Here is a 57,671-nt window from a genome sequence, read left to right on the forward strand (position 1 = left end):
TTAGATTAATATTATTAATCTTATATTAAATATCTAGAAAAGAGGAACATAAAATGAATGAAATTGATCGTAAGAGGTTACGACAGAAAATCTATATTTGTGGTTATACCAACCAGCAATTAGCAAATGAAATAGGAGTGTCGCCTTCGACGATTTCGAACATCCTGTTAGGGCATACAAAACCTAAGTTCGAAGTGTTAAGAGCACTTTTTGGGGCGTTGGAACTCTCTTTCGATGAGTTTGTTCAGATCTTCTTTCCTCATGAGTACCAATTAACCATCGATAAAGATTCTTTAGGAGACTTTGATCAAGGGCAGCCGTCACTATAGATAATTTTGTGAATTCATTGGCAGTTAATATAAACCAATTGATATGTTATTTTTATCATATCGAGTATATAATTATAAATGTCGTTGGTTTCTTTTGTCATTTATTAGGAGGTTTATAAATGGATTCGCGGAAAGAACATGAGAAATTATTGTCACAATTTGAGCCATTGCTTTTTAAGACTTTAAGTCGAGTAAATATGCGACGCATCCATGCTGATTATGATGATTATCTCCAGGAGTTGCGTTTGAAATTATTAGCCCTTGCAGATAAGTTTGATGGGGATCCATTTAAAGAGGATCTTGTTCGCTTCTTAGGCTTTGCGAAACAAGGTTTATATCGTTATACTTTGGATTTAATTCGAAAGTCAGCAGAGAGCACAGATTTCGTCGGATCAGATGTCTCTGAATTAAGTGAATTATTGCATAGTGACTTTGTATTTGGTTTGAGCCCTGAAATTCAAGTGTTTATTGAACAAGCGAATGAAGTGCTCACAGTTAAAGAACGAGAAATATTTGCTTACTTGATTCAGGGAGGATATACGGGTCAAGATATTGCGGATGAATTGGGAATAAGTCGTAAGATTATGAATAAGTACAAAAGTCGGATAAAAGAGAAGTTAATGCCATTGAAGGGCATGTTGCAGGGGAATCATTAATAAATAACTAAATAAGATTGTCGGAAGTCTCGTTGTTAAAAAACAACGGGGCTTTTTATTTGTGTACTAGCCTCTGTTGCAGCTGACCTAGTGCTTTTTCAACATTGTAATGGATTCGTTCCTTTAATAGCTTATAGACAATTCTTAATAGTTTATGGGCACAGGCGATCACCGCTTTCATCTTAGATCCTTTATTGGATAATCGATAATATAACTGATTAAAAGCTGGTTCCTTGGACCGACCGGTAACACCACCACTTCTTACTAACACTGTCTTTAGATAATTATTGCCCCTTGTCGTGCGAGAGGATTTCTTTATCCCAGCACTTTTATACGAACTTAAAGATAAACCTGCCCAAGAAGCTAAGTTTTCCACTGATGAAAAAGCATCGACGTTAGGACCAATCTCACCTAAAATTGTTGCGGCTCCTGTTTCTTTTATCCCTAGAACTTCCAAGAGGGGTTCATACTTGGTAGGGAAGTAATCTAAGATGTAGACTTCGATATCCTGAGTGAGTCGATCGATTTTCTGAGTACAAAAGCGATATCTATCCAAAGAATCTTCTAAAAGTAGACGATCCATTCGGATTATTTTACCATCTAGGGCCTGAAATAACCCTTCCGGACTGGCCTTCAGGTCAGAACCAAATAAACAGGCAAGTAACCGATTCAAAAGTTACCTGCCTGTTTGTTTACAATTTATTCAATTCTTCAACTTCTTGTATTGCGCTGACGACCATTTCACGTGTGATCTCATACGGTGAAACCTTGATATCAGCCATGGTCATACACTTATCTATCATCTTATTGAAGTCTACCTCAGATGTCAGTTCTAACTGCTCTAAGTTTGTAGATAGATGAATGCTCTTCATGAATTCAAATAATTTATCGCGTGTTTCATATTGTTTGTCCATTGTAAGTAGGACTAACGCTCCATAACACGTCCATTCGCCATGCAAGTGCGTTTCTCCAGATTTAGTTGCTGTCGCTCCGTAATACAGCGCGTGAGCTAAGTTTGAATTGTAGTCGTTATCCACTAACACTGATGTTAAGGCCGTTGTACCGATAATTTCTTGTAGAACTTTGTCGATCGCAGGACTCGCTTTGTGCTCATTCGCCGCATCCATCGCTGCTTTTCCGTTCGCAAGCAACCGTTCATTACAGCCTTGGACAATTTTAACGCCTAGGTCATTCTCAAAAGATAACTCACGATCTCTTGCTGAAAATGTCGCCTCGATTTCTTTTGTAATTGCGTCACCAATCCCTGCCCATAAGTACTCAGTTGGTGCTTCAGCAATGACCGTACTATCTGCGAATGAATGTATAGGTGGCTGCGCAAGCATTTCTAACCCGTGCATCTCGCCACTGTCTTCATATAAGACACACACTGCGGTGGTTGGTGCACAAGTAGAGGCAATCGTTGGGAATGAGAAAACAGGTTTGTCTAGTCTATGTGCCACTGATTTTACCGCATCAATGGCGCGACCACCGCCGACTGCAAACAACATATCCGCCTCTTTGACTGATTCAATTTCAGATAAACGGTCGATATTTGATAAGTTTGCATTTTTACCGTACCAAATCGTGTCTATGGCCTCTAATTCTGTTTTGGATAGAGCATTTAAAAGACGTTCTTGGCTAGCTTCTAAGGCTTTTTTACCCCCAATAATTGCAACTTTCGTTCCAAAAGGTGCACAGTAAGTGGCGATTTCGTCATAGGCGTTTTCTCCGATGGTAAAGTTAGGTAAGTTTACAGTTAAAGTCATTAAATCCCTCTCTTTATTATAATTTTTTAATCTTAATTATAGGGGAATTTAATAAATATGGCAAGTGAACCTGATTAAAGATTGGATTTCTACTTTTTATCACGTAAGACATGAAGGATTCCGTTCTATATAAACTGGTCTCTTTCCGGCTTCCCGACAATGAAGGCAGCAACGGATAAGAGTGCCTGCACAGCCACAAAGAAGAGGTTTCCCGGCAGTTGTAAGATGGCCACAACATAGAAAAACGCGCCAGCTAAGACAAAGTTCCTCGAAGTGAAGACTAAGCCCACACCATTCATTAAAAATGCCAGTCCAACTGAAACAATGTGCGCAGTGAGTTGATCTGATAGATTGGGTTGAGTCGCAGACGCCGACTGGTCAACCGTTATATACAGGTAAATGAGATATAGAACACTTAAGATAAATGCAATAGTAGCAAAGGTACGGGCAATTTTCTTCATTATACTAACCCCTTACTATTTAATAGCTGATAAAATTTAATAATGGTACTAGTTAACCATAGTATACTACATAATATTATAAAATAGATAGGAAATTTGTTGAAAACTCATTTATTTTTAATTAAAATGGCAAAAATGTGCAACTCAAGCCAAATGGAGATACGGTTTGTCCTGAGTTGCTCCAACTCAAGCCAAATGGAGATACGGTTTGTCCTAAGTTGCTCCAACTCAAGCCAAATGGACGATCGGTTTGTCCTAAGTTGCTCCAACTCAAGCCAAATGAACCATTGGTTTGTCTCCAGTTTCATCCGCAAAAAATCCGCCTGCAAAAACAGAACAAACGTTTGGTTTAAACCTTGTGTTATGCTATAATCGGGGCGTATAGTTTTTAAAAGGGAGTGTATTTAATGGCGGTGAAAGTTAGACGTAAAGACGCAGATAATATTATTAAAGCTTTGGAGGCAGGTGTCGTTCCAACAAGAGGGATCGAACATCTATTAGTGGGCCGACGCAACGAAGTGGAAGAAGTTATTCGTATCTTAGAATCTGTTTCAGAAGGAAATAGTGATTTGCGAATTTGGGTTGGAGATTTTGGTAGCGGGAAAAGTTTCATGCTACAAACCATTCAAAATTTAGCTCAACAAAAAAACTTTGTGAGTTCAACGGTTGATTTAACACCGAACCGTCGATTATATGCGAGTGATGGTAGTGCCGTTGCCTTATATAAAGAAATTATGAATAATTTAGTTACTAAAACAGCGCAATCAGGTAATGTTTTAAACACAATTATCGAAGAGTGGCTGATGACTGTTTTTCAAAAGGTTGGGGCAGATAAAGGCATTAGTCAAGCTGATATGATGGATCCGAAGTATGCGGCTGATGTTGAAAATACCATTCTGGATATTACTACCTCTTTCAAATCTGTCGGCTTATCTTATGAATTAGGCCAAGCTTTAATCAAATACTATCACGGCTTAATTAACAATCAACGCCAGCTAACGGTTCAAGCAATACGCTGGTTACGAGGAGATATTCGCACAGTCACTGAAAGTAAAAAAGAGCTTGGGATTAACCAAATTATTAAAGATGATAATTGGTATGACGCTCTGAAAACAATGGCTGAGTTATTCTTAGATATCGGCTACAGTGGTTTTGTTGTGAATTTTGATGAAGCGGTTAATTTATATAAATTAGCGAATGGAATTTCTAGAGAACGCAATTACGAGCGCGTGTTAAATATATATAATGAGTGTAAATCAGATGTGGCACGGGGATTATTTGTAAACTTCGGAGCGACTCGTAAGACAGTTTACGACCAACGCCGTGGAATGGCGAGTTACGGAGCTCTTCAAGGAAGACTCGGATTAGAAGAAAGTTTAGATTCTGAATATATCAATACAGACCGAACAGCTTTAGCTTTGAAACCTCTAACGAATGAGGAAATTTATACGTTATTAGCAAACTTACTCAATGTGTATCAAGTGAATTACGGTATAGAAATAGATTTTCCTGAAGCAGAAATTATTCGCTATATGGAAGCCCAATTAAACCGACCAGGTGCTGCAGAATTTTTAACACCGCGGGCTGTCATCAAAGATTTTATGGAAATACTCGCGATCACGCGTCAAAACCCAGGAGTGAAAGCTTCAGAGGCGCTTGAGAGTAAATTTGGTGAGTTAAGCGCACCAGTAGAAAAAGATGAAGACGATCATGACGATATCATCGAGGTAATTTAATATGGATGCTTTCTCACGTTTGAACCGCTCACTAAGAGAGTATATTTATCAAAGTGGTTGGCAAGAATTGCGACCTATTCAGAAAAAAGCCATAACCTTTGCCCAAGAAAGTCCAAATAACTTTGTGATTGCTGCGCCGACGGCTTCAGGAAAGACTGAAGCGGCCTTCTTACCTGCGATGAATAGTATTGAAGATTGGGATACGGGCGTTCGAATAGTGTATATCTCACCTCTCATAGCCCTAATTAACGACCAATTCAAGCGCTTGATGTCTTTGTGTAGTGAGATGGGTATTACCGTTACGAGTTGGCATGGCGAAGCCAATTCGTCCAAGAAGAAGAAATTACTGAAGAAACCGAATGGTATCGTGTTAATTACGCCGGAGTCCATTGAAGCAATGCTCGTTGGACGACCACATGAGGCTCGGACATTATTCGCTGAAACAGATTGGATTATTATTGATGAAATCCATAGCTTTTTAGGTGAGAACCGAGGCATACAATTGCAATCCTTATTAAATCGTTTAGCAACTTATACACAAAGAGAACCACGTTGTATAGGTCTTTCTGCCACACTTAATCAAGATGACTACATTAATTTGAAGAGCTTTTTTCAAAATCAACGCGAGACGAGTATCATTGTTGATAGAGGTGCGAATGAAAGGGAGCACCAAGTGTTTTATTTTCCGAAAGCAAAAGGGGATATGCATTCTTTCAAACAAGAGATGGATGTGATTTATCAAGCTTCTTTGAAGGAGTCGATGTTAGTTTTCCCAAATAGTCGTAATAAAGTTGAGAAGATCGGGTCTAATTTAAATCAAAGAGCAGAGACGGATATGCAGAATTTTAGTTCGTATTTTGTTCATCATGCCTCTTTACCTAAGCAAACGCGATTATTCGCTGAAGAATTCGCAAAAGAAAGTCGCGGACGTAAATTTACAATCACTTGTACATCTACTTTAGAATTGGGAATTGATATTGGTTCCGTTGATAGTGTGGTTCAATATGGGGCGCCACCCAATGTGTCCACCCTTTCTCAACGAATTGGGCGAAGTGGACGGCGAACAGGTGTGAATAAACTGCGCTTTATAGCCAATGAACCTTGGAGTTTACTTCAAGGCTTAGCGACAATTGAATTATTAGAGGAAGGACAACTGGATAACACACCTGCCGTGAATAAACCTTATGACGTCTTAGCACATCAAATTATTTCTCTAGTCATTGAACATAATGGGCTAACGCGACCTAATTTATTAACCGAATTAAGACGGGGGAAAGTTTGGGAAAAGATTACGGAAGAGGAAATCAATGAATTAATTGACAGTATGCTGTCCAAAGAATATTTAGAGTTGCTCGATAACTTTGAATTGATTTCTGGGTATGAAGCGCAGCCTCTACTTCGAATGGCTGAGTTTTATACGCAATTCTTTACAGAACCTGAACTAAGAGTCTATCACCAGTTGCAACATATTGGAACGATTGCCTTAGAACCAGGCTTAAGACCTGGGGACAATATTTTATTAAGTGGGAAAGTCTGGCGAATTTTGGGCATTGAATTTGAACAGAAACAAGTTCATGTCATGCCTGCGAAAGTCGGGGAAGCTTACTTTGAATCACGGGATCGACAAGATGTGTCCAATATCGTGAGACAAAGAATGCGAGAGATACTTTACCGGGACGACCAATCTCGTTACAGCGGTGAAATCCGTTCAACGTTAAACCATCTTGCAGATAAGATCGTCTACCGAGATGGTTTTTATTATCAATTAACGGATCAAGGAGACCCGTGGTTAGTTACTTTTCTAGGGTCGAAAGCAAACCGGACGCTAGCTTACATGATTGAATTGTTTACCGGCCAGCGCGTTCGAATAAACGACCTACATGCGCCCACGTTAATGGGGAAAGATTTGGACCGGACAATGCAGGAAATTCGCGATACACTTGTGACTTATCAGCAATTTTATGAATTCTTTAACCGTGAAGATTCCTTACTCTTAGGTGAAACAAATCATTTAAAATACCAACAGCTAGTCCCACGGTCTTTAATGATTGATTATGTGATTGAAAATCAACTGGACTTGATGACTGTTTTTGCTTATCTTAGTGAGATAGAATAATTTTGAAAGGAGGGTGTTCGATGAAATTCATTCGTTATGACGCCGTTAAAAATTGGAAGAGTAATAATCTTGAGGATATTATTGATGTAACTGATGAGATCCCGGAGAAAATCCAATTTGCGAAACCAATTGATAAAGGGATTGATTGGCTGGAATTTGTTGAAGTCGACCGTTATTATGATGAGTTAGTCTATTCGAGTGAGTTTCAAGAACTTGTGACTTCTTTATATTTAGAAGTCATGAAAGCGTTAGAACACCACTTTGAAAAGAGACGAAAAAACTTAAGGAAATTTATGCGACGATCAACGACCTATGCCTTTGATAACAATTACCTGTTCCAAGCCTTGTTTAAGTATTTACGCACACATATTATTTATCATTACCTACCTAGTTATGACACCTATTCAAGTTACGATACTTATTTACTTGAACAAGCCTTTGAACCAACGGATTTAAATGTCATCAGTGCTGTCATGGAGCAGTTTTTAAAAGACTTACCACCTGCAAGTCCTGAATTTCGGCAGTTGTTTGGATTGACTGAATACGGGACAGAAGAAGTGTGGTGGGACATGGATGGGAAGTACCGTGAGGAAAACGACATGACCCAAGTGCAATTAAATATTATGCAATCAACCACACCAAGGACAACAAAACCTTGGCTAGGTGAGCATAAAGATGAGATTGTTTCCCTCTATTTAAACTATTGGGAAATTATTACTTCTGACAAATGGGAAGAGGGACCTACGCGCAGTGATAAACGCAATCGGTTTATTTACCGTATTGTGAAGCGTCCTTTAAACCCATCTGCTGAGAATAAATATCATCGCTTCATGTCATCCTTATTAAAAATAGCAGAAAATACGATACGGAAAAAACACAAAATGCGTCAGATTAAAGTTGAGGCCGATGAGGACAATCTTAGCCGTCGCTTCCGTAAAGCGGTATTTGAAGCAATTATGGCTCACAATGCTTCACTAATCGAAGTCGCAACGAAGAAACAACCTAAAGTTATCCGATTAAATCCAACAAAAATATCCGATTCACAAAAAGACTTATCTTCAGTTGTGAATATGATTAGTGATTTTGTAGGTGAAGATGATTTTGAAGAAGAAGAGCAAGTTGAAGTCGAAGTGAGTGAAGTGACTGAAGTGACTGAAGTGACTGAAACTAAGGACCAACCAGTAGATGAAAATCAAACTTACAAAGAATTTGTGAGACGACTTGTAAAGGAAACATCACTCGGTGTGTCTGAAGTGGCAGAAACATGTCGAGAAAATGGGATGTTACTCAATGCCTTTATTCAAGCCGTGAATCAATTTTTATATGATGCTTTTGAAGATCAAGTAGTTTTAGTTGAAGGTGATGAGATTGTTGTCGATGAATTTTATATTGATGAATTAAATGAACTTGTTGAAAATGATTTTTCTGAGTTAGACTAATAAAACCCACTCGGCTGAGTGGGTTTTGTTTTCGTAATTATTCTCTTTCAATTCCTAGAAGACCAATCGCACCAGGTCCACCATGACTTGAGATAACTGCTCCAGTGTCAAACCATTGATCTGTATTGGCATTGTGTTGGCTTAACAGACTGTAAACTAATTCCTTATTTTCATCACTCACACCCGGTGAGCCACAGACCATCACTGTTTCTGGATCAATGTTATAAATGTTAAAGAAATCAGCGATCATTTTTTTAATACAACGGTCAAAGTTACCGCGGTATTTTTTCCCTGACACTAAGTATCCATCTTCGATGACAATGGTTGGGTGAATATTAAAAAGTGAAGCACCATGGAAAGCTAAGTTTGATACGCGTCCACCAGCTTTTAGATATAACAATGTGTTTGGTAAAAATATAAAACGCGTACGTTCGCGAATATTTTCAACAAAGGCAATGACATCTTCAGAACTTGCGTCTTGATGCTTTTCAATATATTCAGCAGTTGCTTTGATAATGGCAGTTTGGCCAAGCGTCACATTTTTGCTGTCAACGAGATGAATATTTTCAAAGTCTTCCGCAGCAATTTTAGCTGCGTTAAATGAGACGGTTGTTACTGCAGAATATGCAATATGAATAATATGTGCATCAGGATATTCATCAAAAATTTGACGGAAGCATTTTGCATTGTCGGCAGGGGTACTTCCAGCAGTCTTAGGCAGTGTGCCAGTCTTTTCATAGAAATCAAAGACTTCTTCAACTGGAAAGTTCAATCCGGGCGAGTCTCATCTCCCATTGTCACGTGCATAGGAATGATGCTTACTCCGTAACGTTCGACTAGCTCTTTAGGTAGATCAGATCCGCTTTCAGCGGTAATAATAAATTTTGTCATAATAGCCTCCATAGGTTATTGAGTTGATAAGTGAACTTTAGTTCATAATACAACAATGTAACGGCTAAAGGAATTCTATAAATGACGAGTATTATAGTATTTCAATGATTTGTTTAATACGGTGGTCAATCAATTTGTAGTAAATTCTCGTTCCTTCTCGGCGTGTTGATACAGCATTTACTTGTTTTAATTTCATTAATTGTTGTGAGACAGTCGATTGAGGTAAGTCTAAGACCTCTTGAATCGAGCCCACACTCATTTCTTCACAGTCAGATAACACCTTCACGAGTGAAAGTCTGATTGGATGACTGATTGATTTAAGTAAATTCGCGCATGCCTCATAATCCATACTCATACTATATCCTCCTTAGTTAAAATTTGTTAATTATAATTAAATTGTAATAAGTTAAATTTTAAGTAAATTAACAGACGATAAATATAACAAAATTAATACCGTTGGCAATTTTTTCCATGGCTCTGTCTTTAATTTCTTCATTCACTAAGCCGCCAGTATCATCTAATTTAACTTAAAGTTTACCTGAAAATGCGATTATTACTTTAGCATTTTTCATGAAAAACATCCAAGTTACAATTTTTTAGTATAATTATATAATACTCTAGTGACTCAGATATTGCTATAAAATTATTTTATTTAGTGGATAATTTTTTGTAAGAATGTTTTTTGAAAGGGCGCTGAACATATGCAGTTATTTGAGTTATATTAAAACTAGAATATATATTTAACAATATTATTAGATTTTTAAAGGCTGCTTTTTAAGTGGTTTATTTTATTTAACTTTTTTAAAAAAATAAAAATGGAATTCAGTGTTTTTTACGTATCTATATATGGAGGTGAAAATTTTAAATGAGTAAAAAGTTGGAACAGTTATTAATTTGTGGAAATCGTGAAGCACTTTTAAGTAAAGAGATGGAGAAAGAGTTTTATAATTTAGAGCAGGGCTTTCGAGGAGAGAATGAGCAATTGGAGTGGTTCAAAAAGTACGGTAGTGAGCATTGGCACTATGTTTCGAATTATTGGTTTAATCACGGCAAGCTCATGGAAGCGGATATGTTAGTGATATCTGAGCAGGAGTGGCTCGTTATAGAAGTGAAAAATTATCATGGTCTTTTTGAGTATAAGGATGGAGAATGTTATATTAACGGACGTTTGATGAGTGATGATCAAGTTGCTAAAATGAATCATCGGTTGAATCGGATTCGCCACATTGGTGCCGAAGTGAGCACAGAGATAAAAGTAGTTGGCGCGATGGTTTTTATTAATGAGCATAGTGATGTGCGATTGGAAAATGGTAATGAATTCGACGTTGTTATGCGTAATCAATTGCAGCGATTTATACGAAATTTTCGCGAAAGGAATGATTACCCCCTATCGAATCAAAAGCTCGAGCGTGTGTCTCGAGTTTTGAAAAAACATCAAGCAACGTCGCCTTTTGTACCTAAATCATTGCCTCTTGAAACTTTTGCTGAATTGCGAAAAGGTATTACTTGTAAAGCATGTGGAAGTTTTGAGACGCAATCTAAGTATAAAAGCATAAAGTGTCGTAGCTGCTTAACAACCGAACATAAGCACGAAGCAGCACTGCGAACCGCTTATCAATTACGCTACTTGTATTACGACCACCCGGAAATGCTGACACGACGTAATATCTATGAGTTTTGTGGTAAGTTAATCAGTGAACGAACAATTTCTAGAGCCCTAACAAGTCGCTATAAGATAATTGGTGCGACGAGCAGCTTGTATTATGATATTCAAATATGAGATTGTGGGTCGTCTTGAGCCAAGTGAAGTTGCGGTTTGTCTCAAGTTCGGACAACTCAAGCCAAATGGATTACGGTTTATCCTAAGTTCGGTCAACTCAAGTCAAATGGAGTTACCGTTTGTCCTGAGTTCGATCAACTCAAGCCAAATGGAGTTGCCGTTTGTCCTAAGTTGGATCAACTCAAGCCAAATGGAGTTGCCGTTTGTCCTGAGTTTGGTCAACTCAAGCCGAATGGATTATGGTTTGTCTCAAGTTAGCTCAACTCAAGCCAAATGGACTTGCGGTTTGTCTCTAGTTCAGTTAACTCAAGCCAAATGGAATACGGTTTGTCCTAAGTTCGGTCAACTCAAGCCAAATGGAGTTGTGGTTTGTCTCAAGTTCGGTCAACTCAAGCCAAGTGGATTGCGGTTTGTCCTGAGTTCGGTCAACTCAAGTCAAATGGAGTTGTGGTTTGTCTCTAGTTTGGTCAACTCAAGCCAAGTGGATTGCGGTTTGTCTTGAGTTCGGTCAACTCAAGCCAAATGGAGTTACCGTTTGTCCTGAGTTAGCTCAACTCAAGCCAAATGGATTGCGGTTTGTCCTGAGTTAGCTCAACTCAAGCCAAATGAGATTGCGGTTTGTCCTGAGTTCGGTCAACTCAAGTCAAATGGAGTCGTGGTTTGTCTCAAGTTCGGTCAACTCAAGTCAAATGGACTTGCGGTTTGTCTCTAGTTCAGTTAACTCAAGCCAAATGGAATACGGTTTGTCCTGAGTTCGGTCAGCTCAAGCCAAATGAGATTGCGGTTTGTCCTAAGTTCGGACAACTCAAGCCAAATGGATTACGGTTTGTCTCAAGTTTGGTCAACTCAAGCCAAATGGAGTTGCCGTTTGTCTCAAGTTCGGTCAACTCAAGCCAAATGGACTTGCGGTTTGTCTCTAGTTCAGTTAACTCAAGCCAAATGGAATACGGTTTGTCCTAAGTTCGCTCAACTCAAGCCAAATGGAGTTGCCGTTTGTCCTAAGTTAGCTCAACTCAAGCCAAATGGAATACGGTTTGTCCTGAGTTAGCTCAACTCAAGCCAAATGGAGTTGCCGTTTGTCCTAAGTTAGCTCAACTCAAGCCAAATGAGATTGCGGTTTGTCCTAAGTTGGGTCAACTCAAGCCAAATGGAGTTGTGGTTTGACTCAATTTCCCACCGCATCTCACATTTTAGTATAATGGTATAACGATCAGTTAGAATTACAGGAGGTATTTCGATGAATGAAATTAAATGTCCACACTGCGGGACACTATTTACGATTGACGAAGCGGGGTACGCAGATATTTTAGCCCAAGTTCGAACAAAAGAATTTAATGAAGAGATTCATGAAAAACTCGAGCAGATCAACGCCCAACATAAGAGTGATTTAGCTCTAATTGAGGAAAAGACGAAGAATTCCTTTGATAAGCAAATTTCAGAAAAAGATAAAGTGATCGCTGATTTGGAGAATAAAACCGCTTCGCTAGAAAAAGACAAAGAACTCGAACTACAACAAGCTTTAGCGGCAAAAGATAGAGAATTGACTGAGTTGAATGCGCGAATTCAAGCGATTGAAAATGAGAAGAAACTTGAATTGTCAGAAAGCAATGCAGCTAAAGAAAAAGCGCTGATGGAGTTGGAGTCTAAGATGACGCTTCAGGAAAAGGAACGGGAATTAGAGTTAAACTCAGTTAAGGAAAAATACGAAACAGAAATGAAGTTAAAAGACGAGACAATTGCATTTTATAAAGATTTTAAGGCGAAGCAATCGACTAAAATGGTTGGTGAAACTTTAGAACAGCATTGTGAAATCGAGTTTAACCGCCTTCGAATGACAGCTTTCAAAAACGCAGAGTTTGGTAAGGATAACGATATTAAATCCGGAAGTAAGGGCGACTACATTTATCGCGAGCATGATGAGCACGGCAATGAAATTATCTCTATTATGTTTGAGATGAAAAATGAAGGCGATGAGACGGCGACTAAGAAAAAGAATGAGCATTTCTTTAAACAACTCAATAAAAACAGAAATGACAAAAAGTGCGAATATGCGATTCTAGTGTCAATGTTGGAATCAGATAACGAATTATATAATAATGGGATTGTGGATGTGTCTTACGAGTACGAGAAGATGTATGTGATCCGCCCACAATTTTTCATTCCAATAATTACGCTACTCCGGAATGCAGCGATGAATTCATTGGAGTACAAGCAGGAAGTGGCATTGATGCGTGAGCAAAATATTGATATTACTCATTTTGAAGAGGATTTGAATACGTTCAAGGCAGCTTTTGCTAGAAATTATGATCTGGCAAGTCGAAAGTTCAAAACAGCGATTGAGGAAATCGACAAGACTATTACTCATTTACAAAAGACGAAAGAAGCCTTAGTTTCTTCAGAAAATAATTTACGCTTGGCGAATAATAAGGCCGACGATTTAACAGTGAAGAAATTAGTGCGAAAGAACCCAACTATGAAAGCAAAGTTTGAGGCTTTAGATTAAAAAAGAGAGGCACGTGGACTCATCCAGGGCATCTCTTTTTAGCTTCTAATACCATTTAAAAATAAGTCAATCACTTGCTCGGCGGAAAGCAGGGCATGAGGATTCATATCTGGGTTGATATAAGGGGCAATGATAAGAAAGTAATGAGAAACAATGTGTTCAGTGGTAAAGTCAGAGCGTATTACCGACATATTCTCCTCAAATAAATCCATAAATGGCTGTTTGTAACCCTTCGAGAAGATAGTATACAGTGTATGCTTACTCTCTGCGGAAAGATCGGAATGCATATCTTTTAACATCGTATAAATATCGACCGGTTCAGTATTTTGGAGGTAGCGGGTCATTCGATTGAGGCGCTCTTGTAGCGAAAGATCACTGTTATGGGCAATCGCACTCAATTGATAATTGACTTCATTACCAACTTCCTCTAAGACGGCAATATATAATGATTCTTTATTGCGAAAATGGTGATAAAGATTTGGTTGAGTAATGCCGACTTCCTTTGCAATGTGCCGCGTTGAAGTAGCTTTGTAACCTTCGGTCATAAATTTTTTGCGGGCAGTATCTATAATTTTTTGTCTCGTTGAAATCTCTTTAGAGGTCAATATACTTGCTCCTTCCTTATTTAATATTATACATCGAATTGACGAATTTACTAGTTGAATACCAAAAGTATATGTTGCATGTGAAAAAAGAGACTGATATACTTATCATGTGATAAGTAAATATAAAGTAGAGGTGTGACTATGTTTTTAGCTTGGAAAGAAATTCGCTATGCTAAGACGCGTTTTTCATTAATTGTTGGTGTGCTAGTATTAGTGAGTTATTTAGTATATTTTTTAACCGGTTTAGCCTTCGGTTTGGCCCAGGATAATCGAACAAGTGTCGACAAATGGGAAGCACAAGCGATTGTTCTCGCTGATGAAGCAAACTCAAATATTAAAATGTCGGTGTTGCCACAAGGTTTAATTCAAGATATAGAGGCTGACGATGTGGCCATTTTAGGTCAAACAGCGAGTGTCGTGAGTCGTGATGAGCAAACAGAAGCCGAGCAAGAAGACAATAGAATTTCAGTGACATTCTTCGGAATTGATTCGGAGCAGTTTCTTGTCCCAAACATCATAGAAGGTGAGATGTTTAACAAGGACTTTGAAGCGGTGGCTGATATTAGCTTGAAAGAAGAGTATGACATTGAAATAGGTGATGTGTTAAATATTGCGGGAAATGATGAGCAAGTGACGGTGGTTGGTTTTACTGAGAATGCAAGATTCAATGTAGCTCCAGTTCTTTATACTACCATTTCAACCTATCAAGATGTGCGTTTTGAAGCTATTGAGGATTCAGATGAAGGGCGAGTGAGTGCGTTTATTATTCGTGATGATGATTTAAATAGCGTTGAGTTGGGTAATGAGGACTTAGAGTTGTTAACAATTTCTGAATACATTGAAGAGATACCAGGTTACACAGCCCAAGTATTGACCTTTGCGTTGATGATTATTTTCTTAATTATTATTGCAGCGGTGGTTATCGGAATTTTCATGTTTGTGTTAACGGTTCAAAAATCAAGCATGTTTGGTGTGATGAAAGCCCAAGGGATTTCTACCAAGTACATTGCGACGTCCGTTGTGAGTCAGACATTTATCTTATCAGTCATTGGTGTATTGATTGGATTGGTGCTTACGATTGCAACAGCGATGGTGTTACCAAGTGTGGTGCCATTTGCCTTTAATTGGTACTATAACTTAATCATCACCGTGTTAATTGTGTTGTTTGCCTTATTAGGTGCATTCTTCTCAGTTAGAACGGTGGCCAAAATTGATCCGCTAGAAGCGATTGGATAGGAGGAAGACGATGAAGAAAGCAATCGAAGTAAAGAATCTGTCCAAAATATTTGATGATGGACGTAAAAAAATTACAGCCTTGAAAGAAACAAATCTTTCGGTTGAAGAAGGAGAATTTGTTGCGATTATCGGACCGAGTGGGTCAGGTAAGAGTACGCTTCTAACGATTATTGGCGGCCTTCAAGCACCTAGCGATGGGGAAGTTTTGATTAATAACAATAAGTTTAGTGAAGAAAATGACAAGAAACGAACGGAACTTCGCTTCAAGGAAATTGGTTTTATTCTCCAAGCGTCTAACTTGATCCCTTTCTTAACGGTAGAGGATCAGTTGCGTTTTGTAAATAAAATCGAGAAGAAAGCATTTCAAAAAGAGCGAGTGGATTCATTGTTGGAACAATTAGGTATTACGGATTTAAGGGATAAATATCCAAGCGAACTTTCAGGAGGAGAACGGCAACGTGTAGCTATTGCCCGAGCCTTGTTCCACGATCCGTCAGTTATTTTAGCAGATGAACCAACCGCTAGTTTGGACTCAAATCGGGCGTTTGAAGTGGTTGAAATACTAGCTAAGCAAACAAAGCAACAGAAAAAAGCAACAATCATGGTAACTCACGATGAGCGTCTCATCAAATATTGTGATAAAGTGTATTACATGGAAGACGGGAATTTGCGCTTAGCTACAGATAATAATAAATAGATTAAACTAAAAGAAAGAGAGCATTTTGTGCCATCTTTCTTTTTATTTTTAGTATGATAAACCAAAAGATAAAGGAGGGGCTTATGAATTATAATGTAAGAATCGGTTATGCATGTTTAAACCCTGACATTAGCCAAGGTTTCAAGACGTGCCGGTTTGATAATTTAACCAATGAGAAATGGATTGAATTAATTGAATGGAATCTGGCGACATTGGAAGAGATGATTACTTATACAGTGGATCACAGAATCGGTTTACTACGTCTATCGAGTGATTTAATTCCGTTTGCAACGAAGCCAAAAGAAGGTGTGGACCTGAATTGGAAAGAGTATTTTGAAGCAACGTTCAATCGGATCAAAGATAAAGTCCAATCGACTCAGTTACGAATATCGATGCATCCAGGGCAGTATACGGTCTTAAATTCCATGAACATGACTGTGGTCGAACGAGCGATTGATGATTTGGAGTATCATGCGGAATTGTTAGAATTACTTGGAGGGAATCAGACTAACAAAATCATTATTCATATAGGGGGCATATACGGGGATAAAGAAGCGGCGATGGACCGCTTTATACAACAAGCCAATCAGCTATCTGAACGTGTGCGGTCGCATTTAGTGATTGAAAATGATGAACGGTTGTATAGTATTCAAGACGTACTGACGATTAGTGAACAAACAGGGTTGCCCGTTATTTTTGATAATTTGCATCATGAAGTGCGTCTTCCTCTTGATGACACTCCATTGAGTGACTATATTCAAGCTTCTGGTCGGACTTGGCAGCCAGCTGATGGTCGTCAAAAAATTCATTACAGTCAACAAGCGCCTGGAAAAAAAGCCGGTGCCCATTCCGAGACAATTGCGATTCGACCCTTTATTGGATTTTTAGAGCAGCTTCCTCCTGATCAGCCAATTGATATTATGTTAGAAGTCAAAGATAAGAATCGGTCTGCAGAAAAGATGCAAATCTACTTGGATCAAGATATCGTTGCTGCTGAGAAGTTATGGGCCAATCGGAAGTATGCTGTGTTGGCGAAGTCGGCGAGCATTTATCAAAAGATACGTAACGTATTAAAAAATAAGGAAGATACAGACTTTATTCTATTTATTGAGCTTCTTGAACAAGCAGAGAGTGTGCCGGAAGATAAGGGTGCAGAAGTGAACGCCGCTCAACATATTTGGGGTTATTTTAGAAAACAAGTCACCAATAAAGAGGAAGCGAATTATCAAAAGATCCTCGCGCAATATCAAGCTGGAGACATAACAGTTCGTCAGTTACGTCAGTTCTTTAAACGCCTGTTAAAGAAATATCCGAATGATTATTTACAAGCGAGTTTATATTTTAAGGAATAAAAAACGCCACCTTTTCTCATATTGAAAAACAGGTGGCGGTCATTTTAATCTGTATGTTAGTTAGAAATAATCTTTTTTCTTTAAGAAGAGGGTCATTGAACCGGTTGAGATAAGGACTAATATTAAGACCATTATCGTTCCATAATCTGAGTTTTCGCCAGGTAAGCCACCTGCGTTAATCCCCCAAAATTCAGACACTAAGCTAGTTGAAGCAAGAACGAGCGAGAGTGAATTTAAGAATTTCATGATCTTATTTAAGTTATCACTTACTAAATCAGAGAATAAGCTACTCACGCTGTCCAACAAGTCACGGTAGACGTGTACAAGTTTGATGACTTGACGACTATACCATTTAAAATCATACTCGAGTGCTGAGTTGTTCAGCCTGCTTGTGAATAAATCATTGTCTAATAAATTTGTCACAGTCTCGTCTAAAGTTTCAATATTATGTTCTAAGAACACTAAATTTCGTTCTGTGCCTGCCACTTTCCGAAGGGTATCCCCACTAGAAGAACTTTTAGCTATCTCATTCAACTCATCAATTGCGGCTTTTTGCTGTTGTAATTCGGCATATAGATTTGAATACATTAGAATTCCCGCATAAACTAGAACAGATTCAATTGAGTCAAACTTGTCTTTATAATGATGGATTAAGTTTTGATCGAAAACTGAATCTTCTTGTAAGAAACAAAATAATTGCTCGTTCTTTAAAATAAAGGTCAGCGTTTCAAAACGGTCTTCGACTGGAATATCATTGTTTCCATTTGAGACGTTCGAAAGTACAACAACTAAAGAATCATCAGAATCTTGATGGGGAATTTTTTCGAAGCGAGGGGCGACGGAAGGAATCTCATCAAGAGCGAAAACATCACTGGGTAAATTAAAGCGATCGACATACTCTTGTTTGTCTTCACTTGAGAGGGAGTGAAAGAAGAGTACACTTGCTTCGTCGATACTAGATTCAGTAAATTTGCCATCTTTAAATTTAAATGATTGAGCCATATTATTACTTCCTTTCTTGGTTGTATTAAGTTTAAACGTTAAAGTGTGTTCTAGCAACAAAAGTGCTGTTATCTTTTTACATATAGAAATTTTAATGTATTTATTTTTTCAGCAAACGCTAATATATTTGCTTTTACGCATGATGTTATAAAAAAATTTGTATTCTAAGTTCAATTGTTTTACATTTAGAAAACGTTTTTATATAATGGCATTAAGTAAGTCGGATGTTTCAAAAGTTAATTCCTAAGGAGGATTCATTATGAAAAAATCATTACGTCAAATGTTATTAGTTGGTTTAAGCGCTTCGTTATTAGTCAGTGTGGCGCCTTTAGCCTATGCTGAGGAAGTAAGTAGCGAAGAGGAAACGTCAGAAGTTGTTGAAGAATCGGCAGCAGAGGAATCAGTGGCGGAAGAATCAGTATCGGAAGAATCTACTGAAGAAGCCGCAGATGTAGAAGCAAGTGATGTGCAAATGGGACTTGAAGAAGCTATCACAATGTTAGAATCTGAATACCCAGATGCAGAAGTTGAAGAGATTGATGTAGAATACAATCGTGACGAGCAACTTTACAATATTACTGTAAATGCGTTTAATGCAGAAGAAGATATTGAGTTAGAAGTTGTATGGCAAGACGGAGAGGTTACCGAAAGTGGCTTTAACGGAGGCTTATTCGACTCCGTAGATGGTGATAATGCTTCTGATGAAGCAACATCAGATGTAGCTGACGAAGATGTGATGGACGGCGATGTTTCTGATGAAGCGGATATCGTTGAAAACGAAAGTGAAGCTGAACTGTCAGACGATTCTATTGTTGAAGACGCTTCAGACGATGAAGCAGTAAATTCAGAAGAAGAACCAACTGAAGAAGAACGTCCAACATTAGATATGGATAGTGTCATTACAATTGATGAGGCAACTGAATTAGCATTAGGTGAAGTTGAAAATGGCGAAGCAATCCATTGGAATCTAAAAGCAGATGCGTCAGATTTCTGGGATTTCTTACAACCTGAAGAAGATCAAGAAGAAGGTCCTATCTGGACAGTAGAAGTTGAAGAACCAGAAGCGATGATGAGCGAAGAAGTGGTTATTGACGCTCTAGCTGGATCTATCATCGAAAGTCCTGAGCAAGAGGAATCTGAAGAGTCAACTGAAGAATCGGCCGATGAAGCAGAAGAATCTGTTGAAGAGTCTGTAGAGTCAGAAGAATCTAGTGTCGAATAAAAATAATTGGTTATAGTTATTAATAAAAATGGGGCTTGGAAGCTGAGAAAACTCGGTTTCCAAGCTTTTTTTCTTCAAATTGAAGTATTGACAAATCATGTTAGATAAGATGCGATATTAAGTTTAAATATTTAACAAATTTTATATTTTATAGTTATAAATAACGTTAGGGAATGGTAAAATATATTCAAATACATACATTATAATATTAGGATAATAATTGGTAGTAGAAAGGGATAAATATGAATAAGTTAAATTTCAAATTCTCCATAGTAGAAGAAGATGTTATATTTGTCAAGACGTTAGTTAGAATGGCAAAAAATATAAATATTCCAAATATCAATCTGATTATTGACACCTACAGCAATGGTCAGGAATTCTTGCTTTCTGAAACACATAAAAGTGAATATCCCCACATTATTGTCATAAATAATCAATTAAGTATGCGTAGTGGAGTTGAAGTGACCCAGATTTTACGACAAGAAGAGAATGCTGATCGTTTTTATATTATTTTATTATCAAGGGGAATGTCTGACGATGAAATTGTTCACGCCTTTCATAACGGAATAGATAATTATAGATTAAGACCATTTAATTTAAACGTTTTCAAGGCTTTTCTAGAAAGAACAATAGAAAGGCTTGGTGAATTTAAATGACTTTAATTTTCCAATTATTTATATTGATTATAATCATTTCAAGCCTAGTTATCATTTCTTTCTTTATATATTTTGGAATCAGATATTATCAGACAAGACAATCAAAAGTACAAATTAAACAATATATTAATAGGACCGATGATTTATGGTTTGACTATCTCGTTAATCAATCATCTTTCAATAATGAACAGCTGTGGAATAATTCTAACGAGTTCAAAGCAATTGAAGAGATTTTATTTTCTTATACAAATAATTTTTCAGATGAATGTATTCATAATCAAATCAGCCAGTTTGCCAATAGCTTGTTAACTGAGAAGTATCGTAAACAGTTAAAGAGTCGGGATAAAAACGTACGGATAAATACCTTGTATCGTGTCCATCTATTTAATATTTCGGCTTTATCTGAGGATATTCAGGAAATGATGAGAAAGCCAAAATCTGATACTGAACACTTTCAATTATTATTAATTTATGCAAAAATTTTACCTGAAAATTTCTATGACGAATTTGAAAAAGTGCAGTTGAACCTAAGTGAATTTCAATTTAAGATACTTTTTGCAGTAATTCCTAAAGAGATTCACATGAAAGTGTTAGACTCATTTGAATCTTTGAGTGTAGAAGGGCAGTATGCTTTTATTGACGTACTAGGTAAGTCGCTAGATTATGCTGATGCCGAATACTTATTAAAATTACTAGATAGTCATGAAATAGAAATACGAATTCGCTCACTGAAAGCTCTTAGTGAGGGAGGTATTATACTAGATGAAGAGAAAGTTCTTCCATTTATTGATTCAGAAGTTTGGGAGGAAAGATTGATGGTTGCAAAAATATTTTCAAAAGTAGAAGCTGAGGAATTGGTCTATAAAAAATTGATTGAAGATTCCAATTGGTGGGTCCGAAATGAAGTAGCACAAGGACTATCACTAACTAGAAATGGTAGAGTAATCTTAGAGGAGATTATGCGAAGTTCCAAGGATCAATATGCAGTTGATGCAAGTAGAAAATACTTATTAAAAGGGGAGGTAATATCTTGATTGATACCATATTAATTTCTCTAGGATTTATTATTTCAGTCTATATGATGATTGTCATTATCAATTATGCTGCAATGCTTCTCATTGCTTACTTTACTTTGCGCAAAAATACAGGAATTGATAGACAAGTAGAAACATTACCCTATCAAATAACAAAAGTAATGAAACCTATTTCAATTGTCGTGCCAGCCTACAATGAATCTGCAGGTATTTTAAATAGCATCTATTCTTTATTAAATCTAAATTATACTCAGACTGAAATAATAATTGTTAATGATGGTTCTACTGATGATACTCAAGAGAAAGTACTTAAAGAATTTAAATTGATACCGGTTTTTGAAGCAATTCGAGTTCAAATTCCTTCCAAAAAAATTAAACAAGTATATCAATCTACTGTGCATACAAACCTTTTTTTCATTGAGAAAGAAAATGGAGGGAAATCAGATGCTCTAAATGCTGGAATCAATTTAGCTCACTATCCATATATATGTTCTATTGATGGAGATTCCATTCTACATAGAGATGCTTTATTCAGTATTATGACTCCGATATCCGCTTCAAATGGACAAATAATTGCAGCGGGAGGGACTATTCGGGTTGCAAATGAAATGAACGTTGAATTAGGTGATTTTAAAGAGCCGAAAATTTATTCGAAGCCACTCATTTTAATTCAAGTAATTGAATATGTCAGATCATTTTTAATTGGAAGGATTTCATTAAGTCAATTTAATCTTTTACTAATTATTTCAGGAGCATTTTCAATTTTTGAGCGACAATGGGTGATTGATGTAGGTGGATATTCAACGGATATGATCGGAGAAGATATGGAATTAGTTGTAAAATTACACCGACTTATTAAAGAAAGAGGCGTAGATAAAAAAATTATATCTATTCCTGACCCTATTTGTTATACGGAAGCACCAAATAAATTGGCAATATTGAGGCGTCAGAGAAGAAGGTGGCATCAAGGACTTTTATCTAGCTTATTACGACATAAAGATATGTTGTTAAATCCAAAATATGGAGCAATTGGAATGATTTCATTACCTTATTATTGGTTTGTTGAAGCCATGGGCCCAGTGATTGAATTTTTAGGCGTTTTTTACGTTATATTAACTTTCTTTTTTGGTCAAGTTTATTTTGAATTTATCATTATGCTTTCAGCTTTTTTCCTTATTTATGGAGGGATTTACACCATTGGAGCGCTGTTACTAGATAGTTATACAATCAACGGTTATGTTAGTACGCGTGCTCTATTCAGAATGGTTATTATCTCGATGACAGAGGTATTTTGGTACCGCCCGCTGAATATATTTTGGCGATTAGAAGGGATTTATCAAACACTGAAAGGAAATACTGAATGGGGCGAGATGGAAAGGTCAGGTTTTAGTAGAAAAGGGGATGCGGAATGAAACGATACTATCTAATTATCATCTTTATTGCAATCTTTGCATCTCTTCCTTTTATAATTTGGCAAACTCAGTCTCCTAAAGATTTGTCAGTTGCGGTAATCGATAAGACGGTCCCGACAGATAATTACCGTGAGCATAAGGGAGTTCATTGGGTCTTGAATCATTTAAAAATTTCAAATTTAGATGGAGATGAGTTTGATAATGCGGGAGATTATTATGGAATCGTCCCAACATACTCTGAAGAAACTGAAGAAGTTATTTACGAAGAAAGGGTACTACCTACTGATTATAGTGAGTATGATGCCATTTATTTGGCTGATACCTATGGCGTATATGAAGAGAAATCAAATGGTAAAATCTATGGTGGTATAACTCAAGCTGAATGGGAAGCAATTTATAGCCGATTGAATCAACCTGAACCAAGTCTTTTAATTGCTGAATTTAATAGTTTTGCTTCACCTACGGATGAAGTTGTTAGGGAAGCAATTACGAATCATCTTGGAATCACCTGGAGTGGTTGGTTGGGAAGATATTTTACGGAATTAAATCCCAACTTAAACCAAGAATTCCCTCAGAGGGTGAGCGAAATGTATGGGGATGAGTGGAATTATTCTGGCCCAGGAATAATATTAGTCAATGATTTTACTCAAGAGACGGTTGTTTTAGAAAAAGAGAAACATATTACTGAGGAGGGAATAAGGGTTCTTTTCAATAAATTGGGGGAGGAAATTTTTAATCTAACCGAATCGAGCGAATATGATTTTTGGTTTGATATTATTACCCCTCACTCGAATACAGAAGTCTTAGCAACCTACGATTGGTCATTGACTGAAGAAGGGAAAAATAAATTGAATCATTATGATATTCCATTAGAACCTGTTGCGGTTACTAGAAATATTCAAGGATCACATCAAAATATATACTTTGCTGGTGATTACAGTGATAAACCAGATTTACCTAGCTATTATCAAGTATCAGGAATGGCAAAAATTAACCAATGGGTAGCAGATATTCGTGATGAAAGTTTCTATTGGTCAACATTTGCACCAATGTTGACGACACTTTTCGAACAATTTGAATCGGATTTAAGTGTATCCACTGATATTCAAGCACAAACTGTTTCAGATAATGTTGAGAATGAAGAGAAATATTCTTTTAGAGTTACGGATACGCAGTTTGAAGTGTTAAAAGAAGGTAAATGGGAACCCCTAACGATTAAAGGAGTTAACATGGGAATGGGGAAACCAGGTTATTATCCAGGAGAAGCAGCCATCACTCAAGCAGAATACGCCCGATGGTTTGAAATGATTGGTGAGATGAATGCCAACACGATAAGGGTTTACACTATCCATCCGCCAGGCTTTTATCGTGCATTAAAAGAATATAATGAAAGTCATGAAGAACCAATTTATATTTTCCATGGTGTATGGATGAATGAAGAAATGTCACTTGCTTCAGAAAATGTATTTGAATCAGATAATTTAAATGATTTTCAAGAAGAAATTAGAAAAATTGTTGATTTGACTCATGGAAATCGAATTATTTCTGAAAAACCTGGTCATGCTTCTGGTATTTATGATGCGGACATCTCGGATTATGTAATTGGGTGGATTATAGGAACAGAATGGAATCCACATGTTGTAGTTGGAACCAATAAGGATAATAAGGGTATTGGTGACTATCACGGCAAGTACTTTGAAACTCAAGGTGCTTCTCCTTTTGAATATTTTTTAGCAGAACAAATGGAGTTAATGACGGCATATGAGTTAGAGAATTATGGTGAACATCGACCAATGAGTTTTACGAATTGGGTGACAACCGATTTACTTGACCATCCAACCGAATCAGCTGAAGATGAAGATTTGGTCAGTGTGAATCCCAATGTAATTTATACATTAAATGAAGCACAAGAAACAGGTCAGTTTGCTTCTTACCATGTGTATCCATACTATCCAGACTTCTTGAACTATACATCAGAGTATAATGAATATATTGATTTTCGTGGGGAGAAAAATAATTATGCAGCTTACTTAAATGAACTTCATGAAGCTCATCGGATTCCAGTTTTAATAGCTGAATTTGGTATTCCGGCTTCACGAGGCCGTACACATGAGAATCCTTTTGGGCGCCATCAGGGAGGCATGTCAGAAGAAGAACAAGGGATTATTGTTAGTGAGATGTATGAAGAAATTATACATGAGGGGATGTTGGGTGGACTCGTCTTTACTTGGCAAGATGAATGGTTTAAGCGTACCTGGAACACGATGGATTATGATAATCCAGATCGCCGACCATTCTGGTCAAATGCACAAACTAATGAACAACAGTTTGGAATTTTAAGTTTTGACAAACATAAGATCAGAATAAATGGTGATATAACCGATTGGGAAAGTCAACAGAGTGCATTAATTCAAGCATCAAAAGAATCTGATCCTATTCAAGCGGTCTATGTGGATCATGATGAGCGCTATCTATATTTAAGAATTGATTACGATAATCAAGTTGATGGATATCCTGTTCTGACATTTGATACTGTTCCGAATCAAGGAAACAGACACATAAATAGTTTAGATGGCTATGAATTAAGTGAGGCGGCAGAGTTTGTACTTTCGCTTCAACCAGGTGATTCTCGTATTCTAGTTGATACATATTATGACTTCTTCACAATCCAGTATGGCCTCATACTTGAAATGTTAGATGCAGAGATAGAAAATCCAGAAAAAAATTCAGGAAATTTCGTTCCCATTCAGTTTGCTTTGAACAAACAATATTATGTAGTTGAAGAATCGGAATGGTTACCCTTTGTCGCTTATGAAACTGGTAAGTTAAAGGAAGGGAATGGAGATCCGGAAGCTGAAAATTATGACTCTCTAGCTGATTATTATGTAAATGATGACGAAGGTTTAATTGAAATGCGACTGCCATGGATGCTTTTATCTTCACGTGACCCAAGTCAAAAAGAGTTTCAAGGAAATCTAATCGAAGAAGGCCTTGATGCATCAGTAACTACTAATGGTATAACTATCGGTGCCTTATTTGTGAATCATGATAACGAAGTCATTTATCAATCATCATCTCAAAAATATAGTTGGGAGAATTGGGACTTGCCTCAATCTCAAGAACGGTTGAAACAATCCTATAATATTATCCAGAAAACGTTTGGGAATTATTAAAAAGCTCGTAAACTGATGTAACTCAGTTTCCATGAACTGGTCCTATAGTCAAGGACTATTTGAGCCACATTTTGAGTGCATTTCACTCTTCAATTTCAATCGTTCTGATGTGCGGTAATGCAGGTGTTGAATAAATATCTGCTAAAGGATAGACATTGGTAGTACAAAACTGATAATATTGAAAGGGGCTTAGCTTCGCTAAGTTCCATTGGTAACGCTCATTGTTGTAGTAATCCATATACTCTTCAATGAGCTTTTTTACGTCCTCATAGTCTTCACACGAAGCGAGATCAATCTCGTCTTTCATATGTCCATAAAAAGATTCCTGAGGGGCATTATCCCAACAATTGCCACGTCGGGACATCGATTGAATTAACCCATTATTCTCCACAAGGTACTGAAATTTCACACTGGTAAAGTGACTCCCTTGATCTGAATGAATCAGGGTTTGCGTTGATAAACTCACCGGATGCTGGGCGATAAGTTGTCGTATCATCTTCAAAACAAACGCAATATGAAGCATCGGGCTGAGTTCATAGGACAGAATTTCGTTCGTAAAGGCATCTTTAACCGTCGCTAAATACGCCCACTTCTACCTGCCATACGGCAAATAAGTAATATCCGTCAACAGCACGGAACGCGGTCCGTAAGCTCTAAACTCACGTTTAACATAGTTGGGTTTGACATGTTCAGCCTGATACTCCGCAGATACTTGGCGTTGAAAGCGTGGCTTACGAATCGGACACACCAAATTGAATTTCTTCATTAATCGACGAATTTTACTGCGACACATCAGTGTGCGATTGTGAGCTAAATAAATCAATATTTGGCGTTATCCTTTGGGATTTTGCCGGTAATTAAATGCCTCCAGGACTAACGAAAAATCCCTTTGATCTTCACGTTCTCGCTTTTCCATATTCACCTGAGTCATCTTTTTCCATCGATAGTAGGCGCTTTTTGAGACACCACACTGCTGACAAACCGCTTCAATGGTCCACGTGTTAGTTGGGGATTCAAATGTCTCTTGAATCAGTCTAAAGTAGTGTCGTTTGGCTTCTCTTTCGGAAACATTCCCAAGTCGATGAGCCTCTTTTTTTTAGAAATTTCACTTCAAACTTTAGTTTTTCAATTTCCTCATCCTTTTCAATCAATGATCGCGTGATACTGATTGGTTGGCCTGCCTGATTTAATTTGGGTTGGAAATCCTTCATGCTCCTTACAAAACTCCGTATCACATTACTTCCGAGGAGCGCTGGGTCAAGACCCAATGATAAAAATATATCCTTGGGTTTGTGGCCTTGTTGAGATAAACAATAAAACTCCTGTTTAAATGCATCACCATATTGAATTACATGGTCACTCACATTTTCTCTATACGGTGATTGCTTCAATATTTCGACGACTTCTGGACTATATATTCCCATGATTACTCACCTTTCTTTTTTGGTTCACTAAAAATTTCAACGTATGACGGATTGTCTACAAATATTTGGTCTTTATACCTTTGAGTCTACAATTATCATGACAGAAATTAACTTAGTTCACGAATGAAATGAGTGTGGCTCAGATTATCCACGTTCATAGGACCAGTATACCAAGCTTTTTTGTTGGTTTGTGTGAATCTTACGCCACATGGGTATGTGGTGTGGCTTTAGCTGGGTGATCTTGCGCCACACGTCGAAGCGATATGTCGCAAGCAAGCCCGTCTTACGTCATACGAGGAAGCGATATGTCGCAAGCAAGCCCGTCTTACGTCACACGAGGAAGCGATATGTCGCAAGCTACCCAGCACACCAAAAGCCCAGTAAGCTCGCTATTTCAGCAAACTTATTGGGCTTTCGTTTTTCTTTTATACCGCAACAGCGAGCTTTTCAACTATATTCTTTTGTTCAGCTCTATTTGGAATTGCCATTGCCTTAAATTGCAGTTTGTACTTTTTTCTGTGCGTATCGATGACGACTTTTTTAATGAGTGTTCCTGATACTTTGATTGAGTTGACTTTAGTTAAGGGAATAATTGTCGTGCCTTTTTCATTGAAACCCAAGTCCGTTTGAACTAGCGTGATCTTTTCCTCATCTAATATTACAACATAGTAATTTGCTAAGCCGATAAATTTCGGTTCTTCTGCGAATCCTGCTGCCGCTGTTAGATCTGCATACTTTTCTTTGGACATTTTCATGTCTTCGTCGCTTAATCGTAGTTTCATCTTGATCCCTCTTTTCTTATTCTGAATTATAGGGTAGCGCTAGCAGTATGTATAAGGATACGTGGTTCGCACCGCTTATTTAGACAAACGATTGCACTGGAAATATATTGAATTACGAATATAAAATACGATTAAAATAGGTTTCTTGAAATAAATATATTGTATTAGTAGTCATATTTATATATAATTTAGTAAAACGTTTGCAGAAAACGATTTCATTTAAAGAAACAGGGGGAAAATGAATGGTTAGTCATCGTAATAAGAAGTTGTTATTGGAGAAGAGCGGTCAAAAGATTCACAAGTTTAGGTTGAAGAAATTAAAAGTCGGTGTTGTGTCAGTTGCCGTTACGGCAGGTATTTTAGTGAGTCACAATACTTTACTACAAGTCAATGCGGAGGAGCTTATTGACGAGAATGCCGTCGAACTGGTTACCGATGAGGTAACTGAGGAACTACCTGAAGTCGAAGCGCCAGTCGAGGAAGGTATTGTAGAAGAGGAACCTTCTGAAGAAAGTACATTAGAGTTAAGTCCAGAAGAAGTTGTTGAGTCTGAAGCATCGGTTGAAGAAACGCCAACTGAGGAATCCGGAGCTGTTTCTTCTTTAAGCACTGCGGCTTTACCAGAAATTTCTGAAGGTGACTTCCGTCTGCATTTTGATGAATTGCCAGAGGGCGCTCCTAGCTCAATGGGGCTTTGGCTGTGGGGAGATGTCCAAACGCCAAGTGAAGAATTGGGTGGTTGGCCGAATGGGGCAACGAATTTATCAGAATTATATGAGTCAGAATATGGATATTACCTTGATATAGCACTAAAAGAAAACGCGCAACTCATTAATTATTTAATTAATACGGTCACAGGTGGAAACGTCACTGAAGATCAAACGATTCAAATTACGCACTCGGACATGAATCATGTTTGGCTTGATAAAGAGTTCAATCAGCACCTTTACGAACCTCTAAAAAATGAAAACCAAATCCGAATTAACTATGAACGCAAAGATGATAATTATGAAGGCTGGGGCTTATGGGTCTGGGGCGAAGTCGAAGAAGCCAGTGAGAACATTGGTAGCTGGCCAGATGGCGCGCTGGATTTTATTAATGAAGGACCGTTCGGTCGCTATGTTGATGTCAATCTATCTAATGGTTTAGATAGCAGTATTCAATTTTTACTAGTAAATAAATTAACCGGCGAACAATCTGGAGACATGACTTTCTCAGACCGCGCTGAAGATAGTCAAGTATTCTTACGCGATTTGGATCCGACTGTTCACACATCGCCTTATACAGCAGGTGAAGAACGTCTAACTGATGCGGAAATGGTTGCGACAGATCAAATTATTGTTTCATTGTCATCAGTTAGCGCGCTTGTCGAGAGCGATTTAACAGGTTTGTTTACTCTAACTGATAGTAAGGGTAATGACATTACTTTTGATAATATTACGATTGATGAAACAACCGGTCAAGTCATTATTTCCGGTGATTTTGATGGACTGTCTGGTCAATACACAGTGTCATACGGTGACAATTCTACGGCCGTACGTTCTTCATGGCGCTTAATGGATGAGCTTTATGCATATGATGGTGATTTAGGCTCTGAGTTGCATGAAGACGGTTCAGTAGAGATGAACTTATGGGCACCAACGGCAGAGGCAATCCGCGTTGTCTTGTACGATAAAGAGAATCAAGATGAAGTAGTCGGAAACTATGATATGACGCGCAATGAGACAGGTGTTTGGAATCTTTTATTAAACGAAGGCCAGACAGGAATTGCGGACCATAAAGGTTACTTCTACCACTATGAAATTACTCGTGATGGTGAGCCGGTTCTAGCACTCGATCCGTATGCAAAATCTTTAGCGGCTTGGAATAATTTAGCTCCAGGAGCACACGTGGCTAAAGCGGCAATTGTTGATCCAACGACAATTGGACCCGAATTAGATTACGCCAACATACCCGGTTACACGAAACGTGAAGATGCGATTATATATGAAGTCCATGTGCGCGACTTTACATCCGACCCTAGTATTTCAGAGGAATTAACGAGTCAATTTGGAACTTTTAGTTCTTTTGTTGAGCGTTTAGATTATCTACAGGATTTAGGTGTGACTCACATTCAATTATTACCGGTTATGAGCTATTTCTACGCGGATGAATTTAATAATGGCGAACGCGAATTAGAGTGGTCTGCTTCGGAAAATAATTATAACTGGGGTTATGACCCACAAAGTTACTTCTCTCTAAGTGGGATGTATTCAGAAAACCCGCAAGATCCGGAATTAAGAATTGCTGAGTTTAAAAACTTAGTCAATGAAATTCATAAACGCGATATGGGTGTCATTTTGGATGTGGTTTTTAATCATACAGCACGTACATCCTTATTTGAAGACTTAGAGCCGAACTATTATCATTTTATGGATAGAGACGGCACACCGCGTGAATCCTTCGGAGGGGGTCGTTTAGGAACGACGCATCATATGTCCCGCAGGGTATTAGTGGATTCGATAAAATATTGGGTCGATGAATTTAAAGTCGACGGCTTCCGCTTTGATATGATGGGAGACCATGACGCAGAAGCAGTTCAAATGGCTTATGATGAAGCGGCTAAATTGAATCCGAATATTCTCATGTTAGGAGAAGGTTGGATTACCTTTGCCGGTGACGAGGACGACTCACGGCAACCCGCGGACCAATCTTGGATGAATCAAACAGACGGTGTGGCGGTATTCTCGGATGAAATTCGCAATATGCTGAAGTCTGGTTTTGGTAGTGAAGGGCAACCAAAATTCTTAACCGGAGGCGCTCAAGTTCTGGAAGACATTTTTAATAATATTATGGGGCTTCCTAGCAATGTGAATGCGGATGATCCAGGAGATATTATACAGTATATTGCGGCGCATGATAATTTAACATTGCATGATGTGATTGCTCAGTCGATTAAGAAAGATTCCGCAAAATACGCGCACGAGATTCATCAAAGAATTCGCCTGGGTAACTTAATGATTCTAACGTCACAAGGAACGCCGTTTATACATGCAGGTCAAGAGTTTGGTAGAACGAAACAATTCCGTCATGAAGACTATATAACGACAGTGGACGAGGCTCCTTACAAGACGACTTATTTAGTGGATAAGGATGGGAATCCGTTTGAGTATCCGTATTTTGTGCATGATTCTTATGACTCGACGGATATAGTTAATAAATTTGATTGGAATATGGCTTTAAATGACGAAATGTACCCAATCAATACTCAAACACAAACATATACAAAAGGCTTAATTCACTTAAGACGCGCGGTAGATGGATTCCGTTGGGGTACCCAAGAAGAAGCTGAGGAAAATGTTCGCTTTATTAATGCTCCTGAAATGAGTGGCACAGATTTAGTTGTAGCGTATGAAGTCACAGATTCACAAGGAAATCGATATGCAGTTTTCATTAACTCAGACGAGTCAGACCGTGAATTCACCTTCCCAGAAGGCTTTGAAGTCATTGGAACTGGTGAAGTCATCGTTGATGGGCTTACTGCAGGAACAGAAGCCATTCTAAACCCAGAAGGTGTTGTTTTAAATGACGGATCAATTACATTATCACCGCTAACAGCAACGATTATTCGTTACGCCGCAGACGGCGGACCTGTCGAAGGTGGGGATGGCGGCGATACTCCAGAAGTTCCTGGGGAAATCGAAACACCAGAAATGCCGGGGAATCCAGAGAATCCAGAAACACCAGAAAACCCAGAAACTCCGAGTGAACCCGAACAGGACCTTGATGAATCAGACGAGAATGAAATTCCAGAAGATGAAACTCAACAACCAGGTGAATCGGATGATACAGAAGAAGAATCTGAAGGAGGAGTGGACGAAGAAAGTTCGATTGACCTTGAAAATACTGATGTAGATCAAAGTAGTGTAGGTGTTTTGCCAGCAACAGGTGAAGACAAACAATACGCTATCTTCTCTGCCGCAGCTTTAGCTGTATTATCTGGCGTAGGCTTAATTGCAAGTACTCGAAAAAAGGAAGAAGTAGAGTAGAGAAGTAAAGAAAACTGGGTAAAATTCAACCTACGACAAATAGTATTGTGGTTCGTCTTGAGTTGCTCGAACTCAAGCCAAATGGACTTACGGTTTGTCTTAAGTTGGTCTAACTCAAGCCAAATGGAGTAGCGGTTTGTCCTGAGTTATGTGAACTCAAGCCAAATGGATTTGCGGTTCGTCCAGAGTTGGTCTAACTCAAGCCAAATGGCTGTGCGGTTTGTCCTGAGTTGTGTGAACTCAAGCCAAATGGAGTTGTGGTTTGTCTTGAGTTGTGTGAACTCAAGCCAAATGGACTTGCGGTTTGTCTTTAGTTGTGTGAACTCAAGCCAAATGGATTTGCGGTTCGTCCAGAGTTGGTCTAACTCAAGCCAAATGGCTGTGCGGTTTGTCCTGAGTTGTGTGAACTCAAGCCAAATGGAGTAGCGGTTTGTCTTTAGTTGTGTGAACTCAAGCCAAATGGAGTTACGGTTTGTCCTGAGTTGTGTGAACTCAACCAAATGAACCAGCCATTTGGCACAAGTCACTACCCAAACCCTCTACAAACAAAAAAAGCATCCGGAATCTAACTTTCCGGATGCTTTTTTATGTCTTAAGCTGCTTTGACAACTGATTTAATAACTGGATAGCCCATGTCTTCAATGGCTTTTTCAATATCTGAGATTTCGAGTGCTTGGTCATCGAATTTCACTTTAACTTTACTTGAGTTGAATAGGACTTTCAGACTGTCTGCGTCAACACCGTTAAGTGCTTTAACGGCTGCTTCGATCTTTTGTAAACATGATGGACATGAAAGAGCTTCTAGTGTAATAATTCCTTGTGACATAATACATTCTCCTTTTTCTTTTTTATTCTATATATAGTGTATGTTATTTGGAATGAGGTGTCATTGACGGCGGTCAAGTTTTAACTTAAATAAAGTGAATCGGCTTCTTTTAACATGGTGTAAACAGCCGCATACGTTTCGCAAACATCATCAGGAATTGTGTAGTTATCAGAAATTTCTCTAAGGGTTGTGAATTCTGTATTTAGATCCGGTTGTTCCTCTTCAGCGGCGTGAGTTTTGTCTTGAATGCGAACATAGATATCGCGAACATCAAAGGCTTCAGGGTGATTCTTTCCGTGTGCACGTGTGATGGCTGTAGTGTATAAGTCTAGTTTCTCTGCGTTTGTGTTGATATAATCATTAAATTTTGTCATTTTTTATCCTCTTTCTTTTTCTTATTTTGCTGTTTGAGTAGCATTTTGTTTTAATTCTATTTTATTTGATGAATCCTTAAGACGGTATCTTAATAAGCGCATGCCATTGAAAATAACAACCAAAATACTTGCTTCATGGACTAACATTCCAATCGACATATTCATCCAGTTACTAAAGAATAGACTCGCAACTAAGACGGCAACAACACCAATTGCAATGATAATATTTTGTGTCATATTCCGAGCAGTAGCGCGTGTTAAACCTAAAGCGTGTGGCAGGCGGCTGAAGTCTGGGTTCATTAGAACAACATCTGAAGTTTCAATCGCCACGTCGGTTCCGCTACCCATTGCAATTCCAATATCTGCTAAGGCAAGTGACGGGCTATCGTTTACACCATCTCCGACGAAAGCGACGATTTGACCTTGTTCTTGTAATTTCTTGATATGAGCTGATTTATCTTCAGGTAACATATGACCGTGCGCTTGAGTTAAACCAAGTTGTTTTGCCACTAAATCAACAGTACCTTGGTTGTCACCCGATAGCATGACTAAGTTTTTCACGCCGAAGTCTTTGAGTTTTTGTAGATCTTGTTTTACGCCTGGCCGAATTTGGTCACGGATTCCCATGACGGATTTCACAACACCATCAACAGCTGTAATAACAATTGAGTTCCCATTTCTTTCAAGACGCTCAATATCTGCTTGCATCTTGCCAGTTAAAGAAATTTGTTCTTTCTCCATTAATGCAGGGTTTCCGACAGCGACACGATTTTGATCAATGTGAGCGACAATCCCGCCACCTTTAACAACATCAGTCTGGTCAACAGGTAAGAATGACACTGAGCCAATATCATTTAAGATTGCTTTAGCTAACGGGTGATCTGAATCATTTTCCACACTTGCTAAGTAACGTAGAGTTAAATCGTCGTCATCCCCGTAACTCAATCGTTCAGCGACTTCAGGATTTCCTACTGTGAGTGTTCCAGTTTTATCAAAAACAATAGTATCAACGCGGCTGAAGTCGTGAATGACTTCACTCCCTTTTAATAAAATTCCGTTACGTGCACCATTCCCAATTCCAGCAACGTTTGACACGGGTACTCCAATGACTAAGGCACCAGGACAACCAAGAACTAGAATTGTGATGGCTAACTCAACATTTCGTGTGAAAATCCAAACGATAACCGCCAGGAGTAATACAATCGGTGTGTAGTATTTTGAGAAGCGGTCGATAAAGCGTTCAGCTTCTGACTTAGCGTCTTGGGCTTCTTCAACTAATTCAATAATTTTACCGAAAGTTGTGTCTTCTCCAACTTTATCTGCGCGGATTTGGAGTGTCCCATTTTCTAAGATTGTTCCGGCAAAAACTTCCGAATTGAGTTGTTTTGTCACGGGAACAGCTTCACCAGTAATACTTGCTTCATTAATGTGGCCTTCACCACTTAGAACCGTTCCATCCACAGGCACTTTGGCTCCAGTCTTTACGAGCAAAGTGTCGCCTTCATCAACTTCATCCACATCAACCATCTCAAACTCGCCGCTATCTGTTAAAAGTAAGGCGCTCTCTGGTGCCATATTGGTTAACTCTTTAATGGCAGAACGCGTTTGATTTAAAGTTCTTTGTTCTAAATACGATCCGAATAGGAATAGGAAAGTAACAATGGCTGATTCTTCATAGTTTTGAATTAAGAAGGCTCCAATAACTGCAATCGTAACAAGCACATCAATACTGACGACTTTTACCTTCAGGGCTTGATAGGCCTGAATAGCAATCGGTAGAACACCGAGAATTGAAGCAATAATGAAAGTAACATTGAATAACATGGCATTATTCAAGACAAAGTGACTAAAGAAACCAATCGCAATTAAAATTCCACTGAGTAAAGTAATGAGCTTTTTTTGACTCAAAATATATCTTTGCATATTTATTTACCTCCAAGTAATATTTGTTTGCCTTACAAATACTAGTATAGAGGGACTTGCAAAATAAAGAATTGACCGACATCAAGATTTCAAAAAGAATTTGGTGGTATACTATCTATAAAGAAAAGAGTATATATAGGAGGAATCAAATTATGAGTCAACACCACCATCACCACCATCACCACCATGAACCCGGAAACCATGCCGCTTGCATTCGCCTCGTGCCGATTTTTAATCATTTAGAAGACGATGCGATGGATAAGATAGCAGAGCGAGCGACGACAAAAGTGTTTAAACGCAGTGATTATTTATTCCGAGCGCAAGAAAAAGACGATACCTTATATATAGTGAATCGAGGGAAAGTCCGAATCTTTCTATTGTCTGAATCAGGAAAAGAACAACTAATTCGCATTCTACACCCCGGGGATTTCATGGGAGAGTGGACGATTTTTAACCCTGGCGGCGTCCACGAAGCCTATGCGCAAGCCACTAAAGACACTGTAGTCTGTACGATTGGTCAAGCAGATATCCAAGCATTCTTAACTGACTATCCAACCATAACAATGAAACTACTCGCAGAAATGTCGCAACGGCTTGAAAGTTCAGAAAGACAAACGGTTAAAGTGGCCGAAGACCAAGTCGGAACCCGATTGACAATGTTTTTAGCTGAAAATGTCGCAGGCCAAGATTCTGAACAAATTATTGAACTAGAGATGACGCGAAAAGATATTGCTTCATACTTAGGTACAACACCGGAAACCATCAGTCGAAAATTCAAGGAACTTGAACAAGTAGGTTTAATTGAACAATTGACACCAAAGAAAATTAAAGTATTCGATTTAGATGATTTATTACTCTATAGCGAACCATAAATTAATTACTCAAACACCCTAAAAGAAGATATTCGTAGGGTGTTTTGGTGTATAATAGATACAAAGTATAAAATTTTATTATAAGAAATGGATGGGTTAAAAATGATGACTTACATTTTAAAACAACGTGAAGGTCAATTTCTGTTAATCGGTACTATTTTACTAGTGTTAGGTTTTATTTCATTTACGAATCCAGTTCTAAGTCGCCTGTTCTTTTATGCAGCAATCTTTTTCTTAGGTTTCTTTGCGACCAAGGATGCGATCATTGAAACTTTAAAAGATAAATCACCGAATGTCGATTTATTAATGGTACTCGCTGCTATTGGTGCTTTGTTGATTGGTTATGAATCTGAAGGAGCGATGCTCCTATTCATCTTCGCGGGTGCAGAATTCTTAGAAGATTTCGCAATGAACAAATCAACTAGAGCGATTGAGGAACTCATGGGGCAGGTGCCTGATACAGCCCAATTATTAAAGGAAAATGGCGATGTCGTTGAGGTGCCAACGTCTCAGTTAAGCGTTGGACAAGTCGTTGTGGTGGCGAAAGGGGCTCAACTTCCCATTGACGGATATCTTGATCGAACAACAACCATCAACGAAGCGGCCTTAACAGGAGAATCATTGCCTGTAGAGAAAGAAAAAGGCGAAGAAGTCTTTGCGGGGACAATTAATGAAGGGAATTCTATCTACCTCACAGTCAGTAAAACAAGCAAAGAAACCGTCTTTTCAAATATTGTACGAATGGTTGAAGAAGCTCAAAGTCGTCCGTCGCAAATATCGCGGTTGATTGACCGACTTGAATCAAAATATGTCATTGGTGTCTTGCTTGCAGTACCGGTCTTTATCATATTATTAATGCTGATTGGATCAATGTCATTTCAGGATGCTTTTTATCGCGGGATGGTGCTACTCACAGTTGCCAGTCCGTGTGCATTAGTAGCCTCAGCCACACCAGCAACTTTATCGGCGATTAGTAATGGGGCTAAGAACGGGATTCTATTCAAAGGTGGGGCAGCGATGGAAGCCTTGAACACAATGGATATTTTACTTTCTGATAAAACGGGGACGTTAACGTTTGGAGAATTCAAAGTGGTGGACTCTCAAGTGCCCGAACATATTCTGAAAGAAGTCGTCTTTATGGAACAGACGTCTAGCCATCCGATAGCGGAAGCCATTAGTACATCATACAGCGATTTATCCCTCGATAGTGTGGACCAAAATGAAATGGTTGAAGAGATTGTTGCCGTCGGTATGCAAAAAGGCGATATTATCGTAGGCAAACCATCTTACTTTGAAACATTTAATGATCCCAATGGTTACCGTAAGCAAGTTGAACAAGGCTATACAACGATTTTCGTCGGTCAAGGGAAAGAGATTGTTGGATATTTCGTGCTAGCAGACCAAGTGCGAGATGAGGCAAAATACGCGATCGGACAATTTCAAAAAGAAGGAGTCGACGTACAACTTATTACCGGTGATAATCCCAAAGTGGCAAAACTGGTTTCAGACGAAGTTGGTATTGAAACATTCCAAGCGTCATGCTTACCTGAAGATAAGATCAAACGTGTGCAATTGGAACATGAAGCGGGCCACGTCGTTGGGGTGATTGGCGATGGTATTAATGATGCGCCAGCGCTTGCCGGAGCGGATATTGGTATTGCGATGGGTTCTGGTTCTTCTGTTGCTATGGAATCGGCAGACGTTGTTATTGTTAAGAATAACTTAGCCAAACTTTTCTACAGTTATGAACTCAGTGGAAAATTGAATCGCATCATTAAACAAAACATCCTCTTTTCAATTTCTGTGATTGTGATACTTGTCATATTAAATATTATTGGAATTCTTGACTTGCCAATGGGAGTCGTCTTTCACGAAGGATCAACAATATTAGTCATACTTAATGGCTTACGTCTATTGGTGGAGAAAGATACCCAAGAGAATACACATCAGGAATCAGTAGAAGTGACCTCACTAAAAAATTAAAGCGAGTTCTAATGCAAGTATTGGATTTTATGTTATCCTTTATACAAAGAGGTGATCTTGATGGATAATAAAAATTTACTACTAAAAACAACCTTACTTGCAGGACGAATTATGATGGAATCGGGTTCTGAAGCTTATCGTGTAGAAGATACGATGCAAAGAATTGCAAAAAATAGTAAGAAATTCGACACGGAAAGCTATGTGACTGCGACCGGAATTTTTATGAGTATTAATGATGAGTCGACATCTCAAATGACTCAAGCACGCAATCGTTCAATTAATTTAGAGAAAATTGATGCAACAAACCGTTACTCACGTATGTATGCAGAAGGTAAAATTTCTTTAATTTATTTGTATAAAGCACTGCAATCAGTGGATTTACAAACACCTGAATTTAATAAATATTACCGAATGCTTGCGGCTGGTTTGGCGAGTTTATCTTTAATGCTTTTACTCGGTGGAACTTATAGTGATGTCTTGACCGCTTTTATTATCGGGTCACTTGGTTACTTCACATCTAACCGTATTTATGTTCGAACAGAGATGAAATTCATTAATGATTTAATAGCATCTTTCTTAATTTCGATTACCTCAGTGCTATGTTACCGAATGGGAATTGTTGCTAATTTGGACAGTTTAATTATCGGTTGTATTATGCCACTCGTTCCCGGTCTAGCTATCACTTCCGGAATGAGAGATTTATTTGAAGGGCATTTACTTACAGGAATCGTTCGTTTAGTTGAAGCGATTTTAATCTCTACGGTCATCGGTATCGGTATTGCGATGACTTTACAATGGTTTTCTTAAGGAGTTAGCGAATGACTGAATTTATTGAACAAATTGTCTTTAGTTTTATAGCCAGTGTATCTTTTGGAATTATTTTGAATGGACCTCGCAGAGGGATTGTTTTTGGCGGATTGGCGGGAACATTAGGTTGGGTAAGCTTCTGGGCGATTAACCGCGCCATTGGCGACTTAGCGATTTCGAATTTTGTCGGATCCGTTGTGATTGGTTTAATTTGTATCATCTTATCTAGAAAATTACGACTGCCAGTCATGACTTTAAACACACCAGCCATTGTGCCGCTTGTTCCCGGAGGAGCTGCCTATATGGCCGTTCGCTCGGTCGTGGAAGAGAATTACATGGGCGGTGTGAACTATATGATGGATGTATTGTGGACCGCAGGCGCGATTGTACTTGGCTTCATGGTCGTTAAATTAATTGAAAATGAAATCACAGCCAGACGCCTTAAAAAACAAGAAAAATCTATAAATAGCTAAGTGAAACACTTCAAACTGTATCCAGGTTTGAAGTGTTTTTTAATTAAAATACTGTGATTTAAGTTTATATGTTGGATTAATTTCTAATTAACCTTTATACTGAAATGGTAGTTAACAAAGTTATAAATCCAAAGGAGGATTTTAAGATGATTCAAGAAACGTATCTTATTACTGGAGCAAGTACTGGAATTGGTAAAGGAATCGCATTTGGTTTAGCTAAACAAGGTAAAAAAGTCATCGCAGGCGTTGAGACTTTGTCTGAAGTATCCGCTATAAAAAATGAAGCAGCAGAAAAAGAGCTAGAGCTTCGAGTTGAAAAGTTAGATATTACAAGTGAAGCTGATAGAGAAAAAGCAGGCGACTGGGACGTCGATGTCTTAGTAAATAATGCCGGTGTATCAATTGGAGGGTCTTTAATTGATATTCCAGAGGAACACTTACGTCGTCAATATGAAGTAAATGTGTTCGGAACAATCTTTTTAACGCAACAAATTGTCCGTAAAATGGTTAAGAAGCAACAAGGTAAAGTGATTTTTATGTCTTCTATTTCTGGATTAATGTCCGACCCGTTATTAGGACCTTACGCGAGTTCAAAATTTGCGATTGAAGCTTTTGCGGAATCGCTAAGCGCTGAGTTACAAGAATTTCATATTCAAGTAGGGACAATTAATCCAGGACCTTATTTGACAGGGTTTAATGACCGTGCATTTGAAACATGGAGAAGTTGGCGTGATAATCCCAACGAGCGTATCTTTGATTATGAACAACTAGCATTTCTATATGAACAGATGGATCCAGAAGGTGCAATTGAAGAGGCTATTAAAGTTGTGACTGGTGAAGTGAATCAGTATCGAAACGTTATTCCATCAACGATGAGTGCTTTAGTTAAGAAACGTGAAAAAGAGTCATGGGATAAGAAAATGGATGAAAAATTAGGTGAACGACATGAGTTGGTTCAAAAGTCGATGGATATCGATCCTGAAACATCTGTAGGTAAAAGTGTTATAAATAAAATTAAAGATATGATATAGCAGTAATTTGCGTAATCGTTTAACCTGGGTCACAAATCAACTCGGTTTGTCTCAAGTTACTCATCTACCCTTATCTATTCTTATAGGTAAGGGTTATTTCGTTATGCAATTAAATCTGGTTAAAAGGGGTAATGACAACACTTAGATAAAAAGTTCCCCTTCTTAGTGGAAAATGACAGTTTATGAAAAACCTTTGCAACGCTGATTGTAAGGCCTACATTTACTTAACGCAAAAATAAGAGGGGGCACTGATGGCGCGTGTATGATGTTTGGTGGCAAGCCGATACGAACCCGGCTATACTGGAGTTATTAGCATCACTTTACTTACAAGAGGCTTTGATTTTTACCCAGAACCGGGAAGTGGATATGATTAAAAAATGGTCCATAAGGGGATTGAATATGGTATGATGCAAGTAATCGCAGAAGGTTAAGAGCTTTAAATAAACAAAAAACAGTTTGATCTTGACTTAATTCAAGTCACACATAATTGGAGCTAGGGTTCGATGATCGAATCTGCATTAGTGGATCATATTCATGAAGAGTTAGCGAAAGATACGCAACTCACACAATTTAATCAGAAAGTGCATGCCTCAGGCGAAGCAAAATGGATGGTTGGCGAAGCTTTACAAGAAGAAGTGCCCACACCGGTGTGATATCTGTATCACTTATGAAACGCAATGCGTCATTAACAGATCAACCAATCTCAAACCAAGTCTTATCGGCCATGCGCTACAACTTGGGGGGTAAGGAATATTGAGCAAATTTATAGCAAGTATCGATATTGGGACAACGAATATCAAAATTAATTTATTTAATTCTGACTACCAAGTTGTCGATATGGTGAAATACCCACATTTAAATATTAATCAAGACGCCTCGGTTTTTGAAATGGATTTTGAAGAAATCTGGGAAAATGTGTTGGATGGCATCAAGCATTTGATTATCGTAAATGAAGTAGAGCAATTAGAAATCATCCTCACAACAGCCATGCATAGTGTTCAGTTAATCAATGAAGACGGTACCTTATCAGGGGCAGTCTTGACATGGGCAGACACCCGTGGAGCTGAAATTATCGAGCAACAAAGTGAGGAAGCATTAGCAAATCAGTACAACCGAACTGGAACTCCTATCCACAGTATGAATCCTTACTTTAAATTAATGAGCGTATATGAAAAAGGTATGTGCGTTGGTTCTTTAAAAGATTTACTATTCTACCAACTAACAGGTGAATGGGTGATTGATATTAGTAATGCTTCTAGTAGTGGTTTATTGAACTTAGAATCGCTAACTTGGGATGCGATATCCTTAGCCGACATTGGTTTAGAAACAAGTGAGCTACCGCGAATTAAAGCGGTGGATTACAATGCGAAAGCGATGGATGCGCTGTTTAATGCAGAGGTTTCGGTGACGATTGGGACAACGGATGGGATTTCCTCAAACTATGTCTTCAGTGACCTCGATGATGTTGCTGTTCTTTCAATTGGAACAAGTCACGCTGTTCGTGTCATTAATAAGCAACCGCAATTAAATAATTTGTACCAAAACTTTGCTTATCATATTAAAAAAGGTCAATACCTAATTGGTCTACCAAGTAATAATGGGGCAGATGTCTTGTCATGGACTAACAAAGTATTCAATAGTAGCTTTGATGAATTAAATCGAATTGCAGCCCAGCGACCACAGACAGAGAGTGTCTTTATACCGCACCTTAATGGCGAGCGCGCACCGATATGGGATGAAGGAGCGACCGGGAATTTATTTGCCTTAACGCGTGTGAGTTCAAGAGAGTCAGTCCTGTTCTCGATTATTCTAGGTATGATTTTCAATATTAAACATAATGTGAGTGCCTTAGAAGAAATCGCTGATTTTAGCGAGATTGGTTTAGTCGGCGGTGTAACAGAGCTAGATGCCTTTCCGCAATTAATTTCAGATATTCTAGGTTACAAATTATATATTCCAATAATGAAAAATGCCGAAACCTTAGGGAGTATCGCCGTTGTTAAAGATGTCGACCTGCCAAGTGAATACCGCGTAGTTAAACCGAGAAGTAATCAGAATTTTGATGAGTTATATAAGAAGTATTTAGACAGAGTATAACCGAGATTCTAAGTAGGTCTAACTTGTAAATCAACTCACGCCAATCAATTGCGTGGGAGGGCTGAAGTTACTTAACTATTCAAACCCTCACCTAAACTACGATGATGAGTTTAGGTGAGTTTTTTTATGCAACTTTTAACTTTATTGAGGGAACTTATATTCGACCACACCTCACAAAGCAATGAATTCAAATATATTCGCAGTGAATTTAGTCTAATTAACAGCAGATTTTACTAAATTTAAAATTTTTAAAACCTTTAACATAGTAGAAGTTGAATGGTATGCATTGTTAGACAGTGTATGCTATCCTAAACCTATCAAAGTAAAGGGAGCTAAAAAGATGGAACATTATGACACGAAAGAATATCTAGCAAAAGTTGATGCATGGTGGCGAGCAGCAGATTATTTATCAGTCGGGCAAATGTATTTAAAAGCTAATCCCCTTTTAAGAGAAGAGTTAAAACCAGAACATTTGAAAGTGAATCCGATTGGTCATTGGGGAACAATATCTGGGCAAAATTTTATTTATGCCCATTTAAATCGCGTGATCAATAAGTATGATTTAAATATGTTTTATATTGAAGGCCCGGGACACGGTGGGCAAGTGATGGTTTCCAATTCGTATTTAGATGGAAGTTATTCTGAAATTTATCCAGAAATTACTCAAGATGAGTCGGGAATGCAGAAATTATTCAAACAATTTTCATTTCCAGGAGGTATCGGATCGCATGCGGCACCGGAGACCCCAGGATCAATTCATGAAGGCGGAGAGTTAGGATACTCACTATCACATGGCACTGGCGCGATATTAGATAATCCAGAAGTTATCGCAGCAACGGTGATTGGTGATGGGGAAGCAGAGACAGGGCCACTAGCAGCAAGCTGGTTTGCTAATTCCTTTATTAATCCAGTTAATGATGGAGCTGTGTTACCCATTCTCCATTTAAATGGTGCGAAAATTGCGAATCCGACCTTATTAGCGCGTAAATCTGATGATGATCTTGAAAAGTATTTTCAAGGCATGGGTTGGGATCCTGTCTTTATTGAGGGAGATGACCCTAATATATTGCATCCGATGATGGCTGAAAAATTAGATGGAATTATTGAAAAAATAAAACTCATTCAGAATAATGCGAGAAAGCAACCTGCGGAAAAAGCCCATATGCCAAATTGGCCGTTACTAGTTGTCCGGACTCCAAAAGGCTGGGGCGGACCGGAAGTGTGGGAAGGTAAGCAAATTGAAGGGAGTTATCGTTCCCATCAAGTACCAATTCCTGTGAATCAAAAAGAGTTTGAACATGCTGATGCCTTAGTGGAGTGGCTTGAGTCTTATAAACCAGATGAATTGTTTGATGAGTCCGGTAAATTAAAGGATGAGATTGCTGAAATCAGACCAACAGGAGATGCCCGAATGGCGAAAAATCCAATTACTAATGGGGGTATCAATGTTCAAGCCTTAAACTTGCCGGACTGGAAAGATTATACTTTATCCAATGAACACCCCGGTTCAAAGCTAGCTCAAGATATGTCAGAGTTTGGGAAGTTTGCGCGTGATATTGTGCAAGCAAATCCGAATAATTTCCGTATATTTGGGCCTGATGAAACAAATTCAAATCGATTGAATAGCGTCTTTGAAGTGACGCAACGTCAATGGCTTGAAGGTGTGGATGATGTGACAGATGAAGATATTGGTGCAGTCGGGCGAGTTTTCGACAGCCAACTTTCTGAGCATCAAATGCAAGGAATGTTAGAGGGATACACATTAACTGGCCGTTACGGATTCTTTGCCAGTTATGAAGCTTTCTTGCGGGTGGCTGACTCGATGATTACACAACACTTTAAATGGATTCGTAAAGCGAGTCTCTATGATTGGCGTCGACCGTATCAGTCGCTCAACTTAATCTCATCGTCAACAGTTTTTCAACAAGATCATAATGGATATACACACCAGGATCCTGGGATTATTACACTAGTTGCAGAGAAAAAAACAGAGTTTACTCGAGTATATCTACCAGCAGATACGAACATATTACTAGCAACAATGGATAAAGTGTTTCGTTCGCAACACTTAATTAATTTAGTAGTGAGTTCAAAACATCCACGGCCTCAGTTTTATTCAACAGATGAAGCTGAAGAAATAGTTAATAAAGGGTTGAAAGTGATTGATTGGGCTTCGACAGTGAAACCAAACGAAGAACCCGATGTAGTCATTGTAGCTGCCGGAAGTGAACCAAATTTAGAAGCATTAGCATCAGTACAACTATTGATGGAGCAATTTAAAGATTTGAAGATTCGCTTTGTTAATGTTGTTGATTTACTTAAACTACGTTCTCCTAATATTGATCCGCGCGGGTTTAGTGATGAAGAATTTGATGAAATTTTTACTAAAGATAAACCAATATTCTTTGCTTATCATGGTTTTGAAGGTTTAATCCGAGACATTTTCTTTTCGCGTTCGAATCACCAAGTATATATTCATGGATACCGTGAAGAAGGTGACATTACAACACCATTCGACATGCGTGTCATGAATGAATTAGATCGTTATCATTTAGCTAAACATATCGCAACGGTTGTAGTAGGGGAAGATGCGACTGAGTTTTCACAAAAGATGACTGAGAAAATCAATTATCACCATGACTATATACGTGAGTATGGTATCGATATGCCAGAGGTTCTTGAATGGAAATGGACCGGGCTAGAATAATAAATAATAAATTACCGCTTCAGATTGCATTAGTGCAATTCGAAGCGGTATTTTTTGTTTGTTGTGATTCAGCAGGTTTTTGAAAGGTACCATTTTAGGCAGAAGCTACTTATTTTCTCGATTAGATAAGTCCAGCTGAGAAGATAAAGATAGCCAGCCCATGTGTAATAGTTGCAGACATTAAGCCGTATTTTTCTAAAACATAAGCACAAACCAAACCTCCATAAAAAATAAAAAGATGACCCTCCCCAAAAATTAATCTAGATAAAGTAATGGAGCGATTGTTGCAAACTGCATGCTTAAGATAGTTTTGTAAAAATCCACGAAATAATACTTCTTCAAGTAACTTGCCTAAAAGCGCAAGGATTAATAGAGGAAGCAGTAAATGAAGGGCAACCTCGCCACCGTGATCTTGAATTGGGATAAACAGATAAGGCAACATGAAAGGAATGGCGATAAGTAAAGCTGCTAGACTACCAATAAATAGAGACAGGGGCTTAGAGTTTGTTTTAAACCAAATGAAATTGGAAGTTAATTGTCGATTTGAAAAATAAATAGTAGAGTCACTCACAGAGAAAGCAAGCCTATCGTAATCAGAATAAAGGCATCTTCAATAAACCTCAGCCACAAGACATTCCCATTCACTCCAATTACCCATGTGTTAAGGGGAGTCATCGCATCCCGCATTAATATAAAACCAAAGATCAAGATGAATATTTTTAAGACAGTCATATCTTTAGGGACTATGAAATAAATTGCAACAACCACAATTAAACCAGTGAGTAGCCTAAGGAAATAATCCAGAAGTAGCAGCATGTTAGACTTCCTATGGCATTATTATATTCAGTATATAGTATCGCGGGAGTGAATACACTTGGGAAGGAGTGGGGATATGATTGATTAATAGTGGAAGGGAATTTCATAGCCATTTAGTGGTCTATTTTTTTACTCTCATCCCCCCAAAAAAACCTCCTCATCTGTTATAATTAGCACATAAGGAAATAAAGTTTAACTATTATTAGCGACAAGGAGAACTAAATATGAATATAACAGTAGTAGGCTTAGGTTACGTTGGGCTATCGAATGCGATTTTATTAGCTCAGAACAACAACGTCCGTGCCTTGGAGATTGTTCAAGAGAAAGTCGACTTAATTAACCAAGGTAAGTCACCCATCTCTGATGAAGAAATCCAAAAATACTTATCTAGTAAAGATTTAACGCTCGAAGCAACCTCAGATAAAGAATATGGCTTCGGTCATGAGCCTGAATTTGTCGTTGTCGCAGCACCGACGGATTATGATGATGTGAAGGATCACTTCAATACAGTTGCTTTAGAAAGTGTTATTAAAGATGCATTAGAGTATGCACCAAATGCAACTATTATTATTAAATCAACCATTCCAGTAGGATATACACGTCGTATAAATGAACAATTCAAGACGGATAATATTATTTTCTCACCGGAATTTTTACGTGAAGGGAAAGCTCTTCTAGATAATTTATATCCATCAAGAATTATCGTTGGGGAAAAATCTGAGCGTGGGCAAACTTTTGCGAATTTGATGTTAGAAGGTGCTATTGCTGACGATGTTAAAGTCTTACTGATGGACGCAACTGAAGCGGAAGCAGTGAAATTATTCTCGAATACTTATTTAGCGTTACGTGTGTCATATTTTAATGAGTTGGACACTTATGCGGAAACTAAAGGATTGAATACTAAAGCAATTATTGATGGGGTAAGTTTAGATCCTCGAATTGGTGATTACTACAACAATCCTTCTTTTGGTTACGGTGGTTATTGTTTACCAAAAGATACGAAGCAATTATTAGCAAACTATAAAGACGTACCGAATAATTTAATTCGTGCAATTGTTGAGTCGAATGCAACTCGTAAAGGCTTTGTAGCGAATCAAGTTCTAGCAAAAGAGCCTAAAGTTGTTGGGATTTATCGCTTAGCTATGAAGACAGATTCGGATAACTTCCGTCAGGCTGCGATCTTCGATATTATGAGAGAAATGCGCGCTGAAGGGGTTGAAGTGATTATTTACGAGCCGAGCTTAAATGCTGACGTTTTTGAAGGGTATCGAGTCCTTAGTGATATTAATGAATTTAATCTAACTTCAGATGTGATTTTAGCGAACCGCATTGCTGAAGAAATTGAAGAAGTACGTGAGAAAGTATATACACGTGATATTTACAACGAAAATTAATTTAAATTTAGCCATTCATTTTAAACGAAGTGAATGGTTTTTATTTGCACATAGTTCAGTAGTAAGGATTGAAAACTTTATATAGTATAAAGCATATGATTAACATTAGAAAATTCATCATGTTATAATTCAATTATCTTAGCAAAGGGAGGACACTGTAATGACAAACAACAATGAAGATCCGAGAAAAAAATATTATACAGACGGTTTCTCAGAGAAAAATGAAGATGTCGCAAAGTCACCAGCGCTACAAAAGGATATGAAACCTGTACCTGATTGTGGGGAAGAGTCATATAAAGGTAAAGGGCGTTTAGAAGGACGTCATGCGTTAATTACTGGTGCAGACTCTGGAATTGGCCGGGCAGCGGCAATTGCTTTTGCACGTGAAGGTGCGGACGTTGCGTTTCAGTATTTTCCAGGAGAAGAACCAGACGCCCAAGAGGTTCGCGAATTAATTGAAGCAGAAGGACGAAAAGCGTTATTAATTCCAGGCGATTTACGTGAAGAAGGCGTAGCAACAGAATTAATCAACAAAACTGTCGAAGAATTCGGTGACATTGATATCTTAGTACTGAACTCTGGTCAACAAATCGCTCATGAAAAATTAAGTGACTTATCAATGAAACAAGTGAATGATACATTCAAAGTTAATATTATTAGTATGTTTGAAGCGGTTAAGGCTGCCGAGAACCACCTGAAACCTGGAAGCTCAATTATAACAACAACTTCTGTTCAAGCATCAAACCCATCAGCATCTCTATTAGACTATGCCGCAACAAAAGGTTCTATTTCTAACTTTACAGTAGGAATGTCTAAGTATTTCGGAGAAAAAGGGGTGCGCGTGAATTCAGTGGCACCAGGACCAATTTGGACGCCGCTTCAGTTAGATAACGGAAAACTTGAAGGAGACTTAGAAACATTTGGTCAAACTGAAACACTTGAACGTGCAGGACAGCCCGTTGAATTAGCGCCTGTTTACGTGTTTTTAGCTTCAGAAGAAGCAAGTTATGTCACAGGTCAAATATATGGTGTGACAGGTGGACAAGATATTAGTTTATAAGATGTTTATATATAAATTAAAATTAATATAATACTAAGAATAAAAATAGTTACTTTGTTATATTTATATAACAAAGTAACTATTTTTTGTTTGAAGTAAAATGAATACTTATCATTATAAGAGGTATATCATTTTACATTATGATTCCAGATGATATACTTGTAATATAATTTAAAATATTTTAGGAGGAAATTATATGGATTTTTCATCATTCTTTGCGACACTTGGCGCAATGTTACCAGGAATTATCGGAGCACTATTACTGTTGATTGTAGCTCTAATTCTTGCATGGGGACTTAAACGTCTAACAATTAAAGGACTAGAGAAGGTTGGTTTTAGTCGCCGTACACAATCATGGGGCATGGCTAAGACAGAGGAGGAAGGTCAGCAATATACTGAAACGGTTGGATCAATCGTTTACTTTGCGACACTGTTATTCTTCTTACCAGGAATTTTAAACGGTTTAAATGTGGGTGGCGTTATGGACCCTATCGTGAACATGTTTAATAAATTCTTTAGCTACATTCCGAACATTTTAACAGCGATTGTTATTCTAGTCGCTGGTGCTTACTTCTGTAAGTTCGTTAAAAAGCTTGTCCACAACCTATTATTAAGTTTAAACATTGATAAATGGTATGCAAAACTAACGGGTAGTACAACAGGTGCTGACGTAAATGAAGGTCAGATTGCTGAAGTACTTGCGACAGTTGTTTATGTATTAATCTTTATCCCAATTTTAACTGTAGCACTTGAAACATTAGGTATTAAATCAATTTCAGAACCGATTGTAGCAGTATTAAATCAAATCTTAAGTGCTATTCCTAATATCATTACAGCTGCTGTATTACTAATTATTGGTGGTGTTGTAGCGAAATTATTAGGTGACTTAATTGAAAACTTATTAGCAACAACAGGTGTTGATAAATACTCACGTTACTTAAACTTCCGTTCAGAAGTTTCTGACGTTAAAATTTCAAACATTACAGCGGCAGTTGTTAAAGGTGTGTTGATGTTATTCTTCTTAGTTGAAGCAATTTCTGTATTAAACTTAGAAGTTCTTAATACCATTGGTGCAGCAATCATTGCTTACATCCCATTAGTATTAAGCGCGATTATCATCTTAGCAGTTGCATTAATCGGTGGAAACATCTTAGCTAACTTTATTTCAAAAGCAACTGGTAACAAGTTATTTGGTGAAGTCATCCGTTACGCGATTATCGTTTTAGGAGCATTCATGATCTTAGAACAATTACACATCGCTCAAACAATTGTTAATGCTGGATTCATTATTATCCTTGGTGCAGCTGGTCTAGCAGTAGCGTTAGCCTTTGGTTTAGGCGGACGCGACTTTGCGGCTCGCCAATTAAACAAAGCGGATAAAGCCATTGACGAAGAGATTGACAAAGCTGAAGATAATAACAACCATACAATTTAAGCTATTGATAGAAGCCGGCTAAACTTTAGTCGGCTTCTTTTTTGTGCAAAATAGTGGAGTGGGGTGTTCAACTAGAGGAATATAAAATAATTCTTCCAGCTGTCCCAATTAACTGGAACAATAATAAAAATTCGTCCACTTAAACTTACCAACACTATCTTTTGCGCATACCTATCCTAAAAGAGTATAATAAACTAAAACAATAATGGAGGGGTTAGAATGCCTTTTGTACGAATTCAATCTAAAGAAGGACGCACGCCAGAACAGAAAGAAGCTTTAGCAAAAGCAATCATTGAATCGATGATTGACCAAGGCTATGCGAATAAGGAAGCGATTCGTGTCATCTTTGAAGATATGGCTAAAGAAGACTTTTACAGTGGAGAAGACTACTAAAGACACAACTACCCCTTGAGAACCTCAGGTCTCAAGGGGTATTTTTATGCATTCAATATGATGCTCATCGATTGATCAACAGATGATTCATAGGTTGCACCAAATTTGTGTAGATGAACCATTAATAAGTAAAGGCGGTAGAACTCGATGCGTAATTCTGAACCTTCAGAAAGTGGGTAAGCTTCATCATAAGCAGCGTAGAAGTCAGAATTAAAGCCACCAAATACTTTAGTCGCACCCAAATCAAATTCGCGGTCACCGTACATAGAAGCGGGGTCAAATAAAGCAGGACTACCGTCAGACAAGAACATATAGTTACCTGCCCATAAGTCACCATGCAGTAATGACGGGTCACTTTTGTGTCGAGTTAACTCATCCACCATAATTTGTCTCACTTGTTGATAAGTATCGCTTTGACGTTGATTCCATTTATTGTTATCCACAAGCAGCCTGTGAAGTTTGTCCATCCGTCTTTCGACGAAAAGCTCAAGCCAAGAATCAGTCCATGAATTATCGAACTGAATGTCAGCTCCTTCATAAGGAGCGTCAAAGCCGTATAAGCCGTCATCAGAGTGATACTGATGCAATTGGGCAACCATTCTTCCTAATTCACGTTGACTCCCATTTTTACCTTCCTCGAGGTAGCTAAGCAATAAATAAGCATCACCTTGATTTTCACCTGAATCAATCACTTGCGGTACAGTGATTCCAGCTTTAGCCATTTCTTCTAAGCCTGTAATCTCACCTGTATAAAAGTCAGCACTGCGATCCGCTTGGACGAGTAAGAAGTAAGGTTTAGAATTTGTTTCCACTCGAAAGGCTTGGTTTACATCGCCTCCTGATACAGGGATGATTTCTTGAATTGAATCGATAGGTAATATATCTTTCCAGTTATGACTCATTGAATAAGCGCCTCCTTCTTGATTATTCAATATATTCATCTTTAGTTATAACCTCATCTGGCTTTTCAAAGCCTTCTTTTTGGTCTTGTTCAAAGTTTTCTTCAATGATTTGTGGTGGGCTAATATGTTTCGTCCAGAAGCCTCCGTGAATGTATTTTGCATCATATGAGATGAAAAATGCGTTCGGGTTTAGTTCATTAATTGTGTTACGCAAAGCTTTCTCAGTAGAACGTGGCGTGAGAATCGTTAAGACTAACCGGTTTCCATTCCGTCCATAACCAGGTTGAATTGTCACCCCATAGCCATGTTCCCTTAAAGAATCTGCCAACACATGGTTGTCGTCTTCTGTGAATACTTGCATTACTGAATAACCTAAAGCAATCCGGTTCTCCACTAACATACCTAAGTAAATCCCAACGCCAAAACCTAAAGCGTAAAAGATGAGGTACATGATGTTTTCTTCAATGTATGACATCACCATTGACAAGCCGAGTGTGTAAATCGTTATTTCGATAATAGCTAAAATCGGAGCAAGGTTCCGGTAACCTCGCATCGTCAGTAATGTTCGAATCGTGTTTAACATAATATATACTAAGTTGATGGCAAAAATCTGTCCTAATACAAGCCAGTTCATAAATCAAAGGCCTCCTTTTAGTCATCTCTAAAGTAAATGTTACAGTAAATTAAATTTTATGTAAATTAACTCGCTGTTTGTAGCTATATTTATAGGTTATGATAAAATAAGTTATCATTTGAAAAGAGGTAAAACTATGAAGAAATGGTTAAAGCAATTAGCAGTTCTGATTGTATTGTTTTGGTCTTGGCATGCTGTATGGCTCTACTTCAATTTAGATGTTGGAGAGACTCCTGTACTCAGCGATGTTATCATCGTACCTGAAGGTGGAGATGGGCGTGAGGATCAAGCTGGCCGACTATTACACGATGGTTATTCACTATCCGACCGAATCATTGTCTCACCTCTTTATGGAGAGAACATAAATCTTTTACCTCATTATCAAAATGCAGGTGTAAGAGAAGATCAAATTATCGCTGAAAATGAAGCAACAAGTACTTACACAAATGCAGTAAAAACATTAAATTTAATGGAAGAGAATGGTTGGAGTTCTGCTCTAGTCGTGACTTCTGATTACCACACAAGACGGACACGCATGATTTATGAGCGAGTAAACCGTCATTATGACTTTAATCTAACTTATATTTCAGCTTACGTCTATACGAACGAGGGTGAAGTCATTACTTATCTTGATACACCTGGCCTTCGCAGTGCAGGGCGTCGTGAAATTTACAAATATTATGGTTACCTATTTGGCTTATATCACTTCTTGGATTTAGATTAATGGTCATTTCTTTAGACTTTTGAGTTTAGAAGCGGTATTATGTATCTTCTAAAAAAATTGAATAGGGGATTACATGTCAAAAAATTACAATATTGATAAGGTGAAGTTTGTTGCTGCTATTGGAGTAGTACTCATTCATGTATTTGCATTTATCGATTCGGCATATAATGAACCTTTGATTGAACTACAATGGCCTCGCGCTATATTTAATTACGCTGTACCTTTGTTCTTCGCAATTACAGGTTATATATTGTCAAGCCGAACAAATGAATATATGTTAAAGTACGCAAGCAGTGTTTTACGTTTATTTATTTCTATGTCATTATTTTATTACGTGGTGTCTTTACTCATGGCAGGCCTCGAAGCTTGGCTATATGAAGAACCTGTCATGGATGCTGTGATGGTCATCTTCCGTTCTAAAACGTGGCGACAATTTGCGCAAGGAACGATTGGATCTTACCATCTATGGTACTTATGGGCGAGCTTTCTAGGTATCTCGTGCCTGTACGGCTTAAATAAGATAATCAACTCACCAAAAACCTTAATCGTAAGTGTATTTGCCTTATATCTTGTAACGCTTTACTGTCTTCAAAATGGTCTGTTAACTGATATATTACGTTACGGAGGCTTCCCCAAAGCCTTAATGTATACAAGTATCGGCTATTATGTAGGGGGGCAAGGGGATTACTGGAAGTATAACTGGCGTGTCTTAATTGGTTGGATGTTTGTCTATGTTGTTACTTTTGGCTTTTTCTACCAAGGAGAATATATTGAATTATTATTTATTCCAGTGATTTACTTAGTGATTACTTTCTTTAATCGATACAAAGGTGAAGAAACAGTGATCGCGAAATTAGGGGATTACTCGGACCAAATTTATCTTTTACATGCTTTGGGTATTAATGTATACGGCCTATTACTGTTCGTCTTTCCAAAGCTTCAGATTCACTCACTTCCCATTCGCGTTGTATTGATTACATTGTTCGCAGTTGTCTTTTCACTTCTGGTATACATACCACTCAACCGCTTTTATTTGGAACCAATGCAACATCGGCTAAAGAAACTGCGTTTCAAATTTAAAGGCAATAATAAACCAGACAATAAAATAGATTTGGCTCAGAGCACATCGAATTCATAAATCCGATGTGTCTTTTTATTGTCTGATGATTTTTGGGATAAATTCCGAATGTTAGATCGGATTCGCAATAATATAGTTAAAGTCATCAGACTAATTTGTAACGATATTTTAACTGCAAAAAAAATGGTAACGGAATTAAAGAAATATCATTACATTAACAGTTGTACATAATATTAAAAATGGTATAATTGGTACGGTTTTATCTATAGTTATAAATATTTTGAAAGGGGAATCGTTTTTTATGAACGGAAAATTCTTTAACCTAATGCAAACATTAGGTAGATCTTTCATGTTACCGATCGCTTTATTACCGGTAGCTGGTCTGTTTCTTGGTATTGGTGCAACCATTACTGGGGACGCATTTGTTGCACAGTGGGGCTTAGAAAATATTCTAGGCGAAGGTACAATCCTTAACGGGATCTTAAGTATCTTGACTGATGTTGGAGACATTATTTTTGGAAATCTGGCATTGTTATTCGCAATTGCGGTGTCGAGTAGTTTAGCTAATGCCCGTAAAGAGGTTGCGGCACTTTCGGCCGTTATTGGTTACTTAGTCATGTATCAATCAATTACTAGTACATTGGCAAACTTTGGTGACATTGAGACATTAAAAGGAATCAACGGTTTAGTTGGTTCAGTCTTAGGTTTTGAAGAAACATTGAATACAGGAGTATTCGGTGGGATTATTATCGGGTTAGTTGTTGCATACTTACACAACAAATTCTACCGTGTTAAATTCCCAGATGCTTTATCATTCTTCGCGGGAACTCACTTTGTTCCAATTATCTCAACCGTTGCTGCTTTAATCGTTGGTGCAATCTTAGCCTTCGTGTGGCCATTCATCGGTGGGGGAATTGCTTGGTTAGGTGAGACAATCGCAGGATCTGGTCCAATAGGTGGGTTCTTCTACGGTTACGTATACCGTGCATTAATTCCATTCGGATTACACCACGTGTTCTACTTACCATTCTGGCAAACGGCTATGGGTGGTTCTATTGAGGTTGCTGGTGAAGTAGTTAACGGAGCGCAAAACATTGTCTTCGCTCAATTACAAAATGGTGACGTTATTAGTCCAGAAGCGGCTAAATACTTCTCATTCGCATTCCCAATGATGTTAGTTGGTTTCCCAGCTGCAGCATTAGCAATGTACCATACAGCTAAACCTGAACGTAAAGATGATGTTAAAGGTCTTTTATTCTCAAGTTCATTAACATCATTCTTAACAGGTATCACCGAACCAATTGAATTCTCAATTCTATTCGCATCACCAGTATTATACTTTGGAGTGAATGCGGTATTAGCAGGTCTTTCAGTTGTTATTGTTCAATTATTAAATATTGGGGTTGGGTTTACCTTCTCTGCTGGTTTCTTAGACTTCTTCTTATACGGTATGTTACCGGGTAATGAGAGAACTAACTGGATTATCTTAGCGATTTATTCAATTATTTGGGGTCTAGTTTACTACTTCCTATTCCGTTGGGCGATTACGAAATTCGACTTAAAAACACCCGGTCGTGAAGATGATGAAGAAGAAACTCGTTTACGTAGTAAAGATGAGTACCGTGAAGAACATGGTATTGGTCAAGCTGCTAAAACAACAACAACTTCATCTACAGGTGAATTAACTGAAGATGAGTTACGCTCACAACAAATTTTAGAAGGTCTTGGTGGACAAGACAACTTAGCAAGCTTTACTAACTGTGCAACACGTCTACGTGTGACCGTTGAAGATGGTGAGCAAGTGAATCAAGCACAATTACGTCGTACAGGTGCTGCTGGAGTTACTGTAAGTGGTAAATCTGTACAAGTTATCTATGGTACTCAAGTTGGTGGAATTGCGACTGACTTAGAAGATTATATTAACCGTGTTAACAAAGGTGAAATTCAAGTCACTGAAGCTACTTCTAAAGAAGCAGAAGTAGTTGTGGATGAAGAGCCAAAAGCAACTCCAGCAAAAGAAGCGACTGAACAAACAGTTGAAGGAATCGCAAGTCCATTAACAGGTCGTGTGGTTGCTTTAACAGATGTTCCAGATGCAGCTTTTGCAAGTGAAGCATTAGGTAAAGGGGCAGCAATTGAGCCAACAATTGGTGAAGTTGTATCACCAGTTAATGGTAAAGTTGTTACTGTATTCCCAACGGGTCATGCAATTGGTTTACAAACTGAAGCTGGCGCTGAAATCTTAATTCACATCGGTCTTGATACAGTTAATTTAGACGGTAAAGGCTTCAATGTGTTAGTTGATGCAGACGAAGAAGTAACTGTTGGACAAAAATTAGTTGAATTCGATATTGATCTAATTAAAGAAGCTGGTTACTCAACAATTACACCTGTTGTTGTAACAAACACAGCAAACTATAACAATGTCTCTGCTTCTGAGTTAGAAACAGTTAACGCAGGTGACGAGTTAATTACAATCGAATAATGATTGGAATTAATAACTAAAGTTTATAAAGAAACCGCTAGTATCGGAAAAGGTACTAGCGGTTTCTTTGCCTTCTTAGGGATGATAGCGTTTAACAGGAAGAATTTAAATTCATTCATCCAGCTAAGCCAAATAATAGGAACAACTCAATCCAATTCTTCCGCTTCTACTAAATAAAGCATACTAATCAAAGGGTATAACTTACATATTTCAAGTATTTAAACTACTTAAGGAAGAAAGCATCAGGTCGTTATAAATTTTCAGGAAGTAGATATATATGTATAAATTTCCAGAAGGATTCTTGTGTGGTACATCTACATCCGGTCCATAAAGTGACGGTTTATAACCTGGAAAAAGCTTAATTTGGAGATATTACTTTAGTTGGAATTAATACACCGAAAAAAGACTTATCTGAGCAAGATCTATACCAAGCAGTGCATCATGAATTAGTGGCGAGTGCCTTAGCAACTAAGATTGGTCATGAAATTAATCCAGACTTCCAGAGTGGTTGTATAGTACTCGCGATGCCAGCTTATCCAATGACACCGAACCCAGAAGATGTCCTATCAGCGCGTCACTTTGAGAATAGTAATTATTTATTCTCAGATATTCACGTTCGAGGCGAATATCCTGGTTACGCTAAACGTCTATTCAAAGAAAAAGGAATCGAGATTGAGTTTGCGGAAGGTGATGCAGAATTATTAAAGGAAAACACAGTGGACTTCATCTCCTTTAGTTACTATATGAGTACTGCTATAGCTGCTAATCCTGAAGAATACGATAGCGGCGTGGGTAATTTACTCGGTGGTGTTAACAACCCATACTTAGAAAGTTCTGAATGGGGATGGCAGATTGACCCAGTCGGCTTACGCATTGTACTAAACGAATTCTGGGATCGTTACCAAAAACCACTATTCATCGTAGAAAACGGTTTAGGTGCCAAGGATGTTCTAGTTGAAGGTGCCGACGGTGAGATGACAGTAGAAGATGATTACCGAATCAACTACCTTGAGAAACATTTACAACAAGTTGGTGAGGCAATCAAAGACGGTGTTGAGTTGATGGGTTACACAACTTGGGGCTGCATCGACTTAGTCTCAGCTTCAACAGCAGAATTGAGTAAACGTTACGGCTTCATATACGTAGACCGCAATAACGACGGATCAGGTACTTTAAACCGCTACAAGAAAAAATCATTCGACTGGTATAAAGAAGTAATCTTAACAAACGGCGAAAGTTTATACAAATGAATTTAAGGGAGCTGCCTACATTTTAAGTAGGTGGCTTTTTTAATGGGGGAAAATCGGAAGTTAGTAAACGAATTTATTAGGGCTACGAGATTCCACTCTCGCATCAA

At 38.1% G+C, this 57,671-nt stretch carries 49 protein-coding genes and 3 pseudogenes; 34 read left to right on the forward strand and 18 right to left on the reverse strand.

Features of this window, described 5'->3' with window-relative positions; all coding sequences use genetic code 11:
• Nucleotides 1–53 precede the first annotated feature (53 nt).
• Both HW423_RS05350 and HW423_RS05355 read left to right on the forward strand, forming a co-directional pair.
• Nucleotides 54–329, forward strand: a complete 276-nt coding sequence (locus HW423_RS05350; RefSeq protein ID WP_218930910.1) for a helix-turn-helix transcriptional regulator — start codon at nt 54–56, stop codon at nt 327–329.
• 119 nt (nt 330–448) lie between these two features.
• Nucleotides 449–985 carry a sigma-70 family RNA polymerase sigma factor gene (locus HW423_RS05355; protein ID WP_218930911.1) on the forward strand — a complete coding sequence of 179 codons (537 nt, stop codon included), beginning with the start codon at nt 449–451 and terminating at the stop codon, nt 983–985.
• A gap of 55 nt (nt 986–1,040) precedes the next feature.
• Here HW423_RS05355 and HW423_RS05360 read toward each other — a convergent pair whose 3' ends face one another.
• From HW423_RS05360 to HW423_RS05370, 3 genes are all read right to left on the reverse strand, one after another.
• Nucleotides 1,041–1,568 carry a transposase gene (locus tag HW423_RS05360; protein WP_218930912.1) on the reverse strand — a complete coding sequence of 176 codons (528 nt, stop codon included), beginning with the start codon at nt 1,566–1,568 and terminating at the stop codon, nt 1,041–1,043.
• A 109-nt stretch (nt 1,569–1,677) separates the two neighbouring features.
• Nucleotides 1,678–2,751: an iron-containing alcohol dehydrogenase family protein gene (locus HW423_RS05365; RefSeq protein WP_218930913.1), complete on the reverse strand. Its 1,074-nt coding sequence runs from the start codon at nt 2,749–2,751 to the stop codon at nt 1,678–1,680.
• A 125-nt stretch (nt 2,752–2,876) separates the two neighbouring features.
• On the reverse strand, nt 2,877–3,212 hold the full coding sequence (locus tag HW423_RS05370) for a hypothetical protein (RefSeq protein ID WP_218930914.1): 336 nt from the start codon (nt 3,210–3,212) through the stop codon (nt 2,877–2,879).
• Nucleotides 3,213–3,619: 407 nt separating this feature from the next.
• On the opposite strand from HW423_RS05370, the gene HW423_RS05375 reads away from it, so the two are divergent.
• From HW423_RS05375 to HW423_RS05385, 3 genes are read left to right on the forward strand one after another with little or no spacing between them, the layout of a single operon-like run.
• Nucleotides 3,620–4,948 carry an ATP-binding protein gene (locus tag HW423_RS05375; RefSeq protein WP_218930915.1) on the forward strand — a complete coding sequence of 443 codons (1,329 nt, stop codon included), beginning with the start codon at nt 3,620–3,622 and terminating at the stop codon, nt 4,946–4,948.
• A gap of 1 nt (nt 4,949) precedes the next feature.
• Nucleotides 4,950–7,064, forward strand: coding sequence for a DEAD/DEAH box helicase (locus HW423_RS05380; protein ID WP_218930916.1), 2,115 nt, complete (start codon nt 4,950–4,952; stop codon nt 7,062–7,064).
• A 20-nt stretch (nt 7,065–7,084) separates the two neighbouring features.
• Nucleotides 7,085–8,503 carry a tellurite resistance TerB C-terminal domain-containing protein gene (locus HW423_RS05385; protein ID WP_218930917.1) on the forward strand — a complete coding sequence of 473 codons (1,419 nt, stop codon included), beginning with the start codon at nt 7,085–7,087 and terminating at the stop codon, nt 8,501–8,503.
• A gap of 37 nt (nt 8,504–8,540) precedes the next feature.
• On the opposite strand, the gene HW423_RS05390 is transcribed toward HW423_RS05385, so the two are convergent.
• The 3 genes from HW423_RS05390 to HW423_RS05395 all read right to left on the reverse strand — a co-directional run bounded on the left by HW423_RS05390 (nt 8,541) and on the right by HW423_RS05395 (nt 9,749).
• Nucleotides 8,541–9,275 (reverse strand): DegV family protein, encoded by a 735-nt coding sequence (locus tag HW423_RS05390; RefSeq protein WP_268951467.1) that lies wholly within the window; start codon nt 9,273–9,275, stop codon nt 8,541–8,543.
• The gene (locus HW423_RS11310; protein ID WP_268951468.1) at nt 9,272–9,394 is read right to left on the reverse strand and encodes a DegV family protein; all 123 of its coding nucleotides are present in this window, start codon (nt 9,392–9,394) and stop codon (nt 9,272–9,274) included. Before HW423_RS11310 ends, HW423_RS05390 begins: the two co-directional genes overlap by 4 nt.
• A 91-nt stretch (nt 9,395–9,485) precedes the next feature.
• On the reverse strand, nt 9,486–9,749 hold the full coding sequence (locus HW423_RS05395) for an ArsR/SmtB family transcription factor (RefSeq protein ID WP_218930918.1): 264 nt from the start codon (nt 9,747–9,749) through the stop codon (nt 9,486–9,488).
• Nucleotides 9,750–10,259: 510 nt separating this feature from the next.
• Between HW423_RS05395 and HW423_RS05400 the strand changes: the two genes are divergently transcribed.
• From HW423_RS05400 to HW423_RS05410, 3 genes are all read left to right on the forward strand, one after another.
• The gene (locus HW423_RS05400; protein ID WP_218930919.1) at nt 10,260–11,174 is read left to right on the forward strand and encodes a nuclease-related domain-containing protein; all 915 of its coding nucleotides are present in this window, start codon (nt 10,260–10,262) and stop codon (nt 11,172–11,174) included.
• Nucleotides 11,175–11,834: 660 nt separating this feature from the next.
• Entirely contained in the window at nt 11,835–12,134 is a 300-nt protein-coding gene (locus HW423_RS05405; protein ID WP_218930920.1) for a hypothetical protein, read from the forward strand.
• Nucleotides 12,135–12,411: 277 nt separating this feature from the next.
• Nucleotides 12,412–13,677: a DUF2130 domain-containing protein gene (locus tag HW423_RS05410; RefSeq protein ID WP_218930921.1), complete on the forward strand. Its 1,266-nt coding sequence runs from the start codon at nt 12,412–12,414 to the stop codon at nt 13,675–13,677.
• Between the two features lie 38 nt (nt 13,678–13,715).
• Here HW423_RS05410 and HW423_RS05415 read toward each other — a convergent pair whose 3' ends face one another.
• Complete coding sequence (locus HW423_RS05415) at nt 13,716–14,282, reverse strand: TetR/AcrR family transcriptional regulator (protein ID WP_218930922.1); 567 nt, start codon at nt 14,280–14,282, stop codon at nt 13,716–13,718.
• A 141-nt stretch (nt 14,283–14,423) separates the two neighbouring features.
• Between HW423_RS05415 and HW423_RS05420 the strand changes: the two genes are divergently transcribed.
• The 3 genes from HW423_RS05420 (at nt 14,424) to uvsE (ending at nt 17,567) form a co-directional block, all read left to right on the forward strand.
• Entirely contained in the window at nt 14,424–15,518 is a 1,095-nt protein-coding gene (locus HW423_RS05420; protein ID WP_218930923.1) for an ABC transporter permease, read from the forward strand.
• Nucleotides 15,519–15,528: 10 nt separating this feature from the next.
• Nucleotides 15,529–16,215: an ABC transporter ATP-binding protein gene (locus HW423_RS05425; RefSeq protein ID WP_218930924.1), complete on the forward strand. Its 687-nt coding sequence runs from the start codon at nt 15,529–15,531 to the stop codon at nt 16,213–16,215.
• Nucleotides 16,216–16,298: 83 nt separating this feature from the next.
• Nucleotides 16,299–17,567 (forward strand): UV DNA damage repair endonuclease UvsE, encoded by a 1,269-nt coding sequence (gene uvsE / locus HW423_RS05430; protein ID WP_218930925.1) that lies wholly within the window; start codon nt 16,299–16,301, stop codon nt 17,565–17,567.
• A 60-nt stretch (nt 17,568–17,627) separates the two neighbouring features.
• Here uvsE and HW423_RS05435 read toward each other — a convergent pair whose 3' ends face one another.
• A complete protein-coding gene (locus tag HW423_RS05435) occupies nt 17,628–18,569 on the reverse strand; it encodes a CorA family divalent cation transporter (RefSeq protein WP_218930926.1) in 942 nt (313 codons plus the stop codon).
• 259 nt (nt 18,570–18,828) lie between these two features.
• On the opposite strand from HW423_RS05435, the gene HW423_RS05440 reads away from it, so the two are divergent.
• The 5 genes from HW423_RS05440 (at nt 18,829) to HW423_RS05460 (ending at nt 26,066) form a co-directional block, all read left to right on the forward strand.
• On the forward strand, nt 18,829–19,791 hold the full coding sequence (locus HW423_RS05440) for a hypothetical protein (protein WP_218930927.1): 963 nt from the start codon (nt 18,829–18,831) through the stop codon (nt 19,789–19,791).
• Between the two features lie 242 nt (nt 19,792–20,033).
• Complete coding sequence (locus HW423_RS05445) at nt 20,034–20,447, forward strand: response regulator (protein ID WP_218930928.1); 414 nt, start codon at nt 20,034–20,036, stop codon at nt 20,445–20,447.
• The gene (locus HW423_RS05450; protein WP_218930929.1) at nt 20,444–21,481 is read left to right on the forward strand and encodes a HEAT repeat domain-containing protein; all 1,038 of its coding nucleotides are present in this window, start codon (nt 20,444–20,446) and stop codon (nt 21,479–21,481) included. The genes HW423_RS05445 and HW423_RS05450 overlap by 4 nt, the downstream gene beginning before the upstream one ends.
• Nucleotides 21,478–22,893 carry a glycosyltransferase family 2 protein gene (locus HW423_RS05455; RefSeq protein ID WP_218930930.1) on the forward strand — a complete coding sequence of 472 codons (1,416 nt, stop codon included), beginning with the start codon at nt 21,478–21,480 and terminating at the stop codon, nt 22,891–22,893. The genes HW423_RS05450 and HW423_RS05455 overlap by 4 nt, the downstream gene beginning before the upstream one ends.
• Nucleotides 22,890–26,066 (forward strand): hypothetical protein, encoded by a 3,177-nt coding sequence (locus HW423_RS05460; RefSeq protein ID WP_218930931.1) that lies wholly within the window; start codon nt 22,890–22,892, stop codon nt 26,064–26,066. Before HW423_RS05455 ends, HW423_RS05460 begins: the two co-directional genes overlap by 4 nt.
• 82 nt (nt 26,067–26,148) lie before the next feature.
• Here HW423_RS05460 and HW423_RS05465 read toward each other — a convergent pair.
• The 3 genes and pseudogenes from HW423_RS05465 to HW423_RS05480 all read right to left on the reverse strand — a co-directional run.
• Nucleotides 26,149–26,643: pseudogene (locus tag HW423_RS05465) on the reverse strand (transposase); the annotation flags it as partial.
• 457 nt (nt 26,644–27,100) lie between these two features.
• Entirely contained in the window at nt 27,101–27,490 is a 390-nt protein-coding gene (locus HW423_RS05475) for an HTH domain-containing protein (protein WP_218930932.1), read from the reverse strand.
• A gap of 425 nt (nt 27,491–27,915) precedes the next feature.
• Nucleotides 27,916–28,272 (reverse strand): hypothetical protein, encoded by a 357-nt coding sequence (locus tag HW423_RS05480; RefSeq protein ID WP_218930933.1) that lies wholly within the window; start codon nt 28,270–28,272, stop codon nt 27,916–27,918.
• 242 nt (nt 28,273–28,514) lie between these two features.
• Between HW423_RS05480 and HW423_RS05485 the strand changes: the two genes are divergently transcribed.
• Nucleotides 28,515–32,300 carry a pullulanase gene (locus HW423_RS05485; protein WP_218930934.1) on the forward strand — a complete coding sequence of 1,262 codons (3,786 nt, stop codon included), beginning with the start codon at nt 28,515–28,517 and terminating at the stop codon, nt 32,298–32,300.
• Between the two features lie 592 nt (nt 32,301–32,892).
• On the opposite strand, the gene HW423_RS05490 is transcribed toward HW423_RS05485, so the two are convergent.
• The 3 genes from HW423_RS05490 to HW423_RS05500 form a co-directional block, all read right to left on the reverse strand.
• Nucleotides 32,893–33,126, reverse strand: a complete 234-nt coding sequence (locus HW423_RS05490) for a heavy-metal-associated domain-containing protein (protein WP_218930935.1) — start codon at nt 33,124–33,126, stop codon at nt 32,893–32,895.
• Between the two features lie 80 nt (nt 33,127–33,206).
• Nucleotides 33,207–33,500 carry an iron-sulfur cluster repair di-iron protein, ric gene (locus tag HW423_RS05495; RefSeq protein ID WP_218930936.1) on the reverse strand — a complete coding sequence of 98 codons (294 nt, stop codon included), beginning with the start codon at nt 33,498–33,500 and terminating at the stop codon, nt 33,207–33,209.
• Between the two features lie 21 nt (nt 33,501–33,521).
• Nucleotides 33,522–35,423, reverse strand: coding sequence for a heavy metal translocating P-type ATPase (locus HW423_RS05500; protein WP_218930937.1), 1,902 nt, complete (start codon nt 35,421–35,423; stop codon nt 33,522–33,524).
• Nucleotides 35,424–35,575: 152 nt separating this feature from the next.
• Between HW423_RS05500 and HW423_RS05505 the strand changes: the two genes are divergently transcribed.
• The 9 genes and pseudogenes from HW423_RS05505 (at nt 35,576) to HW423_RS05545 (ending at nt 45,393) form a co-directional block, all read left to right on the forward strand.
• Nucleotides 35,576–36,295, forward strand: coding sequence for a Crp/Fnr family transcriptional regulator (locus tag HW423_RS05505; protein WP_235956320.1), 720 nt, complete (start codon nt 35,576–35,578; stop codon nt 36,293–36,295).
• A gap of 102 nt (nt 36,296–36,397) precedes the next feature.
• The gene (locus HW423_RS05510) at nt 36,398–38,278 is read left to right on the forward strand and encodes a heavy metal translocating P-type ATPase (protein ID WP_218930938.1); all 1,881 of its coding nucleotides are present in this window, start codon (nt 36,398–36,400) and stop codon (nt 38,276–38,278) included.
• 60 nt (nt 38,279–38,338) lie between these two features.
• Complete coding sequence (locus HW423_RS05515) at nt 38,339–39,085, forward strand: threonine/serine exporter family protein (protein WP_218930939.1); 747 nt, start codon at nt 38,339–38,341, stop codon at nt 39,083–39,085.
• Between the two features lie 11 nt (nt 39,086–39,096).
• On the forward strand, nt 39,097–39,558 hold the full coding sequence (locus HW423_RS05520) for a threonine/serine exporter family protein (protein WP_218930940.1): 462 nt from the start codon (nt 39,097–39,099) through the stop codon (nt 39,556–39,558).
• A gap of 146 nt (nt 39,559–39,704) precedes the next feature.
• Nucleotides 39,705–40,589, forward strand: coding sequence for an SDR family oxidoreductase (locus tag HW423_RS05525; RefSeq protein ID WP_218930941.1), 885 nt, complete (start codon nt 39,705–39,707; stop codon nt 40,587–40,589).
• Nucleotides 40,590–40,963: 374 nt separating this feature from the next.
• Nucleotides 40,964–41,020, forward strand: a pseudogene (locus HW423_RS11540) (hypothetical protein); the annotation flags it as partial.
• A gap of 72 nt (nt 41,021–41,092) precedes the next feature.
• Complete coding sequence (locus HW423_RS05535; RefSeq protein ID WP_218930942.1) at nt 41,093–41,242, forward strand: hypothetical protein; 150 nt, start codon at nt 41,093–41,095, stop codon at nt 41,240–41,242.
• Between the two features lie 100 nt (nt 41,243–41,342).
• Nucleotides 41,343–42,686, forward strand: a complete 1,344-nt coding sequence (locus HW423_RS05540) for an FGGY family carbohydrate kinase (RefSeq protein WP_218930943.1) — start codon at nt 41,343–41,345, stop codon at nt 42,684–42,686.
• A 340-nt stretch (nt 42,687–43,026) separates the two neighbouring features.
• The gene (locus tag HW423_RS05545) at nt 43,027–45,393 is read left to right on the forward strand and encodes a phosphoketolase family protein (RefSeq protein ID WP_218930944.1); all 2,367 of its coding nucleotides are present in this window, start codon (nt 43,027–43,029) and stop codon (nt 45,391–45,393) included.
• A gap of 121 nt (nt 45,394–45,514) precedes the next feature.
• Here the strand turns inward: HW423_RS05545 and HW423_RS05550 are convergent, their stop codons facing one another.
• Together HW423_RS05550 and HW423_RS05555 are read right to left on the reverse strand one after the other, a co-directional pair.
• Nucleotides 45,515–45,964: a CPBP family glutamic-type intramembrane protease gene (locus HW423_RS05550; RefSeq protein WP_218930945.1), complete on the reverse strand. Its 450-nt coding sequence runs from the start codon at nt 45,962–45,964 to the stop codon at nt 45,515–45,517.
• The gene (locus HW423_RS05555) at nt 45,961–46,209 is read right to left on the reverse strand and encodes a hypothetical protein (RefSeq protein WP_218930946.1); all 249 of its coding nucleotides are present in this window, start codon (nt 46,207–46,209) and stop codon (nt 45,961–45,963) included. Before HW423_RS05555 ends, HW423_RS05550 begins: the two co-directional genes overlap by 4 nt.
• A 224-nt stretch (nt 46,210–46,433) precedes the next feature.
• Here HW423_RS05555 and HW423_RS05560 point away from each other — a divergent pair, with 224 nt between their 5' ends.
• From HW423_RS05560 to HW423_RS05575, 4 genes are all read left to right on the forward strand, one after another.
• Nucleotides 46,434–47,603: a nucleotide sugar dehydrogenase gene (locus tag HW423_RS05560; protein ID WP_218930947.1), complete on the forward strand. Its 1,170-nt coding sequence runs from the start codon at nt 46,434–46,436 to the stop codon at nt 47,601–47,603.
• A gap of 160 nt (nt 47,604–47,763) precedes the next feature.
• On the forward strand, nt 47,764–48,663 hold the full coding sequence (locus HW423_RS05565; protein ID WP_218930948.1) for an SDR family oxidoreductase: 900 nt from the start codon (nt 47,764–47,766) through the stop codon (nt 48,661–48,663).
• Between the two features lie 196 nt (nt 48,664–48,859).
• The gene (locus tag HW423_RS05570; RefSeq protein ID WP_218930949.1) at nt 48,860–50,098 is read left to right on the forward strand and encodes a mechanosensitive ion channel; all 1,239 of its coding nucleotides are present in this window, start codon (nt 48,860–48,862) and stop codon (nt 50,096–50,098) included.
• A gap of 219 nt (nt 50,099–50,317) precedes the next feature.
• Nucleotides 50,318–50,491 carry a tautomerase family protein gene (locus HW423_RS05575; RefSeq protein ID WP_218930950.1) on the forward strand — a complete coding sequence of 58 codons (174 nt, stop codon included), beginning with the start codon at nt 50,318–50,320 and terminating at the stop codon, nt 50,489–50,491.
• A 44-nt stretch (nt 50,492–50,535) separates the two neighbouring features.
• Here HW423_RS05575 and HW423_RS05580 read toward each other — a convergent pair whose 3' ends face one another.
• On the reverse strand, nt 50,536–51,393 hold the full coding sequence (locus HW423_RS05580; protein WP_218930951.1) for a fructosamine kinase family protein: 858 nt from the start codon (nt 51,391–51,393) through the stop codon (nt 50,536–50,538).
• Nucleotides 51,394–51,415: 22 nt separating this feature from the next.
• Entirely contained in the window at nt 51,416–52,027 is a 612-nt protein-coding gene (locus tag HW423_RS05585; protein ID WP_218930952.1) for a DUF2179 domain-containing protein, read from the reverse strand.
• A 136-nt stretch (nt 52,028–52,163) separates the two neighbouring features.
• Here HW423_RS05585 and HW423_RS05590 point away from each other — a divergent pair, with 136 nt between their 5' ends.
• From HW423_RS05590 to HW423_RS05605, 4 genes and pseudogenes are all read left to right on the forward strand, one after another.
• The gene (locus tag HW423_RS05590) at nt 52,164–52,751 is read left to right on the forward strand and encodes a YdcF family protein (RefSeq protein ID WP_218930953.1); all 588 of its coding nucleotides are present in this window, start codon (nt 52,164–52,166) and stop codon (nt 52,749–52,751) included.
• 73 nt (nt 52,752–52,824) lie between these two features.
• Nucleotides 52,825–53,889: an acyltransferase family protein gene (locus HW423_RS05595; RefSeq protein WP_218930954.1), complete on the forward strand. Its 1,065-nt coding sequence runs from the start codon at nt 52,825–52,827 to the stop codon at nt 53,887–53,889.
• A gap of 241 nt (nt 53,890–54,130) precedes the next feature.
• On the forward strand, nt 54,131–56,314 hold the full coding sequence (locus tag HW423_RS05600) for a PTS transporter subunit IIABC (RefSeq protein ID WP_218930955.1): 2,184 nt from the start codon (nt 54,131–54,133) through the stop codon (nt 56,312–56,314).
• A gap of 383 nt (nt 56,315–56,697) precedes the next feature.
• Nucleotides 56,698–57,564, forward strand: a pseudogene (locus HW423_RS05605) (family 1 glycosylhydrolase); the annotation flags it as partial.
• Between the last annotated feature and the right edge of the window lie 107 nt (nt 57,565–57,671).

The organism is Ruoffia halotolerans (assembly GCF_014049385.1).
In the GTDB taxonomy this organism is placed as follows: Bacteria; Bacillota; Bacilli; order Lactobacillales; family Aerococcaceae; genus Ruoffia; species Ruoffia halotolerans.

Bases quoted from the DNA above. Each gene is read 5' to 3' on its own strand.
- HW423_RS05565 (WP_218930948.1), top strand. From the start codon at position 47,764: ATGACAAACAACAATGAAGATCCGAGAAAAAAATATTATACAGACGGT.
- HW423_RS05410 (WP_218930921.1), top strand. From the start codon at position 12,412: ATGAATGAAATTAAATGTCCACACTGCGGGACACTATTTACGATTGAC.
- HW423_RS05375 (WP_218930915.1), top strand. From the start codon at position 3,620: ATGGCGGTGAAAGTTAGACGTAAAGACGCAGATAATATTATTAAAGCT.
- HW423_RS05510 (WP_218930938.1), top strand. From the start codon at position 36,398: ATGATGACTTACATTTTAAAACAACGTGAAGGTCAATTTCTGTTAATC.
- HW423_RS05385 (WP_218930917.1), top strand. From the start codon at position 7,085: ATGAAATTCATTCGTTATGACGCCGTTAAAAATTGGAAGAGTAATAAT.
- HW423_RS05495 (WP_218930936.1), bottom strand. From the start codon at position 33,500: ATGACAAAATTTAATGATTATATCAACACAAACGCAGAGAAACTAGAC.
- HW423_RS05420 (WP_218930923.1), top strand. From the start codon at position 14,424: ATGTTTTTAGCTTGGAAAGAAATTCGCTATGCTAAGACGCGTTTTTCA.
- HW423_RS05350 (WP_218930910.1), top strand. From the start codon at position 54: ATGAATGAAATTGATCGTAAGAGGTTACGACAGAAAATCTATATTTGT.
- HW423_RS05445 (WP_218930928.1), top strand. From the start codon at position 20,034: ATGAATAAGTTAAATTTCAAATTCTCCATAGTAGAAGAAGATGTTATA.
- HW423_RS05585 (WP_218930952.1), bottom strand. From the start codon at position 52,027: ATGAACTGGCTTGTATTAGGACAGATTTTTGCCATCAACTTAGTATAT.
- HW423_RS05515 (WP_218930939.1), top strand. From the start codon at position 38,339: ATGGATAATAAAAATTTACTACTAAAAACAACCTTACTTGCAGGACGA.
- HW423_RS05380 (WP_218930916.1), top strand. From the start codon at position 4,950: ATGGATGCTTTCTCACGTTTGAACCGCTCACTAAGAGAGTATATTTAT.
- HW423_RS05505 (WP_235956320.1), top strand. From the start codon at position 35,576: ATGAGTCAACACCACCATCACCACCATCACCACCATGAACCCGGAAAC.
- HW423_RS05555 (WP_218930946.1), bottom strand. From the start codon at position 46,209: ATGCTGCTACTTCTGGATTATTTCCTTAGGCTACTCACTGGTTTAATT.
- HW423_RS11310 (WP_268951468.1), bottom strand. From the start codon at position 9,394: ATGACAAAATTTATTATTACCGCTGAAAGCGGATCTGATCTACCTAAA.
- HW423_RS05480 (WP_218930933.1), bottom strand. From the start codon at position 28,272: ATGAAACTACGATTAAGCGACGAAGACATGAAAATGTCCAAAGAAAAG.
- HW423_RS05365 (WP_218930913.1), bottom strand. From the start codon at position 2,751: ATGACTTTAACTGTAAACTTACCTAACTTTACCATCGGAGAAAACGCC.
- HW423_RS05490 (WP_218930935.1), bottom strand. From the start codon at position 33,126: ATGTCACAAGGAATTATTACACTAGAAGCTCTTTCATGTCCATCATGT.
- HW423_RS05500 (WP_218930937.1), bottom strand. From the start codon at position 35,423: ATGCAAAGATATATTTTGAGTCAAAAAAAGCTCATTACTTTACTCAGT.
- HW423_RS05440 (WP_218930927.1), top strand. From the start codon at position 18,829: ATGAAAAAATCATTACGTCAAATGTTATTAGTTGGTTTAAGCGCTTCG.
- HW423_RS05525 (WP_218930941.1), top strand. From the start codon at position 39,705: ATGATTCAAGAAACGTATCTTATTACTGGAGCAAGTACTGGAATTGGT.
- HW423_RS05575 (WP_218930950.1), top strand. From the start codon at position 50,318: ATGCCTTTTGTACGAATTCAATCTAAAGAAGGACGCACGCCAGAACAG.
- HW423_RS05580 (WP_218930951.1), bottom strand. From the start codon at position 51,393: ATGAGTCATAACTGGAAAGATATATTACCTATCGATTCAATTCAAGAA.
- HW423_RS05425 (WP_218930924.1), top strand. From the start codon at position 15,529: ATGAAGAAAGCAATCGAAGTAAAGAATCTGTCCAAAATATTTGATGAT.
- uvsE (WP_218930925.1), top strand. From the start codon at position 16,299: ATGAATTATAATGTAAGAATCGGTTATGCATGTTTAAACCCTGACATT.
- HW423_RS05560 (WP_218930947.1), top strand. From the start codon at position 46,434: ATGAATATAACAGTAGTAGGCTTAGGTTACGTTGGGCTATCGAATGCG.
- HW423_RS05395 (WP_218930918.1), bottom strand. From the start codon at position 9,749: ATGAGTATGGATTATGAGGCATGCGCGAATTTACTTAAATCAATCAGT.
- HW423_RS05570 (WP_218930949.1), top strand. From the start codon at position 48,860: ATGGATTTTTCATCATTCTTTGCGACACTTGGCGCAATGTTACCAGGA.
- HW423_RS05370 (WP_218930914.1), bottom strand. From the start codon at position 3,212: ATGAAGAAAATTGCCCGTACCTTTGCTACTATTGCATTTATCTTAAGT.
- HW423_RS05485 (WP_218930934.1), top strand. From the start codon at position 28,515: ATGGTTAGTCATCGTAATAAGAAGTTGTTATTGGAGAAGAGCGGTCAA.
- HW423_RS05460 (WP_218930931.1), top strand. From the start codon at position 22,890: ATGAAACGATACTATCTAATTATCATCTTTATTGCAATCTTTGCATCT.
- HW423_RS05535 (WP_218930942.1), top strand. From the start codon at position 41,093: ATGATCGAATCTGCATTAGTGGATCATATTCATGAAGAGTTAGCGAAA.
- HW423_RS05355 (WP_218930911.1), top strand. From the start codon at position 449: ATGGATTCGCGGAAAGAACATGAGAAATTATTGTCACAATTTGAGCCA.
- HW423_RS05545 (WP_218930944.1), top strand. From the start codon at position 43,027: ATGGAACATTATGACACGAAAGAATATCTAGCAAAAGTTGATGCATGG.
- HW423_RS05595 (WP_218930954.1), top strand. From the start codon at position 52,825: ATGTCAAAAAATTACAATATTGATAAGGTGAAGTTTGTTGCTGCTATT.
- HW423_RS05475 (WP_218930932.1), bottom strand. From the start codon at position 27,490: ATGGGAATATATAGTCCAGAAGTCGTCGAAATATTGAAGCAATCACCG.
- HW423_RS05520 (WP_218930940.1), top strand. From the start codon at position 39,097: ATGACTGAATTTATTGAACAAATTGTCTTTAGTTTTATAGCCAGTGTA.
- HW423_RS05450 (WP_218930929.1), top strand. From the start codon at position 20,444: ATGACTTTAATTTTCCAATTATTTATATTGATTATAATCATTTCAAGC.
- HW423_RS05600 (WP_218930955.1), top strand. From the start codon at position 54,131: ATGAACGGAAAATTCTTTAACCTAATGCAAACATTAGGTAGATCTTTC.
- HW423_RS05360 (WP_218930912.1), bottom strand. From the start codon at position 1,568: ATGGATCGTCTACTTTTAGAAGATTCTTTGGATAGATATCGCTTTTGT.
- HW423_RS05400 (WP_218930919.1), top strand. From the start codon at position 10,260: ATGAGTAAAAAGTTGGAACAGTTATTAATTTGTGGAAATCGTGAAGCA.
- HW423_RS05590 (WP_218930953.1), top strand. From the start codon at position 52,164: ATGAAGAAATGGTTAAAGCAATTAGCAGTTCTGATTGTATTGTTTTGG.
- HW423_RS05435 (WP_218930926.1), bottom strand. From the start codon at position 18,569: ATGGCTCAATCATTTAAATTTAAAGATGGCAAATTTACTGAATCTAGT.